Consider the following 46,033-nt stretch of genomic DNA (forward strand, 5'->3'; position numbering starts at 1 on the left):
TGGCCAGGACCCAGGGGCTATCGGGCAAAATGGTCTGAAAGAAAAAAATGTCACGATCTCCATTGCCCGCCGGCTTGAGGCGCTGCTTAACCGGGACCCGATGTTTAAACCGGTGCTGACCCGCAATGGTGATTACTTTATCTCGGTCATGGGGCGCTCTGATGTTGCACGTAAACAGGGGGCTAATGTCTTGATTTCTATTCATGCTGATGCCGCGCCAAATCGCAGTGCGACAGGGGCATCGGTTTGGGTGTTATCAAACCGCCGGGCTAATAGTGAAATGGGGAACTGGCTGGAGCAACATGAAAAGCAATCAGAACTGCTCGGGGGCGCTGGTGATGTACTGGCAAACACGGCTTCAGACCCTTATTTGAGTCAGGCGGTTCTGGATTTACAATTTGGTCATTCCCAGCGAGTGGGTTATGACGTTGCCACTAAAGTGCTGCGTGAGCTACAAATGGTGGGTGATATTCATAAACGCAAGCCGGAGCACGCCAGTCTTGGGGTGCTACGTTCACCGGATATTCCATCGCTATTAGTGGAAACCGGTTTTATCAGTAACAGTACGGAGGAACGGCTGCTTGGCAGTAGCGCGTATCAGGAGAAGATTGCTCAGGCCATTTATAAAGGCTTGCGCAGTTATTTCCTTGCGAATCCGTTACAAGCCGACCCAAAGGTCGAAAGCCGTCCGCTAATTGAAACAGCGGCGGTTGACTCCTCAAGACAGCGTTCAGGCATTAGCCAGCCGGAACCTATTGTGAATAATATAAGCAGTAATGCGCAAAGCGGCAGGTCATCGGCTACTCTGCCTGCAGGTAAGAGCCAAACTCACAACGTGCAGCGTGGGGAAACGTTATCGGGCATTGCCAGCCAATACGGCGTCAGCATGGCTGTTTTACGGCAAAATAATACGCTGAAAAATGATGTGGTCTGGGTAGGCCAGCGCTTGAAAGTGCCTGCGTCGGGCGGTACGGTGACAGCAGTCAAACCTAAAATAGCAACTAAACCGAAAACTACGGCTCAATCGAAAGCGGCTACCCAATCGAAAACAGTAGCCGTAGCAAAAAGTAAACCTATTAAGCATCAGGTGAAACGCGGTGATACGCTGTCAGCCATTGCGGCGAGATACGGTGTATCAATGAGTGAGATTGAGCGGGTGAATAAAATCAAGTCAGGTAATGTTCAGCTTGGGCAAACGCTCACTATTCCACAATCGTAAGCGCAAGGAATTGTTATGCCGATTCAGATTCTGCCTCCACAGCTTGCCAACCAGATTGCCGCCGGTGAGGTGGTAGAGCGGCCTGCATCGGTAGTCAAAGAGTTGGTAGAAAACAGTCTGGATGCAGGTGCTACACGGATTGATATTGATATTGAACGTGGTGGGGCGAAACTTATTCGCATCCGTGATAATGGCTGTGGCATCAGTAAAGATGATTTGGCGCTGGCGCTGGCCCGCCACGCCACCAGCAAAATCAGTTCACTCGAGGATTTAGAAGCCATCCTCAGTATGGGTTTTCGCGGTGAAGCCTTGGCCAGTATCAGTTCAGTTTCACGCCTTATCTTGACTTCACGTACCGCAGAGCAAAGCGAAGCCTGGCAAGCCTATGCCGAAGGTCGCGACATGGCGGTCACCATCAAGCCTGCGGCACATCCAGTTGGCAGTACACTCGAAGTGTTGGATTTATTTTATAACACTCCCGCACGCCGTAAATTTATGCGAACTGAAAAGACGGAGTTTGGTCATATCGATGAGGTCGTCAGGCGCATTGCACTGGCGCGCTTTGATGTGGCAATAAATTTGAACCACAATGGCAAGTTAATTCGCCAATATCGTGCGGCACCGGACCCTGCCCAACATGAGCGTCGGTTGGCAAGTATTTGTGGTCCTGCGTTTTTGCAACATGCTTTGGCTATCTCTTGGCAGCATGGGGATTTGAACATTCATGGTTGGGTGGCGGATCCTGCCGCGAGCCATACGCTGAGTGAAATGCAATATTGCTACGTCAATAACCGCATGATGCGTGATCGGTTGATTAATCACGCGATTCGCCAGGCTTATCAAGATCGGCTCAACGATGCTCAACAGCCCGCTTATGTTTTGTATCTGGATATCGATCCGCATCAGGTTGATGTCAACGTTCATCCGGCTAAGCATGAGGTGCGTTTTCATCAGGCTCGGTTGGTGCATGACTTTATTTATCAGGCAGTCACTGCGGTTTTACAACAAACTAATGCGCCGATACTGAATATCAGTGAAGAGGGTGAAGTTGACGTTCCACGTTGGCAGCAGGAAAACCGGGTAGCGGCTGGGACCAATAAATATGCTCAACCGGAAACGGCGAAATCCGGTGTGGCGGAGCAGGCTGTGACTCGTGAGCGCGCAGCGCCGGCTTATAAAGAAGATCACCCCTATCAAAAGCAACAAGGGGAGTTATACCGTCAACTATTGCAACCGTCAGCGGCAGCCAAACCCGCAACATCACCAGCGGCAATACCTGTGTCATCTGTTTCCTCGCCATCCGTCCCGGTCCAACGAACTGCTCAGGTAGAAGAGCCACTTCACGGTGATAATTACAGTTTTGGCCGAGTTTTAACGGTTTTTCTACCTTGTTATGCTTTGATTGAATATCAGGGCGGGGTAGCATTGCTATCCTTAGCCGTTGCGGAGCGCTGGTTGAAGCAAGCCCAGCTCAGCCCGCCAGAAGAGGGGTTACGCCCTCAACCGTTATTGATTCCACTCAAAATCACATTAGACAAAAATGAAATAGCGGCTTGTCAAAACCATGAAAAATTGCTAATTACCATGGGGATAGAACTGAGTGTCGAGCAGGGGCGGGCGACTTTACGTGCGGTTTCTTTACCATTACGCCAACAAAATTTACAAAAACTGATACCGGAACTGTTAGGCTATCTGTCGCAGCATGAAGAGATATCGCCAGATACACTGGCCACATGGCTTGCCCGCCATCTTGGTAGCGAACATGAGGTGTGGAATGTGTCTCAAGCGATACAGTTATTGACGGAAGTTGAGCGTCTTTGTCCGCAGTTGGTGCAATCCCCTCCAGCTGGGCTATTACAACCTATAGATATAAAGGCCGCATTGGCAACTTTGACACATGAATGATATTGAGAGCCTAGATCGTCCACCAGCAATTTTTATTATGGGGCCAACCGCTTCCGGTAAAACCGCGCTCTCTATTGCGTTGAGGCAGCGGTTGCCTGTGGAGTTAGTCAGCGTCGATTCTGCCCTTATCTATCGTGGCATGGATATCGGTACCGCGAAACCCAGTGCACAAGAGCTGGCGTTAGCTCCACACCGGCTGATTGATATCCGTGATCCCGCTGAATCATACTCAGCTGCCGATTTTCGTAAAGATGCTCTGAAAGAAATGGCTGACATCACTGCTGCGGGGCGAATTCCGCTGCTAGTGGGGGGGACAATGCTGTATTTTAAAGCGTTGTTGGATGGGTTATCTCCGTTACCCTCCGCAGATCCTCAAGTACGCCAGCATATTGAACAGCAGGCGTCGGAGCTAGGTTGGGAAGCATTGCACCAGCAATTGGCCGTATTCGACCCGGTCGCTGCGGCGCGGATTCACCCCAATGATCCCCAAAGGCTCTCCAGAGCACTGGAAGTTTTTTTTATTTCAGGTAAAACTTTAACGGAACTGACTAAAATTTCGGGTGAAACCTTACCTTATCGGGTTCACCAATTTGCGATTGCGCCTGCTAGCCGGGAACTGTTGCACCAGCGGATTGAATTACGTTTTCATCAGATGCTGGATGCAGGGTTTGAAGCAGAGGCTAGGGCGCTTTTTGACCGTGGTGATTTGCATACGGACTTGCCTGCCATTCGTTGTGTGGGATACCGGCAGATGTGGTCTTATCTGTCTGGTGAGATTGATTACAACGGTATGGTATACCGCGGAGTTTGTGCGACACGTCAACTGGCAAAGCGCCAAATGACCTGGTTGCGGGGCTGGAGCTCAGTTCAATGGCTCGACAGTGATAAGCCGGGAGAGGCTTTAGACTCCGTAATACAGGTTGTTAGTGCATAGGTTGAATGATTGTGTACAATTGATTAGTACTCAACGCACAGATTTTTTTTACGCAGTTTATTTTCGAGCCGATAGGTTCTTAGTTAAAAACAACAAGCAAATAAGGAAAATATAGAATGGCTAAGGGGCAATCTTTGCAAGATCCGTTCCTGAACGCATTGCGTCGTGAACGGGTTCCGGTTTCTATTTATTTAGTGAATGGTATTAAACTGCAGGGCCAAGTTGAGTCTTTCGATCAGTTTGTCATTCTGTTAAAAAATACAGTCAGTCAGATGGTTTATAAGCATGCCATCTCTACTGTTGTGCCTTCTCGTCCGGTTTCGCATCACAGCAATAATCCGAGCGGTAGCACCAATAATTATCATGGTAGTAATCCGTCTGCGCCGCAACAGCCGCAGCAGGACAGTGATGACGCTGAATAAAGCACATTGCTGGTCGACCATGATGGAGAACATAAGCAACGGATTCAAGCTTATGTTCTCCGCACTAGCGGCTTTGATCCGTTTGAGAGGTTGCACGTTTGTTTGACCGCTATGAAGCCGGTGAGCAGGCCGTACTGGTTCATATTTATTTCTCGCAAAACAAAGACACAGAGGATCTGCGTGAATTTGAAGCGCTGGTATCTTCTGCGGGTGTAGAGGCTTTGCAAATTGTGACGGGTAGTCGCAAAGCACCACATCCTAAATACTTTGTTGGTGAAGGAAAGGCCGAAGAAATTGCAGACGCGGTGAAAGCCAGCGGTGCGTCTGTCGTCTTGTTTGATCATGCCCTTTCTGCGGCACAAGAGCGAAATCTTGAGCGTTTGTGTCAGTGTCGGGTAATTGATCGCACTGGGTTGATTTTAGACATTTTTGCCCAACGAGCTCGTACCCATGAAGGTAAACTACAGGTCGAGTTAGCGCAATTGCGTCATATCGCGACTCGTTTGGTTCGTGGTTGGACGCATCTTGAGCGTCAGAAGGGCGGGATTGGTCTGAGAGGGCCTGGGGAAACCCAGTTGGAAACTGACCGCCGTTTGCTACGTGACCGTATCAGCTTGATTTTAAGCCGTTTGGAGCGTGTAGCGAAGCAGCGTGAGCAGGGGCGGCGTGCGCGTACCCGTGCTGATATTCCGACGGTGTCCTTGGTAGGATATACCAACGCAGGTAAATCCAGCCTGTTTAATAAAATTACGGCAGCTGATGTTTATGCAGCTGACCAATTATTTGCCACACTGGACCCTACTTTACGCCGTATAAATGTGGCTGATGTAGGTGATACAGTACTGGCGGATACGGTAGGTTTTATCCGGCATTTGCCGCATGATCTGGTTGCTGCGTTCAAAGCGACACTACAAGAAACGCGGCAGGCCTCATTACTGCTACACATTATTGATGCAGCTGATCCTCGGGTCGCCGAGAATATGGCTGCGGTAGATACGGTATTGGCAGAAATTGAAGCAGATGAAATTCCTACGTTATTAGTAATGAATAAAATTGATTTGTTGGACGATTTTGTCCCGCGAATCGATCGCAACGAAGACAATCTGCCAGTCAGAGTTTGGCTTTCAGCCCAAACCGGCGCAGGGATCCCGTTGCTCTTTCAAGCGTTGACGGAGCGCCTTTCAGGTGAGATCGCACACTTTGAATTGCGTTTGCCTCCTCAGGCAGGCCGTCTGCGTAGCCGTTTTTACCAGCTTCAGGCAATTGAAAAAGAGTGGATAGACGAGGACGGGAATGTCGGTATGGTGGTTAGAATGCCTATCGTTGATTGGCGTCGTCTCTGTAAACAAGAGCAGGAGTTGGTCAGTTATATTCAAAATAATTAATCTGGCGCGGTTAATTAATTGATTATACCCAAAATAATTCGAGTGGCAGGAAGGCGGCAACTGAGTGAACTCCTAGAAACTGACATCAGTCAATGACTGGGGCGAACGGAGGCAGCCAACACGTAGGCAACTTGAAGTACGAAGGGAATATCTGATCTTTCTTGTGAGATTAAGAGCCAGCTTCTTTGGCATGTGCTCTTGGCCTGAAGAAAACCAATCATAGAAGAATGGAGCTAAAACATGGCGTGGAATCAGCCCGGTAATAACGGACAGGACCGCGATCCGTGGGGGAGCAGCAATAATAATGGCGGCAACTCTGGCGGAAATAATAATAAAGGTGGTCGTGACCAAGGGCCGCCGGATCTGGATGATATCTTCCGTAAACTGAGCAAAAAACTGAGTAGCCTCGGTGGCAAAGGTAGCGGAAGTGGTGGTAATGGCGCGTCACATGGCCCTGGTTTCAGTGGTCGTATTGTGGGTATCGCTGTTGTTGCCGTTGTGGTCATCTGGGCTGCAAGCGGTTTCTATACAATTAAAGAAGCTGAGCGTGGTGTTGTCACCCGTTTAGGTAAATTGAGCCACATTGTGCAGCCTGGCCTGAACTGGAAACCGACCTTTATCGATGAAGTGGTCCCGGTTAACGTCGAAGCCGTACGTGAATTGGCCGCTTCTGGTGTCATGCTGACCTCCGATGAGAACGTAGTTCGCGTCGAAATGAACGTTCAGTATCGCGTGACTGATCCGGCCGCTTATCTGTTTAGCGTGACGAATCCGGATGACAGCCTGCGTCAGGCAACAGACAGCGCAGTACGTGGTGTTATTGGTAAATACACCATGGATAAAATCCTTACTGAAGGCCGTACTATCGTTCGTAGTGATACTCAACGTGTACTGGAAGAAACTATTCGTCCGTACAAAATGGGTATTACGTTACTGGACGTTAACTTCCAGGCTGCTCGTCCGCCAGAAGAAGTTAAAGCGGCATTTGATGACGCGATTGCGGCTCGTGAAAACGAACAACAATATATTCGTGAAGCGGAAGCCTATACCAACGAAGTCCAACCACGTGCTAATGGTCAGGCGCAGCGTCTGTTAGAAGATGCTCGTGCTTATGCCGCACGTAAAGTGTTGGAAGCGCAAGGTGAAGTCGCTGGTTTTGCTAAGTTGCTGCCAGAGTATAAAGCGGCACCGGAAATTACCCGCGAGCGTCTGTACATCGAAACCATGGAAAAGGTTCTGGGCAAAACCAATAAAGTGCTGGTGAATGATAAAGGCAATAATTTGATGGTGTTGCCACTGGATCAAATGCTGCGTGGTCAAGGTGCTTCTAACAAAGCTGATGGCAACAAAGATACCAGTCTGATTCGTTTGAATCCGGCACCCAGCAGCCAACAAACTGGTGCGAGCAATTCAAATACCAGCTCAGGCAGTGGTTCTATCATGGATCAGCGCCGGGTGAATGCTCAGCGTGATACTTCCACTCGCGTAGGGAGAGAATAACCAATGCGTAAGTCTTTTTTACTTATCGTCGTTGTGGTGTTAATCGCACTCTTCGCTTCGCTGTTTGTCGTAGAAGAAGGTCAACGCGGAATTGTGCTGCGCTTTGGTAAGGTATTACGTGATAGTGATAACAAACCGTTGGTGTATGCACCTGGTCTGCACTTCAAGATACCTTTTATCGAGACAGTGAAAAGGTTGGATGCCCGTATTCAAACAATGGACAACCAAGCTGACCGTTTCGTGACCAACGAGAAGAAAGACCTGATTGTTGACTCATATCTAAAATGGCGTATCAGCGACTTTAGTCGTTACTATCTGGCCACCGGTGGTGGTGATGTCTCTCAGGCCGAAGTTCTGCTGAAACGTAAGTTCAGTGACCGTCTACGTTCTGAAATTGGCCGTTTGAACGTCAGAGACATCGTGACAGACTCCCGTGGTCGATTGACTTCAGATGTTCGTGACGCGTTGAACACCGGTAGTGTGGGCGATGAAGCCGCAACGACTGAAGCCGATGATGCGATTGCCTCTGTAGCAGCCAGAGTTGAGCAGGAAACCCGTGGCAAACAGCCTGCGGTTAACCCGAACAGCATGGCGGCCTTAGGGATTGAAGTAGTTGACGTGCGAATTAAGCAAATCAACTTACCCGCTGAAGTTTCTGATGCGATCTTCCAGCGTATGCGTGCTGAGCGTGAAGCGGTAGCCCGTCGTCACCGTTCACAAGGTCAGGAAGAGGCCGAGAAATTGCGTGCGACTGCGGACTATGAAGTTACACGTACTCTGGCAGAAGCAGAGCGTCAGGCGCGAATTACTCGCGGCGGCGGTGATGCAGAAGCGGCTCGTCTATTTGCTGAAGCATTTAGCCAAGATCCTGACTTCTATGCTTTCATCCGTAGCTTGCGTGCGTATGAAAACAGCTTCAGCAGTGGTAACGATGTGATGGTTCTGAGCCCAGATAGCGATTTCTTCCGCTATATGAAATCGCCAGACAATTCTAACAAGCGCCCATAACGACGGTTGTAGGGAGTATGGTGATAGCGCGGGTTATAGCAGTGCCTATCATCGCAGTGAATAGTGCTGTAACCGCGCATATTGCGAGAGTACGTTCTTGAACGTAACACCAAGGCCCGTTAACACGGGCCTTTTCATGTGTTGAAGTAGACAATTTGTTGGGGCAGACAATGAATTCAACCATCTTATTAGCATTGGGTTTGGTTTTGGTGTTGGAAGGGCTTGGCCCGATGCTTTATCCCAAAGCCTGGCGCAAAATGATTCAGGCAATGACTCAATTACCAGATGCCACTTTGCGCCGTTTTGGGGGCGGATTAGTGGTTGCTGGCTGTGTGATCTACTACATGTTGCGTAGTCACATGGGGAGCTAAAGGTAAGCGCAAAAATTGTTCAGTTATGCGTTAAAAAGTACTGAAAGCCGCCGTATGAGATGTTAGAATCCTTTTTTAAGCAACCTGGTGATTTTTGAGATGGGTAAGAACGTCGTCGTACTGGGCACCCAATGGGGTGACGAAGGTAAGGGCAAGGTCGTTGACCTGCTGACTGAACGGGCTAAATATGTTGTGCGCTATCAAGGTGGCCATAACGCGGGCCATACTTTGGTTATAAACGGTGAGAAAACCGTTCTTCATTTAATTCCCTCAGGTATTCTGCGTGAAAACGTAACCAGCATCATCGGCAACGGTGTTGTACTGGCTCCTGACGCGTTGATGAAAGAGATGACAGAGCTTGAAGCGCGCGGTGTGCCTGTTCGTGAGCGACTGTTACTCTCCGAAGCATGCCCGTTGATCCTGCCTTATCATGTGGCTCTGGATAATGCGCGTGAAAAAGCACGTGGTGCAAAAGCTATCGGTACTACCGGTCGTGGTATTGGCCCTGCCTATGAAGATAAAGTTGCTCGCCGCGGTCTGCGTGTCAGTGACTTGTTCAATAAAGAAACCTTCGCTATCAAGCTGAAAGAAATTGTGGAATACCACAACTTCCAACTGGTGCATTACTACAAAGAAGCCGCAGTTGACTACCAAAAAGTGCTGGATGATGTATTGGCTATCGCCGATATTCTGACTGCCATGGTAGTTGATGTTTCTGAATTGTTGGACAATGCCCGTAAGCAAGGCGAGTTGATCATGTTCGAAGGCGCACAAGGCACCTTGCTGGACATCGACCACGGTACTTATCCGTATGTCACATCATCTAACACCACTGCGGGTGGCGTAGCGACAGGTTCTGGCCTGGGCCCACGTTATGTTGATTACGTGCTGGGTATCGTAAAAGCCTATTCTACTCGTGTAGGCGCAGGTCCATTCCCTACCGAACTGAACGATGAAACCGGCGAGTTCTTACGTAAGCAAGGTAACGAATATGGCGCGACCACAGGCCGTAGCCGTCGTACTGGCTGGTTGGATATTGTTGCCGTTCGCCGTGCAGTGCAGATCAACTCCCTGTCTGGTTTCTGCATGACCAAACTGGATGTGCTGGATGGTCTGAAAGAAGTGAAGCTCTGTGTTGGCTACCGCATGCCTGATGGCCGCGAAGTTGATACAACGCCACTGGCTGCAGAAGGCTGGGAAGGTATCGAGCCAATCTACGAAACCATGCCAGGTTGGTCAGAAACCACTTTTGGTGTGAAGGAACACAGTAAGTTGCCACAGGCAGCCCTGAACTACATTCAACGTGTAGAAGAGCTGACAGGTGTGCCGATTGATATCATCTCTACCGGCCCTGATCGTGATGAAACCATGATCCTGCGTGATCCATTTGATGCATGATTAACTGGCTTACGGCCAAGTTATCATCATTAATGAGATACAGGCATTAAAATGTACGGGGTTAACGCGTATATTTGTGTTCGAAACAATAAACCGGGCTGATGTCCGGTTTATTGTCTAATACATCCAGCTTATTGTTTAATCGGTCAGCTTATTGTTTAATCGGTATGGTATGGTTGCCCTCGGTAAGTCGTTTTTACATCAAAAAAACTACCCTTCAACTAAATGATTAGTCACAGGCTTTGTGGCTGGTTTATCATTCAAAGTATAAGTTTTCTAAATAGCACTTAGAATCGCATTTATCACCTATCTAACAGTTGTCATTTCAGATGGGTGTAAGCCGGGTAAATGGATACTCAGGGGTATATGTGCAATTAACAAGTTTTACTGATTATGGTTTGCGAGCACTGATTTATATGGCCTCGTTGCCTGATGGCCAAATGACCAGTATTTCTCAGGTAACTGAGGTTTATGGTGTCTCTCGCAATCACATGGTTAAAATAATCAATCAGTTGAGCCGCGTAGGGCTGGTAACCGCTGTGCGTGGTAAAAATGGTGGCATACGGCTGGGTAAGCCAGCTGATCAGATCCTGATTGGTGATGTCGTACGCCAAATGGAACCACTCTCCTTGGTGAATTGCAGTAGTGATTTTTGCCATATAACACCTGCTTGCCGTCTGAAACAAGTGCTTAATCAGGCGGTACAGAGTTTCCTTAAAGAGTTGGATAACTATACTTTGGCAGACATGGTTAAAGATAATTCCCCACTCTACAAGCTATTACTTGTTGAGTAGGTTTTTTACTTAATAATTTAAGAGATATACCCAAAGAGCTTGGAGTTTCAGGTAGGCAGCAAGCCAACGACAAAATGGGTTATAAGCTATTTTATCGTTGGTTTGCGTTGGCCTGCAGAGGGCAGCCTATTCAAGTAAAGGCAGCTTCAAGTCAGTGATTCGGGTGATTGAGAGCAGCCAACACACCTGCACTTTGAAAGACGATGGGTATAGCAACCTGCTGCTGACAACGGAGGAACCTCAATGTCACAAGATCCATTCCTGGAACGAGAAGCAGAGAAATATGAGTCACCGATCCCTAGCCGGGAATTTATTTTGGCTCATCTCGCGAAGCGCGAGACACCTGCCAGCCGTGAAGAGCTGGCCAATGAACTTAATTTAACCGGTGAAGAGCCTTTAGAGGCGCTACGCCGTCGTTTGCGTGCGATGGAGCGTGATGGGCAATTGGTCTTCACCCGTCGTCAGTGCTACGCCCTGCCAGAGCGTTTGGATTTACTGCGCGGTACGGTTATTGGTCACCGTGATGGCTATGGCTTTTTGCGGGTTGAAGGCAGTAAAGATGATCTGTATCTCTCCGCAGAACAGATGAAAATGGCGATTCATGGTGATGTCGTATTGGCACAAGCGGTTGGGGCTGACCGTAAAGGCCGCCGTGAAGCGCGTATCGTACGTGTATTGGTCCCGAAAACCAGCCAGATCGTGGGTCGCTACTTTACCGATGCAGGTACGGGCTTTGTTGTACCGGATGACAGTCGCCTGAGCTTTGATATCTTGATTCCACCAGATGCTATCTGTGGTGCGCGGATGGGCTTTGTGGTTGTAGTCGAATTGACTCAGCGGCCAACTCGCCGTACTAAAGCGGTCGGTAAGATTGTTGAAGTACTTGGCGAGAATATGGGCACCAGCATGGCGGTGGATATCGCATTGCGGACCCATGAAATCCCGCACACCTGGCCACCTCAGGTTGAAAAACAAGTCGCGGATCTGAAAGAACAAGTACCGGAAGAAGCGAAAAAGGGGCGGGTAGATTTACGCGATCTGCCTCTGGTTACTATTGATGGTGAAGATGCCCGCGACTTCGATGATGCAGTGTATTGCGAGAAGAAACGTGGCGGCGGTTGGCGGTTGTGGGTAGCGATTGCGGATGTCAGCTATTATGTGCGTCCTCAAACTGCATTGGATGACGAAGCCCGGAGCCGTGGTAACTCGGTCTACTTCCCATCGCAAGTGATACCGATGCTGCCGGAAGTGTTATCAAACGGCCTTTGCTCCCTTAATCCGCAGGTAGACCGCCTGTGTATGGTGTGCGAGATGACCATCTCTTCGCAGGGCAAACTCTCGTCTTATAAGTTCTACGAAGCGGTAATGAGCTCCCATGCCCGTCTGACCTATACTAAGGTGTGGCGGATTATAGATGGTGAGGAATCGCTGCGTGAGCAATATAAGCCACTGGTTCCGCATCTGGAAGAGCTGCACGCGATGTATAAAGTGCTGGATCAGGCGCGCGCAGAACGAGGTGGCATTGCTTTCGAAACAGAAGAAGCTAAATTTATCTTCAATGCTGAGCGGCGCATCGAACGTATCGAACCAACGGTACGTAATGATGCTCATAAGCTAATTGAAGAGTGCATGATTCTGGCGAATATCGCGGCGGCGCGTTTTGTGGAAAAACACGAAGAACCGGCGTTGTTCCGAGTGCATGACCGCCCAAGCGATGACCATATTGTGGCATTGCGCAGTGTGCTAAATGAGTTGGGGCTGACATTAGGGGGCGGGCTGAAGCCACAACCAAAAGATTATTCAGTGTTGATGGATGAAATTTCTGACCGCCCCGATCATGAAATGTTGCAAACCATGTTGCTACGTTCCATGAAACAAGCGGTTTATGATCCAGAAAACCGGGGTCACTTTGGTTTGGCGTTGGCTTCTTATGGCCATTTCACCTCACCTATTCGTCGTTACCCTGATTTGGCAATGCATCGGGCCATTAAGTACCAGTTAGCCAAAGAGCACGGTAATTTAAAAGATCGCTGGACACCTACGGGGGGCTGGCATAGCGATTTCGAAGATATGCTGCAATTGGGCCAACACTGCTCAATGACCGAGCGCCGAGCGGATGAAGCAACCCGCGATGTCGCTGACTGGCTGAAGTGTGACTTTATGCTAGATCAGGTCGGTAATGTCTTCACCGGTATTATTGCCAGTGTGACAGGCTTTGGTTTCTTCGTGCGTTTGGATGATCTCTTTATCGATGGTCTGGTGCATGTCTCCAGTCTGGATAACGATTACTACCGTTACGACAACATTGGCCAGCGGCTGATCGGTGAATCTTCCGGTGTGGTTTACCGGCTGGGGGATACCGTGGAGATTCGAGTCGATGCGGTTCATATGGATGAGCGTAAAATTGACTTTGCTCTGGTCTCCAGTACCCGCAAGCCACGTGGTGAAGGCAAGACCGCCCGTGATAAGGCGAAAAATAGCGGCCAGCGTACATTACGCAGTAATTCAACAGGTCGTGGCTCTTCATCCGGCTCATCGCGCCGTGATGGTGCGCCAGCTGCGGGTGGACAAAAACGTCCACGTCGAGCTAAAAAACCGGTAAACTTCGAGCCGGACAGTGCGTTCCGTCCAGATGCTGCGGCGGCTAAGCCAGATGATAAAGCCTTAGCTGAGAAGAAAGCCAAGGCGAAGGCAAAAAGAGCCTCGGCTAAGACCAAAAAAATTGCTGCGGCGACCAAAGCCAAACGAGCGAAGAAAAAAACCACTAGCGATCAGTAACTAGCGATCAGTAATGGTGTGCTACTTGCCGGGCGGCTTTTGTCGCCCGCATATAATTTAATTATTGGTGGGTAAGTCATATTGTCTGCCAACACATGTAAAAGAGCATCATGAGCGAAATTATTTACGGTATTCATGCCGTTAAAGCCCTATTAGAACGTGATCCGCAGCGTTTTCTGGAAGTCTTTATTCTGAAAGGCCGAGACGATCGACGTTTGCAACCGCTAATCGCAGAGCTGGAAGCAGCCGGTTTAGTTATTCAGGTGGCCAGCCGTCAGTGGTTGGATTCACAGGTTGAAGGGGGAGTCCATCAGGGGATCGTGGTACGGGTACGTGAAGGGCGTCAGTATCAGGAAAATGACTTGCCTGCGCTACTGGAAAGTGTCGAAATACCTTTCCTGCTGGTGTTGGACGGCGTAACCGATCCGCACAATCTGGGGGCATGTTTACGTAGTGCAGATGCCGCGGGGGTCCATGCGGTTATCGTGCCACGGGATCGCTCAGCACAGCTAAATGCGATTGCTAAGAAAGTGGCGAGTGGTGCGGCTGAGAACGTGCCATTGATCAAAGTAACCAATTTGGCACGTACCTTGCGAGTATTACAGGAACATAACGTCTGGATTGTGGGGACGGCGGGTGAAGCCGATCACACCCTGTATCAAAGCAAAATGACCGGTCCTATGGCACTGGTGATGGGGGCGGAAGGTGAGGGTATGCGCCGCTTAACCCGCGAACACTGCGACGAGCTGATCAGTATTCCAATGGCCGGGAGTGTCTCTTCCCTCAACGTTTCTGTCGCAACAGGTGTGTGTTTATTTGAAGTTGTGCGCCAGCGTGGATTGAAAGCCTGATAGCCTGTCGAAGCGCCCTTAGATACGGCTTTCCCCTGCCTATCCTCACCGTTTAAAATCGAGTCATCGGGGTTTGTCAGCAATCTGAGCCAACATCTTTGCATGTTGGCTTTTTGTAGGGAATGTACGCAGTTTATACGTAGGCTATCAGGTGTTTTTCTCTGTTTGTGATATGCCTGCCAGCAAAAGTCCCCGCCTGTACCATACTTAACCCTGACTTATGAATATGGTCTTCAGGGGAGTCCCGAAATGGGGAAAGGTATGGATTGGCAGACTCATTTGGTTTTCAATCAGCCAGAGCCTTTGTCGAACAGTAATTTGTTTCTGTCTGACTTGGCTTTACGGGAAGCGGTGGTTCGGGAACATGCGGGTTGGGATGGAGGGAATCTCTCTCTGATCGGATTACAGCTCGGTTCGTTGGAGTCACTTGAATTGGGGCGGCTGGCAAATGCTAATCCGCCAGAATTATTACGCTATGATGGTGCTGGGCAGCGCTTGGATCAGGTGCGGTTTCACCCAGCATGGCATGTATTAATGCAAGGCTTGACCCATCATCGGGTGCATAATCTCCCTTGGCAGGAAGATGCTCGGAACGGCTCCTTTGTGGCCCGTGCTGCACGTTTCATCCTACATGCTCAGGTAGACGCGGGAACATTATGTCCGGTAACCATGACGTTTGGTGCTATCCCACTGCTACAACATACACTTCCTCCCCTCTTTCAAAACTGGTTATCACCGCTGCTGTCTGATCGCTATGACCCCCATTTATCTTTAGGTAATCAGAAGCGGGGTTTACTGATTGGCATGGGAATGACAGAGAAACAGGGTGGTTCCGATGTCTTAAGTAATACCACACGTGCAGCGCCATTAAGTATTCGTGGGCATGGTGAAGCCTATCGGTTGATCGGCCACAAATGGTTTTTTTCAGTGCCACAAAGTGACGCGCATTTGGTATTGGCACAGGCTGAGGGCGGCCTATCTTGCTTCTTTCTGCCCAAAATACTCCCGGATGGGACCCACAACGCCATCCGATTGGAGCGCCTGAAAGAGAAGCTCGGCAACTGCTCCAATGCCAGTAGTGAAGTAGAGTTTGATAATGCCACTGCCTGGCTATTGGGGGAGGAAGGTGACGGTATTCGACAAATTCTGAAAATGGGCGGTTATACCCGCTTTGATTGCGCACTGGGGAGCCATGGGCTGATGAGGCGCGCTTTCTCTGTCGCTTTGTATCATGCCTTACAGCGTCAGGCTTTTGGTAAAGCATTGGTAGACCAGCCCTTGATGCGACAAGTATTGAGCCGCATGGCATTACGTCTGGAAGGGCACACGGCGTTACTGTTACGTTTAGCCCGTGCATGGGAGGCCTCTGGTGAGGTTCATGAGCAGATATTCAGCCGCCTACTGACACCAGCCGCTAAATATCGGGTGTGTGGGCAGGGCAGCGCGTTTGTGGCAGAAGCGATGGAAGTGCTTGGTGGGATCGGTTATTGCGAACAGAGTGAGTTGCCACGACTCTATCGTGAGATGCCGGTGAACAGCATCTGGGAAGGCTCAGGCAATATTATGTGTCTTGATGTTTTGCGGACATTACGCAAATTGCCAACTGCGATCGAGATGCTCCAACAAGAGTTTTACCCGGTACGCGGGCAGAACCGGCTCTTTGACCGTGCCTGGCGGCAACTGCAACAACGGCTGAAGAATCCTAAGGAAGAGCAAGGGCGAGCGTTGACTCAGCAACTTTTTGACCTGTGTTGTGCATCTCAGTTACTGCGCTTTGCATCACCACGGTTGGCTGACGCCTGGTGCCGGATGACACTGGATCATAGTGAGCAATATATGTTGCCAGAGGAGACTTGTGCGCGGTTACTAGAGCGAGCAACGGGCGCACATTAGCGATACAACAGAGCATTGGCATACCAAATACCGGGGTAGACGCTGTCTGATATCATCACAATCAAGTAGTAAGGTGCCCCGCTGGCATTGGCCCTGCGCTGAATTTCGGTTTCAACATCTCCTGGGCTACCGTATACCTGCGCTGAAACCGTCCCCACCTTTTGTAACGTGAGGCTCTGGGCGCGGGTGATCTCCTGTGCGTAAGGCTGAATGGCCGGTGGTGGAACTGGTGTGATGTAGAAAGTGTTGCAACCGGACAGCCCCAGAGTGAGCAGCAAGAAAATCATCGCGCGTTTTATATTCATCATTGCCTCTTCGCCAGTGACTCGGGTGTAACGCCAAGTAGGCAGGGTATATATCTTGGAAGAAATTGATTTAAGACTTTATATCTGAGTTTTGGCACACTGCATTTATCCACTCCCCTTCACACTTGAAGTGCATGAGCGTTGGTATCAGTTAATCGTTGTTTGTATCAGTTAATCAAGGATTGTTGCCATGATTGAGATGTTGCTGGAAAATATTAATGGTATTGAGGTGATACATTCTGCCCCTGTAGGTCAACGCCAGCAACCGTTACCGACCATTTTCTTCTACCACGGCTACACCTCGTCAAAAGAGGTTTACTCCTATTTCGCCTATGCTCTCGCGCAGGCAGGGTTTCGCACTATTGCACCGGATGCGGATATGCATGGCGCCCGTTTTAATGGTAATGAAACACAGCGGCTATCTCATTTCTGGGAGATTTTAAAGTCCAACATTGATGAACTGCCAGACTTGAAACGACATTATCAACAGGCTGGATTGATTGAAAGTGAACGTATTGGAGTTGCGGGTGCGTCAATGGGAGGAATGACGGCGTTGGGGGTTTTTGCCCGCTATCCGTGGATCCGTGTGGCCGCAGACTTTATGGGTTCAGGCTACTTTACTTCATTGGCACACTCGCTGTTTCCACCACTGGATGCAGGTCGGGAGGTAAGCCAACTGGAGTTTGAGCGTCGTTTGGCACCGTTAGCGGATTATGATCTGACTCATCAGTTAGAAAAAATTGCTGAGCGGCCACTATTGGTTTGGCATGGCGAGGCTGATGATGTTGTTCCGGCGGCGGAAAGTGCGCGTTTGGTGCAGGCATTACGAGCCAGTGGGCGTGATAATAATCTGACATATATTACCGAAGTTGGGATAGGGCATAAAATCACCCCTACAGCGTTGAGTGCCGGAAGTGATTTTTTTACCCAGTATTTATAAAACCCCCGTCTCTGATACGGGGTATCCTGGTTGCTTAAAAGCGAGTCATCGAGGTTTGTTGTTGGTTTGAATGGGTTTTATTGAGCAACAAAAGAGCCCTCTGGTGGTTTGGTTATGATTTTATTGGTAAATTTAGCAAAAAATAGCGCTATCTCCACGATCACGGGCAGTGAACAAAAAATGCGGTTTAAGCTTGCTCATAGTCATAACAGGAATAAATCCCCCACAGCCCTTGAGTTTCCGACCGCCCACAAGTATAGTTACGCGTCATTTTTCAGCCGCACACAAACACGTTCCTTGCCTCCATGGGCCGCGGTTGACCCTATCAGGAGGCTGAATAATCCGTAAGGAGCAATAATCGATGCGTCATTACGAAATCGTTTTTATGGTCCATCCTGACCAAAGCGAACAGGTTCCGGGCATGATCGAGCGCTATAGTGCAACCATCACTAATGCTGCTGGTACGATCCACCGTCTGGAAGACTGGGGCCGCCGTCAGCTGGCTTACCCGATCAATAAACTGCACAAAGCCCACTACGTTCTGTTGAACGTTGAAGCTCCGCAGGAAGCGATCGATGAGCTGGAAACAAACTTCCGCTTCAACGACGCCGTTATCCGTAGCATGGTTATGCGCGTTAAGCACGCGGTAACTGAAGCATCACCAATGGTTAAAGCGAAAGACGAACGCCGTGAGCGTCACGACTTCGCGTCAGAAGCCAATGATGATTCTGAAGCTGGGGATTCTGAAGAGTAATTGCCGTGGTGACCACTAATCGTCTGGTACTTTCTGGCACTGTGTGCAAGACACCGGTTCGAAAAGTAAGTCCTTCTGGTATTCCGCATTGTCAATTTGTGCTTGAGCATCGATCAACACAGCAGGAAGCCGGATTTAGCCGACAGACATGGTGCAGAATGCCCATAGTTGTTAGCGGACAGCAGTCACAAGCATTAACTCACAGCATAACGGTCGGTAGTCAGTTAACCGTTGAAGGCTTCATTAGCTGCCATCAAGGTCGCAATGGGCTGAACAAATTGGTTCTGCATGCCGAGCAGATTGAATTTATAGATTCTGGAGACTAGCCAAATGGCACGTTATTTCCGTCGTCGCAAGTTCTGCCGTTTTACCGCGGAAGGCGTTGTAGAGATTGATTATAAAGATATCGCTACGCTGAAAAACTATATCACTGAAAGTGGTAAAATTGTCCCGAGCCGTATTACCGGTACTCGTGCAAAATACCAGCGTCAGCTCGCCCGTTGTATCAAGCGCGCACGCTACCTGTCTTTGTTGCCGTACACTGATCGTCATCAGTAATCGGCCACTGTCCATTAACGACTTTGAGAGGATAAGGTAATGCAAGTTATTCTGCTTGATAAAGTAGCAAACCTGGGCAGCCTGGGTGACCAAGTCAACGTAAAAGCGGGCTATGCTCGTAACTTCTTGGTTCCACAGGGTAAAGCTGTTCCAGCAACAAAGAAAAACGTAGAGTTCTTTGAAGCACGCCGTGCTGAATTGGAAGCCAAATTGGCTGACGTTCTGGCTGCTGCAGAAGCTCGCGCAACCAAAATTAACGAACTGGTTAGCGTCACTATCTCTTCTAAAGCAGGGGATGAAGGCAAACTGTTCGGCTCTATCGGTACTCGCGACATCGCTGACGCTGTAACTGCAGCTGGCGTTGAAGTAGCCAAGAGCGAAGTTCGTTTGCCGAATGGCGTTCTGCGTACCACAGGTGAGCATGAAGTTCACTTCCAAGTACACAGCGACGTGTTCGCGAAACTGAACGTAGTTGTGGTTCCAGAAGCGTAAGTTACGCTGCTGTGACCTGTTAAAACGCCAGCCTGGTGCTGGCGTTTTGCTTTTGGGTTATCGGTATCATCGAGATGCTGGCCCCGGTACTAAAATATCAAATTTACAGTCTTCAGGTGCCACATTTGAACAGGTGTAAATTTCAAAAAAGCCCCCTTTTTCATATTCCCAGTGTGGTTTTCCACTGACGGATGCTATCCAGGTTGTACCGCCATAGTACATATCGAGCTGTATGCCTTCGGCCTGCAAATCATAAGTGCATTTTTGAAACTTTCCCTGCCCGGTGACGCTGTTTTTATTGTTCTCACCTTCAACCACCAATAACGCCTCACTGAAACGCTTAATCCCGCTCTCTTGGGGAGGTGGCCCTTGCAAGATACCAACCCACTTTTCGCCACTAGTAGCCTGCGCCGTATAGACTCCTCCGATCTGCTTAATTGCATCAATTACCGGACAATGCTGTTCAGCAAATACGCCCAATGGCGTGAGTAGTAACACAAAGGATAATTGATATTTCATCATTACTCTCTCTCCTTATAAATACGGTTATCTGCCTGCAGATAGCGATAACTATCCAGGAAATAACCTAATTTGAACGAGAGAGAGTGACAATAATAAAGAAGATCACAGGGTAGATAGGGATAGCAAGCCATCATAGCGATTAATGTTCGCGACGATAGCTACCATCGTTTTGTCGGGAAAACAGCACTTCAGTGCTCTCTGAGGTTTCAATCGCCAGTGCGGTTACCACACCTTGTGCGTCCAGCATGATTTTGACCTCTTGCCCGGCCTTCAGGTTACTCAGCGGTTTATCGCTGCCTTCGACTTGAGCCATGGCAAAAACATCGTTGACTGGCAGGTTATTGTCGCGGAACAGTTGCGCCAGGGTTTTACCCGTCTGGACCTGATAGCTCTGCCAGTTTCCTTGTGTAGTCTCAGGAGTGGAGACTTTGGGCGGGACTGGTGCGTCATTATTGTCCTGTAATTGGGCCTGTAGTGGCACGCTGGTCGCTGGGACACTAACTGGGAAGGACAGGTTAGTATTATCACGGGAAGCGGGCCACAGCAGTGCCAGCAGCAATACAGCGGTAGCGATAATAACCCAGCGGCGGTGGAAGAAAGGCAGCGGCTCCATCCACTGAAAACTGTCCGGCAGGTGCCAGATTTTTAGCCACAGTCCTTTAATGCTCTGAACGCCTTTTCTTTGTGTGGACGTTAGCGCAGGTTCTGTCACGTTATTAGGATCCACCCTCTGCTCTGGTGCACTGATTTCGGATATCAGGTTTTGCTCATCAGTATTTTTCGCATCCGGGAAGACCTTCTGCCTGATAGTTAGCCAACTGTGTAGCAGTGGCTGATAAACCCGATTATTTTTCCTTCTCCTGGGCGCGATTCTGCCCATGGTGACCTCTCTTCAACGACGTAAAATAAAAATGGATACCGCAGATGGTCGGCAGGCCCATAGGCTTCTAAGTATATAGCCTATTAACTGTCTAGCCTTAGACTATTAACTATCTGAGCTGTTAACTCCTTGGCCGCTGCGCTATGGCTTTGAGGATAGTTTACTCACTGACTGATACAGAAAGACAGGGGGAATAATGATACCTAAGTGGGGTATTTCCCATTAGCCAGCCATCATTGTTTCTTTTTATTCGACAAAAGTCATCATTCACGATGCAAGATTTTACCGAACTCCCTCGCTGCTGTTATGCTTGCCGCTTCAACTTGATTAGTGACTAAAGGAAAATTCATGACAACCCCTTCTTTTGATAGCGTTGAAGCGCAAGCGAGCTACGGGATTGGTTTACAGGTCGGGCAGCAATTACAAGAATCCGGTCTGGAAGGTTTATTGCCAGAGGCACTGTTGGCAGGTTTGCGTGACGCGATGGAAGGGAATGCACCGACTGTCCCTGTTGATGTGATACATCGCGCGTTACAAGAAGTGCACGAAAAAGCAGATAAAGTCCGTGTTGAGCGCCAGCAGGCGTTGGTAGACGAAGGGAAAACCTTCCTGGAAGAAAATGCCAAACGTGATGATGTGACTACCACTGAGTCTGGTTTGCAGTTCTCCGTGTTGCAGGCAGGTGACGGCCCGATCCCATCCCGTCAGGACCGTGTGCGTGTGCATTACACCGGTCGTTTGGTTGATGGTACGGTATTTGATAGCTCTGTTGAGCGTGGTCAGCCAGCAGAATTCCCAGTCAGTGGTGTTATCCCAGGCTGGATCGAAGCGCTGTCTATGATGCCTGTAGGGTCTAAATGGAAGCTGTATATTCCGCACAATCTGGCTTATGGCGAGCGTGGTGCTGGTGCAACAATCCCACCGTTCAGCGCCTTGATGTTTGAAGTGGAACTGCTGGAAATTCTGTAATTTCTTGGTACAAATTATGCCAAAGGGCGACACCATGTCACCCTTTGGCATTTATTTACGGTAAGAATAAATGTCTAGTGAATCATTCGCCTTTTAGCGCGCGGGGAAACAGTAAATTGTTTTCCAGATGAATATGTTCCATCAGGTCAGTAATGAATTCATTGATACCGGTGTAAAGCGCCCGCCAGGTATTGCAGGCCCCTTCTGGTGGCGTCACATTTTGTGTGAGTTGTTTTACCACTTCTAATTGTTGCCCAACCGCATCGTGCTCCGCTTCCATCACAAATATTGGCCCACTGGCCTGAGAACCCATACCTCGCTGGATCATTGGGAACAGGATCTGCTCCTCTTTATACATATGCTGAGTCAACTCTTCTAAAATTGCACTGAGTTCTGCGGCCAGCCCACGAGGACATGCGGGTTTCTCGCCATGTACCCGTTCAACCTTTTCAGCCATTAGAATCAATTCTGGTAGCTGTTCACGATGACGATCATGGTAGCGGCTGATGATAAAATTAATGAGATTTGTCAGTGGCTGTTGTTGCCAATCTTCAGATGATTGAGGCTCGGTTTGCAATGTACTCAGTTGTGCTTCCAGCGCATCAATATCCAGATTCAGCTTATTGGCTGCCCGTAATAGTGTTTGTTTGCCGCCACAGCAGAAATCAAGCTGATATTGACGGAATAATTTTGTGGCCCGAGGAATAGCGATAGCCAGAGCGCCCAGAGACTGATTGCGGTAATCCATAATGACACCTCATTGAGTAATTATATACCTATAACATGTATAATAAATACATGTTATAGATTGTGATATAACTCTAAGTGGGTATTACGGGGTGACGGCAGCGCACAGTAAGGCGCTGCAGCCAGAGATTACTTTTTCTGCAAATCGATTTGGTAAACGTCGAAACCTACCTCATCAGTACCCTGTAATTTCATTGGGTATTGTGCTTTTTGTTTAATAAACTCAGCGGCCTTAGCGGTTGGCGAAGTCTCAAAACGAATATCCAAAGGCTGCTTGCTCTCAAGGGGTGCCAGACGCCAATTGTTGTCGGTTTGCGGAATGACCTGCCCATTTTTCTTGGTTTCAGCACTGATATAAGCAGACAGTACTGCTCGGTTTTCGTCTGGTGACGCGAAAGCGATATGGTTATCACCGGTACCGGCAAACTTACCGCTGTAAGCGCGGTAGTTATTGGTGGCAATTAGGAATGTGGTTTTCGGATCGATAGGCTTACCGTTAAATGTTAGGTTTTTAACGCGTTCTGCCTGGTCGTTGATTAGCGTACATTCGCCATCGTAACGGGCAGGCTGGCTGACATCAATTTCATACTCAACGCCATCAATAACATCGAAATTATAAGTACGAAAACCATCCCAGTTAATCAACGATTGCGGTTTGCTACTGTTAATATCGATTTGATTAAATTGTGCGGCGGAGCACTCTAACCACTGCTTAACCTCTGCACCACTGGCTTTCACGACAACTAACGTATTTGGGTAAAGGTACAAATCGGCGGCGTTACGGAAGGTCAGTTCCCCTTTTTCTACTTCAACAAAACTGGTTGGATCATTTTTGCGGCCACCGGCTTTAAACGGCGCGGCGGCAGACAGTACCGGGAGGTCAGCTAAGTCAGGGTCACCTTGAATAAAATGTTCGGTATACGCGCGTTGGGCGTTATTTACAATTTGCACGGTAGGATCATCTTGGATCAGTGCCAGATAGCTGTACATGTTATCTGATGCTTTACCGATCGGTTGGCTGACAAAATCACGGGTGCTTTGGTGATCAACTGCCAGTACTTCCACCAGCTTGGCATTTTCTGCCGCCAGTGATTTTTGTGCTGTTTTATCATAGATAGGGCGGGCTTCTGCTTTGGCATCGATAACTTGCCATTTTCCCTGATCATTATTCAGGACAAAATCGACTACACCTAAATGGTCACCCCATTGGCCAGGCATCACTGCCGGGATACCGTTTAAGGTACCTTGAGTGATATCCGCACCTTTAATGGCGGCAAAATCTTTGCTGGGGAACACGCCATGTGCGTGGCCGAACATGATGGCATCGATACCCGGAACTTGGCTAAGGTAATAAACTGAATTTTCAGCCATAGTTTTATAAGGATCGCTGGAAAGACCAGAGTGCGGGATAGCAACAACCAGATCAGCCCCTTGCTCACGCATCTCCGGTACCCACTTCTTGGCGGTTTCAGTGATATCGTTTACCGTGACTTTGCCACTCAGGTTCGCTTTATCCCAGATCATCACTTGAGGTGGCACAAAACCAATGTATCCGATCCGCAGGTTATGGCTCTTTCCGTCACGATCTTTCACCGGGGTATCGACGATCAGGTAAGGCTGGAACAAGGGTTTACCTGTTTTCACATCAATCACGTTGGCGTTAACATACGGGAACGTTGCTCCTGCCAGTGATTTTTTAAGGTAGTCCAGCCCATAGTTAAACTCATGGTTACCAATATTGCCGACCGTATAATCCAGCGTGTTCATCGCTTTATAGACCGGATGAATCTCCCCGTCGTTCAATCCCTTAGCCGCGATATAATCACCAAGCGGACTCCCTTGGATCAGGTCACCGTTATCCACTAGCACGCTGTTAGTAGCTTGTTGCCGGGCCACGATAATCAGGCTGGCAGTGCGTACTAGCCCAAATTTTTCCGTGGGTTTATCCTTGTAGTAATCAAAATCCATCATGTTGCTGTGTAGGTCGGTGGTTTCCAGTACCCGCAAATCAACAGTGGCAGCAGACAGTGATGTCGCGACAGCAATCAGGCTGGCAAGGAGGGATAACGTCAGCGGACGCTTGAACATGGCTTTCTCCATCGTGGGTTTCCATTAAAAACTATACCCTTCGTACTTGGTGTATATTCGATATGTATCGCAAAAGAATATGTATTTTTAATTAATTGCTAAAGCAAAGTGTGAAGTTTGGCAGAAAATTTAATGAGATAACGCGTAGACGCTCACAGTTGCTGCAGATGTTTTATAAGCAGTTTCCTGACAAATATGGCTATTTATCGGGAATGTTATTAGTCTTCAGATTGATGTTCAGTCTTGAGATGATCAGTTTTTATATTGGCTTTGCGTTCTAAAATAAATAGAGAGTCGGTAAAAGGGACGCAAGAGCTACAATTAATTCAATAGAAACAATTAATTCAATAGAAACGATTAATTCAAGAGAGAAAACTAATTAATTTGGTGCACTCTGACTAGCAATATTCTACATAACGGATAATACCAAGGGGGGATGATGTTAGAGCAAATTAGCCAGTTGGCCCGCGAGGCAGGCGTGGCGATTATGGCGGTCTATCAGGGCGACAAACCCCTTGATATCGCGCATAAAAAGGATGATTCACCGGTGACAGCAGCTGATTTGGCGGCTCATCAGATTATCAAAGCTGGGTTGGCGCGATTAACCCCTGATATTCCGCTACTGTCTGAAGAGGATCCACCTGCTTGGGATGTGCGCCAACACTGGCAACGTTACTGGCTGGTTGACCCGCTGGACGGTACCAAAGAGTTCCTCAATCGTAATGGTGAATTCACCGTCAACATCGCCTTGATTGAACAAGGTGAACCGGTGATGGGAGTGGTGTATATACCGGTAACCGAGGTGATGTACAGTGCGGCGAATGGGCAGGCTTGGAAAGAAGAGTGTGGCAGGCGTATGCAGATTCAGGTTCGTGATGCCCAGCCTCCGTTGGTCGTGGTGAGCCGTTCTCACAGCGATGCTGAATTGGAAGACTATTTATCACAATTGGGTGAGCATCAAACCATTTCAGTGGGGTCATCACTTAAATTCTGTCTGGTGGCAGAAGGGAAAGCACAACTATACCCACGTTTTGGGCCAACTAACATCTGGGATACGGCGGCCGGGCATGCAGTCGCCATCGCTGCCGGGGCGCAAGTACACGATTGGCAGGGAAAGACACTGTCTTATACCCCACGAGAATCTTTCTTGAACCCCGGTTTCAGAGTTTCGCTATTTTAGATTTATTGCTGCACAAGTTGGTGCAGTTGGTCGATGACCTGCTGCACCTCCGCTGATGTCAGTGCTCCATCTTTTACAAATTTGACGTTTCCTTGTGGATCCAGCACCACAATAGCAGAGCTTTTCTCCGCTAACCCCCAAGCTTTTGCTACATTTCCCTTACTGTCGATAATAAATTGCGACCAAGGAAATTCACGCTTACTACTTTCAATGCTGTTACGCACAAACATGGCTGTCCCGATGATTGCATCATCAGTATTGACGATTGTCGTCGTTTGGTAACGTTCGCGTGGCAGATTAGCTTGCTTGATGGCATCAATCAGCGGGGCATTCATTTCTTTGGCTGAAGTACGGCCAGCGATGCTTTGAATGACTCGGACTTTGCCGGGCAATTGTGAGCTATTCCAGCTTTTATAGTTAAACTGATCAGTGGTCTTATCATAATCCAGCTCACCTTTATCACTGACGCCAACTGGCGGCACGCGTTGGTTATCCTGGATGTTATGGGCCGATACCAGTAGAGGTGTGAATATCATCGATATTATAAGCAGACTATTTTTTATCATATCATGTCCTTGTAGATATATCCGTGTGGATAATGACGTAGGGCACTTACCCCTGAAAGTAGGTAAGTTTTTCAATAATAGGTCCAGATCAGAGGTCTGTCCTGTTCAGTAGTCTAATTAATTTCCAACAATTATTAGAAGGTTATTCTGTTACCAAGTCTCATTTTTGCTCAATGAATCTGTAATATTCTGTAAATTCAGCATCTATGACTGATTTTGGGGGAACTAAGCCCCATACTTCAAATCTAAAATTGAGCAATTATCTTACACGGCCTGTGATCTTGGTCGCTAAGGTTCGAAGGGGAGTATTGATGTGATGGGAGGAAAATAAAACAATGAGGATCTTCCAGCGTTATAACCCGGCTAAAGTTGCCATGTATGTCAAAACGCTATTCCGTGGTCGGTTGTATATCAAAGACATGGGGGCTTTTGAGTTCGATAACGGTAGGATTTTAGTCCCTAAAGTTAAGGATAAGCGGCATTTTGAAGTGATGGCGGAGGTTAATCGGCAAGTGTTGCGTTTGCAGGCCGATACACTGCTTACTTGAAGCCGCAGCGGTGTTAGCGGCACTTGCCCACCCTAACAGATTTAATCACGGCCCCAACTTAGGGGCCGCCATGTTTGCAGTATTCACAATTTATTCAGCGGTGGCTAGGCGTCACTGCTTTCGTGCGGTGCTTTTGGCAGGATTGGCGCTGGCTGGTCACTGAGCCTTGTCACCAGTAGCTGATCTATCTTGTAGCTATCAATATCGACCACTTCAAATTTGTAACCCGCATACTTAACAAAATCAGTTCGCTTAGGAATTTTACGCAGCATATACATCATAAAGCCGCCGATAGTTTCATAATTGCCCGATTGTGGGAAATCGTCGATATGCAGTACGCGCATGACATCTTCAATCGGTGTACCGCCCTCAATCAGCCATGAATTTTCATCGCGGGCAACAATTTGCTCTTCCTGCCCCTGACCAACTAAATCGCCCATCAACGTGGTCATTACGTCATTCAGCGTAATTATCCCAACAACTAAAGCATATTCGTTGAGGATCACGGCGAAGTCTTCACCCGCGGTTTTAAAGCTCTCCAACGCTTCTGAAAGTGTCAACGTATCTGGCACAATCAGGGCTGAACGGATTTGTACGCCACTACTGAGTACCAGACTCTGGTTACCTAATACGCGGTTCAGTAAGTCTTTAGAGTCAACGTAACCTACCACTTGGTCAATGTGACCATCACACACCAGGAATTTTGAGTGCGGATGTGTGGAGATTTTATCTTTGATACTGTCTTCACTTTCCCGCAGATCAAAATAAATCACGTTTTCACGTGAAGTCATGGAGGAAGGAACGGTTCGCGACTCCAGCTCAAAGACGTTTTCAATCAACTCATGCTCTTGCTTACGCAGCACCCCAGCGAGTGCCCCTGCTTCTACCACGGCATAGATATCATCGGAAGTGATGTCATCGTTACGGACCATGGGCAATTTAAATAGGCGGAAGATAAGGTTTGCCATCCCATTGAAAAACCAGACTAATGGGCGGAAAATCATCAGACAGAAGCGCATTGGGTTGACGATCCGGACGGCAACCGCTTCAGGTGAAATCATACCGATGCGTTTCGGGGTTAAATCAGCAAACAGAATAAATAAGCTGGTCACCAACACGAAAGAACAAACGAAACTGGCTTGATCGGCCAACTCAGGGGCCATAAAGCGCTCAAAAACGAGTTTGAACGAAGGAGAGAAGGCGGCATCACCGACAATACCACCAAGAATGGCGACGGCATTCAGGCCAATTTGGACCACGGTGAAGAACATCCCTGGCGTTTCTTGCAGTTTCAGTACCCGTAAGGCGTTGGTATCGCCCTCGTCCGCCAGCAGTTTTAGTTTAATTTTGCGTGAAGCCGCCAATGAAATCTCTGATAGTGAGAAGAAGGCGCTGACTGCAATTAAAAAAAGAATCAGTAAGATACTATTTAACATAATCTATCCGTGTCGTACCGACGATAGCGCCGGCGATCATAAGGAAGGGTCACACTATTATCTTGTTTCAGTATGTCTTTTAAATATCAAGGTATTATATCAAAACCAAGATACTGCTTAGGCACAGAACAAGGCCTATATAAAGCCCCATGATTGTGTACAGAACAGCGTTTGAATTCAAGCTAATGGCAGAAAGTGGTCATTGGGCTGAGTGAACAGCCCACACAGTATAGCAGCAGCGATGAGAGCGCCGCTAGCCTTACACGTTAGGCGGCATACAAACGCCAATACCACCAAGACCACAGTATCCATGCGGATTTTTGTGCAAATATTGCTGATGGTCATCCTCGGCATAGTAAAACGGCAGGGCAACAGCAATTTCACTGGTAATCATGCGATGATCACCGGCTTTTTCCATGGCTTGTTGGAACAGTTCCCGGCTCTTGTAAGCTTGTTCTTCCTGCTCTGGTGTCAGGATATAAATAGCTGAGCGATATTGTGTCCCGACATCACCGCCCTGACGCATCCCTTGTGCTGGATCGTGATTTTCCCAGAAAATCTGCAATAGTTGCTGATAGCTGATGACGGCGGGATCAAAAACAACACGAACCACCTCAGCATGGCCTGTACGGCCACTGCAAACTTCATGATAGGTTGGATTCGGCGTATGGCCACCGCTGTAACCTGCTGCGGTGCTATAGACGCCAGGCTGTTGCCAGAACAAGCGTTCGGCTCCCCAGAAGCAGCCCATTGCGAAGAAGGCAACGTCCATTCCCTCCGGTATATATGTCATGGAATGACCATTAACGGCATGGCGGGTGGCGACCGGCATTGATGTAAGTCGCCCCGGCAAGGCATTCGCCGCATCAATGATGGCGTTTTTATCAAAATTTTGCATAAAAAACAGACTCCAAGGTTGACAGTAAATTAGATTTTTACAGTAAATTGATAACAAGATGTTTACAGTGAATCACTATAGATAGTTGTATCTGATTGTGAGTTTGCACACAATAAGGGTCATTCTGCGTTAATCTAGCCGTAATAGCGGGGAATTTTAGGGTTACAGACTTAAATCATCTTTAAGCCTGGAGGATTATTGTGTGAGTAACGCCACTCTCCTCAACTCCCTTTGAGCGTGTTTTGACAGGAACGTAAAATTAATCAGGAGTACGCGTGCTACGATACCCTATTCTGTGTTTTGTGTGTCTATTGCTCGCCACACCTATCGCCTATGCTGCCAATGTGCGGCTACAGGTTGAAGGTCTTAGCGGTGATTTAGAAAGAAACGTCAGGGCACGTTTGTCCACAATTGGCACTGATGAAGTTACCGCTGATGGCCGTTTTCGTTCACGGGTCGATGAAGCCATTCGGCAGGGGCTACGAGCATTAGGCTATTACGATCCCACCATCACGTTTGAATTACAAAGTCGCCCGGCACCTGCACGTTCAGTGTTAATTGCAAAAGTGGTTCCTGGCGAACCGGTATTGATTGCTGGTGTTGATATCGTACTGCAAGGCGGTGCGAAAACGGATCCTGACTATCAGGCACTCGTTCGTCGCGATACCCCGAAAATTGGCTCGGTCCTCAACCACGGCGATTTCGATGATTTCACCAGTTCTCTTACTGGTTTAGCGCTACGCCGGGGCTATTTCGACGCCAATATGATCAAAAGCCAACTCGGCGTTGCCGCTCAATTACACGAGGCGTTCTGGGATATTGATTTCGACAGTGGGCAACGTTACCGTTTTGGTAAGGTTATTTTCCAAGGTTCACAAATCCGAGAAGATTATCTGCAAAATTTAGTGCCGTTCCATGAGGGGGAATTTTATACCTCTGATGAACTGGCCGAGCTGAACCGCCGTTTGGCAGCCACCAACTGGTTTAACTCGGTGGTTGTTTCGCCGGATTTCCAAGATGCCAAAGAGAGCAAAGTTTTACCGCTTGATGCGGTCGTTACCCCACGTACTGAGAATACCGTCGAGCTGGGGGGCGGTTATGCCACCGATGTCGGTCCGCGTCTGACCGCCAGTTGGCGTAAGCCTTGGATGAACTCCTTCGGGCATAGCTTAACCACCAGTACCGCGCTCTCGGCACCTGAGCAGACACTGGATTTCAGCTACCGTATCCCCTTATTGAAAAATCCCCTTGAGCAGTATTACCTGATACAGGGGGGATTTAGACGTACCGATCTAAACGACACCAATTCAGATACCACGACCTTGAACGTTGCACGTTTTTGGGATCTCTCCAGCGGCTGGCAAAGGGCGGTTAACCTGCGTTGGAGTCTCGATCACTTTACCCAAGGTCGTGTAACGGATACCACGATGTTGCTGTATCCGGGGGTGAGTATTAACCGTACCCGTCAACGTGGTGGGGCGATGCCGGTCTGGGGTGATAGCCAGCGCTATTCGATTGATGTGTCTGATACGACTTGGGGTTCGGATGTTGATTTTGGCATCTTCCAGGCGCAGAACGTGTGGATCCGGACCTTAGGTGAGAAAAATCGTTTTGTGGTGCGCGGCAATCTGGGGTGGATAGAAACCAATAATTTTGACCGTGTTCCACCATCACTGCGTTTCTTCGCCGGGGGCGACCGCAGTATTCGTGGCTATAAATTCCGTAATATTTCGCCTCGCGATAGTGACGGCAAATTAACCGGTGCTTCCAAACTGGCAACGGGCTCTCTTGAGTATCAATATAATCTCACTGGCAGGTGGTGGGGTGCCGTCTTCGTCGATTCGGGTGAGGCGGTGAACAATCTCAGCAAGAGTGACTTAAAAACAGGGGCGGGTGTCGGGGTGCGTTGGGCGTCACCCGTTGGCCCGATCAAGCTGGATATCGCGACACCAGTGGGCGATAACGAGACACATGGCGTGCAATTTTACATCGGTTTGGGGCCTGAACTATGAAGTGGGTAAAGAGACTCAGTATTGCATTCTTGCTGATTATCCTGCTATTGGTCGGTGCTCTGGGTGGGTTACTCGGTACGACCAGTGGGTTGCATTTTTTAATCAACAGCGCCGCCCGCTGGGTACCTGGGCTTGATATTGCCAATGTCAGTGGTGGCTGGCGTGGCCTCACCTTAACGGGCATTCAGTATCAAATGCCCGGCGTTACAGTCAAAGCTGGGCAATTTTATCTGTCATTGCAGCTCTCTTGTCTGAAGAATAGTGAGTTATGTGTTAACGCACTGACAGCAGAAAATATTGATGTTGTAGTGGATACTAAAGCGATGCCGCCTGCGGCACCCACGCCAGCCAGTACTGAACCCATGGGGGAACTGAGTACCCCATATCCGATTTTCTTACGTTTGCTGTCACTGAATAATGTCAAAGTGACCATTGATGACACGGCTATTTCGCTGAATGAGTTTCGTACTGGTGCACATTGGAAGCAACGTTCACTGGCTTTGATGCCGACAAAAATCAACGGGTTATTGATCGCGTTACCCAAAACGGTGCCAACTGGGGTTCCCGATGCAATGCAGCCTGCGGTTGAAACTGCCATTGCTGCCAAAGAGGCGGTTGCGCAATTATCAGCGGCTCCTGAACCCCTCACTACGTCTGGACAATCAGCCGCTGATCCGGCCCAATCAGCTACTGCACCTGGGGAAGTGGCGACCCCACTGGGTGAAAGTTTAAAAGCGCTATTTGCCAAACCGTTGCTACCTGTGTTGCCGGACTTCCGCTTACCACTGGATTTGCAGATTGAAGATATCTCAGGGCAGCAGCTTAGGTTGACCGGGGATAACGAGGTGCTTATCAGCAGTTTGTTACTGCGCGCCAGTACAAAAAATCAACGGATAACACTGGATACGCTAGAGATTAAATCGCCACAGGGCGGGCTGTCGGCGCAGGGCCAAGCGACACTGGCAGATAAGTGGCCGCTGGGTCTGGTGGTCAATAGTGCGTTGAACATGGACTCGCTGAAAGGCGAAAAAGTGAAATTGACTGTCGGTGGGGCGCTGCGTGAGGAACTCAAAGTCACGCTCAATCTGTCAGGGCCGGTCAGTGCGCAACTGGAGACCGAAACGTCACTGGCAGAGGCGGGCTTGCCGTTGTCGCTGACTCTGCAAAGCAAACAACTGCGCTGGCCGTTGACTGGCGAGCCTCAATATCAAATTAATAACCTCAGGATGCGCCTCAATGGGCAAGCGACGGATTATGCGCTCTCGATCCGTTCTGATATCAAAGGTACTGATCTACCGCCAGCGGTATTCACGCTGGATGGTAAAGGCAATGTTGAGCAATTTAATCTGACGCGTTTACGTCTGGCGGCACTGCAAGGTCACACAGATCTGACTGGGGTGGTGGATTGGCATCAAGCGATCAGTTGGAATTCGGTACTCACCTTATCGGGCATCAATACGGCCAAACAGTGGCCTGAATGGCCAGCAAAATTGGATGGTAAGATTGTCACCAGAGGCAGTATTCATGGTGGTAGCTGGCAATTACAGGTGCCGGAACTGGTACTCGATGGCAATGTGAAACAGAACCGCGTGACTGCACGTGGGTCTCTGACCGGTAATGCGGCGGGGCAGTGGCATATCCCTGGCATCGATCTGGCGTTGGGCCGTAATAAGCTTGATGTGAAAGGGGAGTTGAACGACAACTGGCTGTTGGATGCTAATGTCGATGCGCCACAACTTGATGGCGCGTTGCCAGGGTTGGGTGGCGTAGTGAAAGGATCGCTGAAATTACGCGGTAACCTGAAAACGCCGCAACTGCTGGCTGATCTCACGGCTAACCGCCTGCAATGGCAAGAATTGCACATCAATCGTATTAAAGTGGATGGCGATGTCCGCTCGACGGATCAAATTCAAGGCCAACTGGCAGTCAGAGTCGAACAGCTTCAGCAAGCGGACTTTGTGATCAGCTTGTTGACTTTGGATGCCCGTGGCAGTGAAAAACAGCATCAGTTGCGTCTGAATATGCAAGGGGATCCTGTTTCCGGCCAATTGTCTCTGGAGGGCAGCTTCGACAAGCAACAACAGCGTTGGCGCGGTACTCTCAATAACACTCGCTTTGATACCCCCGTGGGGGAATGGCGTTTAAGTCGTGCAATGACATTGGATTATCAGGACAACGCTCGGCGGGTCACCATCGGCCCCCATTGTTGGCTTAACCCAAATGCTGAACTTTGTGTACCCCGGCCAATTGAAGCAGGCCCCAGTGGGCAGGCAAGTGTGGTACTCAACCGCTTTGATTTAGCGATGATCAAACCGTTCCTCGGCCCGGATACCACCATGAACGGTGTGTTTACTGGCCGGGCAGATGTCAGTTGGAAAGAGGGCGGTAATTTACCTGATGTGCGGGTATCACTCAGTGGTAATGGGGTGAAAGTACAACAAATGGTGCAGGGCAGCCCACTGCCGATTGTCTTTGAAACCCTGAATCTGACTGGGGGGCTGGCGAGTGGGCAAGTGCGTGCCGACTGGTTGGTCAAGCTCGTCAATAACGGGCAGTTCTCTGGGCAGGTGCAAGTTGCAGACCCAGAAGGGCGGCGCAACTTATCCGGCAATGTAGCAATAAGTAATCTCTCTCTGGCGATGATTAACCCGATTCTGAATGACGGTGAAAAAGCGGCTGGCATATTGAATGCGAATCTGCGTTTGGCAGGGAATGCAAAAAACCCGCTCGTCTATGGCCGTCTGGCGCTGGATAAGGTGGATATCGATGGCAGTTGGATGCCATTCGATATTACCGAAGGGCGTTTGGCGATGAATTTTGATGGCATGACATCAACGCTAGAGGGTTTGATACGGACTTCTCAAGGGCAATTGAATCTTTCCGGCGATGCAGACTGGCGTGATATTAGCGCCTGGCGCGCCAGAATTGCGGCCAAAGGCAACAAGTTACGGGTTACGATCCCACCTACGGTGCGAGTCGATGTTTCACCGGATATTGTTTTCGAAGCAACGCCGCAGTTATTTACGCTCAACGGCTCGGTCGATATTCCTTGGGCGCGCATCACCGTGCAGGAAGTGCCCGAAACGGCCGTTGGCGTTTCCCCGAATGAGGTTATGCTCAATAATCAGTTGCAACCTATCGCACCACGGAGCGCCGGTATTCCGATCAGCAGTAATTTGGTTATTCGGATCGGTAACGATGTCCGTTTGAATGCATTTGGCCTGAAAGCCCGCTTGCAAGGCGATTTGAGAATGATGCAGGATCAGCGTGGGTTAGGGCTGAATGGGCAAATTAATATTCCGACCGGGAGTTTCCGCGCTTATGGTCAGGACCTCATCGTCAACAAAGGAGTATTGCTGTTCTCTGGCCCACCAGATCAGCCGCTACTTAATATTGAAGCGATCCGAAATCCTGATTCTACCGCTAATGGTGTTATTGCCGGAGTACGTGTTACGGGGATGGCAGATTCCCCGCGCATGGAGGTATTCTCTGATCCGGTGATGTCCCAGCAGGAGGCCTTGTCTTATCTGCTACGCGGCCAGGGGCTAGGAAATTCGGGGGCTGACAGCAGTATGATGACCTCAATGTTGATCGGCATGGGGGTTGCACAAAGTGGTAAATTGGTGGGCAAAATCGGCGAGGCATTTGGTGTCAGTAATTTGGCATTAGATACTCAAGGGGTCGGTGATAGCTCACAAGTGGTCGTGAGTGGTTACGTCACCAAAGACCTGCAAATAAAATATGGTGTGGGTATATTTGACTCACTGGCTACGTTAACGTTACGTTATCGGTTGATGCCCAGGTTGTATCTGGAAGCGGTGTCTGGTATTGATCAGGCATTAGATTTGCTTTATCAGTTTGAGTTTTAACCATGCGAATTATTGTTTACGGCAGTTTACGGCGCAAACAAGGTAATAGTCATTGGATGACGGACGCTCAGTTACTGGGTGAACATGACCTTGAAGGCTATGAAATGTACAATTTAGGCCATTATCCGGCGGTTATCCCCGGAGACGGCACTGTGCATTGTGAAGTTTATCGGATCAATTCTTCGATTATGAATGAGTTAGATGAACTTAAAAGCAATACGAAGGACTATCGACGTGAGTTGATCAAGACGCCGTATGGCAGTGCCTGGATATATCTGTATCGCTTGCCGACAGAGGGTTTATCGCGCATTTACAGCGGAGACTGGCTAAAGCGCCATGAAGAGATTGATAAGCCGTAAAAAGTAAGCAGTAACAAACAAGGTAAGCAGTAACAAAAAAACACCGCACAAGGTAAACGGCCCTATTTTGGGGCCTGTTCACGATAGGCGGTGTTTTTTTATAGGCGATACGCAGAACTATTTCTTAGCACGCTCGAAAGAAGAAAGGATTTCAGCTTTGGCTGCTGCGGCATCTTCCCAGCCGTCAACTTTCACCCACTTGCCTGTTTCCAGATCTTTGTAATGCTCAAAGAAGTGTTTGATCTGTGCTTTCAGCAATTCAGGCAGATCCTGCACATCTTTAACGTGATCGTATTCTTTGGTCAGCTTGCTGTGTGGGACTGCAACCAGTTTGGCATCTTCGCCTGCTTCGTCGGTCATTTTCAATACGCCAACCGGGCGGCAGCGAATGACTGAACCCGGCTGTAACGGATATGGTGTTGGTACCAGCACATCAACCGGATCGCCATCTAATGACAAGGTGTTATTGATGTAACCGTAGTTGCATGGGTAGAACATGGCAGTGGACATAAAACGGTCTACAAACAGAGAGCCAGTTTCTTTGTCGATTTCATATTTAATAGGATCGGCATTGGCAGGGATTTCGATCACAACATAGATATCTTCTGGCAGGTCTTTACCTGCGGGTACTTGGTTCAAGCTCATGTCGGTTTCCTTTTATCAAACCAGAAATGGAGTGCTGGCTATTATAGCCAAGTCTTTTATGAATTCCTGTCCTTTTCATCGTCAGATTACGTTGAGATAGCCTGAGGTAGGGCTATTTTATTCCGTTAGAAATAAAAAACAGCGGCTTAAAAGGCCGCTGTTATCTTATTTTTGAAGGGAGCGACTGCATTACTGCCAGTTACTTGGCTTCTTCATCTGGGAATTTAGCGATAAACCCTTCCGCATCTTCCACCATGGATTTTGTTCCCACGAAGAACGGTGCGCGTTGATGCAGTTTCTCTGGCACGATGTCCAGGATACGGTTCACCCCATCGGTGGCTTTACCACCGGCTTGCTCTGCGAGGAAGGCCATTGGGTTGCACTCATACAACAAACGCAGTTTCCCTTGAGGATGGCTGGCGGTGCTTGGGTAAATATAAATACCGCCCTTCAACAGGTTACGATGAAAATCAGCAACTAATGAACCAATATAACGGGAGGTATATGGGCGCTTAGTAGCTTCATCTTGCTCCTGGCAATACTTGATGTATTTTTTTACACCCAGAGGGAATTTAATGTAATTCCCTTCGTTGATGGAATACATGCAACCGGTTGCAGGATAGCGAACTTTTTCGTGGGATAAACAGAAAACCCCCAGAGAAGGATCGTAGGTAAAGGCATGGACACCGTAACCCGTGGTATAGACCAACATGGTTGAGGAACCGTAAACAACATAGCCTGCCGCGACTTGTTTGGTACCCGGTTGCAGGAAGTCTTCTTCAGTGATTGGTGTCCCAAATGGCGTAATACGACGATAAATTGAGAAAATTGTGCCAACAGAAACATTCACATCAATATTTGAAGAACCATCCAGTGGATCCATCAAAACGACATACTTGGCATTTTCTGCTCTTCCGCCATCAAAAATGACAATATCATCTTCTTCTTCGGAGGCTATACCGGCAACTTCACCACGTGCTTTAAGGGCGGCCTTCAACTTTTCATTGGCGAACAGATCCAGTTTCATCTGGTCCTCGCCCTGAATATTGGAAACGCCGCTGGCACCTAAGATATCAACCAGACCTGCTTTGTTGATATCGCGGTGAATGATCTTTGCGCCGAGTTTGATTGCTGAAAGTAATGCAGTTAATTCGCCAGTGGCGTGAGAGAAATCGAGCTGTTTCTCGACGATGAATTCGCCTAACGTTTTCATGACACAATCCCTGAATCTACGGTTAAATATCGATTTATTAATACACAACACAGCTAATGTCAGCAGTGTAGCCCAAAGGTAAGATTGATTCATAGGCAATTCCATTTCTTCTCTTTGATTCTGAGCGGTAGAATGGCTACAAATTTTAAGCTTATTAATACGGAAGATTTATGCGCATTCACATCTTAGGTATCTGCGGCACTTTTATGGGGGGCTTGGCGATGATCGCTCGTTCACTCGGGCATGAAGTGACCGGAGCGGATGCTAACGTGTATCCACCAATGAGTACTTTGCTTGAAAATCAAGGGATTAACTTAACTCAGGGCTATGATCCGGCCCAACTTAATCCAATACCGGACCTGGTGATTATCGGTAATGCGATGACTCGCGGTAATCCGTGTGTAGAAGCGGTATTGGAGCAAGGCATTCCATATGTTTCAGGCCCACAGTGGTTGCATGACCATGTGCTCCCCGAACGCTGGGTGTTGGCGGTCGCAGGGACTCATGGCAAGACGACAACAGCTGGAATGCTGTCTTGGATCCTCGAAGCCTGCGGTTATGAGCCAGGTTTCGTGATCGGTGGGGTACCGGGTAATTTCGATGTCTCTGCCCGCTTAGGTAATAGCCCATTTTTTGTGATTGAAGCGGATGAATATGATTGTGCCTTCTTTGATAAGCGCTCTAAATTCGTTCATTACAGCCCACGCACTCTGATCATGAATAATCTTGAGTTCGATCATGCTGATATTTTTGATGATATTAAGGCGATTCAAAAGCAATTCCATCATCTGGTCCGTTTGGTGCCAGGGAAGGGTAAGATTATTTTGCCGGATAATGATAATAATCTGAAGCAAGTGATGGCGATGGGCTGCTGGAGTGAGCAAGAGCTGGTGGGTGAAACCGGCAGTTGGCTTGCCCGTAAAGTGTCTACCGATGCCAGTGTTTATGAGGTTTTACTCGATAATAATGTGGTCGGCGAAGTGAACTGGTCATTGGTGGGTGAGCACAATATGCATAATGGCCTGATGGCGATTGCGGCCGCCCGCCATGTTGGCGTACTACCAGCCGATGCTTGCCGGGCATTAGGGGATTTTATTAATGCCTCCCGCCGGTTGGAACTACGTGGAGAAGCGCACGGTGTCACTGTTTATGATGATTTTGCTCATCATCCTACTGCTATTCTTGCCACGCTGGCGGCTCTGCGCAGTAAAGTCGGTGGAACAGCACGGATTCTGGCCGTACTGGAGCCACGCTCTAATACGATGAAGCTGGGGCTATGCAAAAATGAGCTGGCACCTTCATTAGGCCGCGCGGATGAAGTATTTCTGTTCCAGCCGCAGCACATTCCTTGGCAAGTGGTTGAAGTGGCTGAAGCATGTATCCAGCCAGCGTATTGGAGTGCTGATATCGACCAGTTAGTCGATATGATTGTGAAGACAGCACAGTCTGGTGACCATATTCTGGTGATGAGCAACGGTGGGTTCGGCGGGATTCACGATAAATTGCTTAGTGCATTGGGTAAAAAAGCAGAACAAGTAACGGCATTGTTGGATTAGTCTGGATAAAAGATCCTCGGTACGTGGGGGGAGTGTGCTGGGAATGACAACGAAGGATACAAATCCTCATCTTGAAAATATGCCCCTGTAAATGGGGCATTGGCTGTTGATGATTCTAGCTCGGTGATCGAAGAGGTACCGCACCTAGATATAAGGGCACTCCGGCGACTTATGTCGCTACGACCCCAACGGCACGTTTCCCCTTCAATTGACTTTGTCAGCAGTCTGATGCGGCACATAAGGCCGCATCTTTATATTGCTCGGTGTTTAAGGAGGGGGGTTAAAGCTCCTGTTCGAATAGCCCAAGAATGGCTTCGTGCAGTTGCTTAACGGTAAAACCTCTGGCAGGCGTGGTGAAAATAGTATCATCACCAGCAATACTACCTAAGATACCTTCTGCTTTACCTAATGAATCCAGCAAGCGAGCTATCAGTTGAGCCGCACCTGGGCTGGTATTAATGACAACGACCGAATCATTATAATCCACATCCAGTACCAGATTCTTGAGTGGGCTGCTGGTGGTCGGTACACCCAGCTCTGCAGGTAAACAGTAAACCATCTCCATTTTGGCATTACGCGTTCTGACAGCACCAAACTTTGTCAGCATCCGGGAAACCTTGGATTGATTAATGTTTTCAAAGCCTTCTTCCTGCAAGGCCAAAACGATCTCGCCTTGAGAACTAAACTTCTCTTCTTTCAATAACGCTTTAAACGCCTTGATAAGATCTTCTTGCTTTGCGGGATTGCGCATCTGTTATGCCTTGAGCAGTAAAAAGGAATAAGATTATTATGCATATAAATGAATTTTTATTCAACATGGCAGTAAGGCATTGTCTGGAAAAGCACTGATACCAAGGCACAGTAAAATTTTAATATCACTTTTTTGTCACAATTATGCTAAATCACTTTTCATGCTTATTCTGCGATAGTAATGAGAATGTTATTAAAATGATGTTGTTCTGATGTAACGGAAGGGTGTAATGTAACCACCGGTTAACTTGCCATAAATATATTTGTAAATATTAGAATAATGTGCGCTATCTCATTAATGAGTAAGCGATTTAATCTAAAATGTACGAATGTTATGCACCTTTTTGATGCGTGATATCTCACTCTAGCTGTTAATTTATTGTGTTTAAAATCACAATAAATTAAGGTGCATAACTAGATGAATTCACGGCAAATTTAAATTAAATATAATAAGGAGTATAGGATGAAAGTTGCAGTTCTCGGCGCCGCTGGTGGGATTGGACAAGCCCTCGCTCTTCTACTCAAGACCCAGCTTCCTTCAGGTTCAGACCTCTCTTTATATGATATCGCGCCAGTAACGCCTGGTGTTGCTGTCGATCTGAGCCATATCCCTACAGCCGTTAATATTAAAGGCTTCAGCGGCGAAGATGCTACACCAGCCCTTCAAGGGGCAGATATTGTGCTGATTTCTGCTGGTGTCGCGCGTAAACCTGGTATGGATCGTTCAGATCTGTTCAACGTCAATGCGGGCATTGTTCGTAATCTGGTTGAGCAAATTGCGCGTACTTGCCCGAACGCATTGATTGGTATCATCACTAACCCAGTCAACACGACCGTCGCTATTGCTGCTGAAGTGCTAAAAAAAGCAGGCGTTTATGACAAGAATAAGCTGTTTGGTATTACCACTTTGGATGCCATTCGCTCAAATACCTTTGTTGCCGAATTAAAAGGTAAGCATCCACAGGATATCGAAGTGCCGGTTATTGGTGGCCACTCTGGTGTGACTATCTTGCCATTGCTATCACAGATCCCTGGCGTTAGCTTCACAGAACAAGAAGTTGCAGATTTGACCAAACGTATCCAGAACGCAGGTACCGAGGTTGTAGAAGCGAAAGCCGGTGGTGGGTCCGCGACTCTTTCTATGGGGCAAGCTGCGGCACGTTTTGGCCTTTCTCTAGTACGCGCTCTGCAAGGTGAAAGCAATGTTGTTGAATGCTCTTATGTTGAAGGCGATGGCAAATATGCCCGCTTCTTTGCTCAGCCTATTCTACTGGGTAAAAACGGTGTCGCTGAACGTAAAGATATCGGTAAGCTGAGTGCTTTTGAGCAACAAGCGCTGGAAAATATGCTTGATGTTTTACACAAAGATATCGAGTTAGGTGAGAAGTTCGTTAATCAATAATATTCTCTTCGGCCTTGACGTTGCAGGGGGTTAGCTGCGCGTGTTACTCGGCCCATCCATGGGCCTCGGTTCTGCGAGCAGTGTTCAAATCTGCTCCCGGGGCTAAGTGTCAATAACAGTTGTCACCCGAATCGCTTACTGTCGTTGACCTTAGATAAATAGGCTCATCGGGACGATGAGCCTGAGGTTATTGACAAAGTGCCCGCGACGGAGAGAACAGGCAGATCGTAAAGACGCCGGCTTCCCTGTATAAAAATAGTCTTCCCTGGGGGCTCGAGCCGCGCCCCCAGGCGCGGACTCTTTACTCTTCTGCCTATCCTCACCGTTCAAGATCGAGTCATCGGGGTTTGTCAGCAGTCTGAATGGTTGATAACCATTTTTCGTTTACTGGCTTCCTACTTGCAACGCCAATGACTTTGGGTATAGAGACAAACAGGGGCTAACTGAAAGAGTACGAACTGTAGCCCCTGATATTATAATGATACTACCCGCAGTCGTGAGACTTATCGGCAGAGTAATAAGAAGATCACTCCCACCCTGTGAGCGGTAAGCTGATGGGGTTTTTTATGGCTGTGTTGGGGTTGGTCGTATCCTTACTTTGCGATCAAGGAGATTCCCTGTCTTGGGGTCAAAATAACGCGTTGGCCAGATCTCCGAAGGATGAATATCCAGACACTCTGCAATCAGCCACTCACCTTTCGGCCAGGGTCGAGTCAATGCATTGGCGAGCGTGGAGGAGCTTAATCCTGCCTTGCGGGAAAGGGCTGCCAGAGTGGTACCTTTCTTACGTAGTGCAGCAATGATGTCGGCTGGATGCCAATCAGATTTCCTTAAAATCATCTTTAATCCTTTTTTTTTCTAAGCTGCTGACGTGTTAGTGATATAAATAACGGTACATCGTTAATTATACAGTGAACAAAAAACAATCATTTAGAAAGATAATATCATTTATTTTCCCAAAAAATTTAAATGTTTTCTAAAAATTTCTTTTTTGTGTCTCAACGCATAGTAGGAAGCAACGCCATGAAAAAAGAGTGGTTTGCCGCTAAGGAATTGGCAGGTCTTGAGGGACTACCTTCATCACCACAAGGAATAAACCTCATGGCTAAACGTGAGGGATGGGAGCAACGTCGCCGCCGGGGAGTTCAGGGAAAGGCAGTTGAATACCATATTGGCAGTTTACCAATCACGATCCTGAATTCATTACAACTCAGAGAAGAGCCTGCTCAATATGCCACGACACGGCAGGATCCGTTAGCCCTATGGGTTGAAGCTTACTATCGTTTTACAGAGACTGAACGGGAACAGGTCATCAGCTTTATTTTCCGTGAAGGGGCTAAAAGCCTTATCGAACGTTTGGAAATGGATTAATCCGTGGGTAAAGATAGGATATGACCGCGCTTACTCATTAATGGAGTAAACCCGGATGGTGAATCCGGGTTTCTGAATAATTTCCACAAAAGCATAATCAAAAACTGCGTTGCACCGAGATATGCGCCAAGCCTTCAAGAGCCAGACGATAATCACTTTCAGGTAAAGTGTGTAATGCGGCAATAGCTTTGTCTGCTTCTTCTTCGGCACGCTGGCGGGTATATACCAGAGAGCCACACTGCTCCATGGTAGCCAGCACAGGTTCAAGTAAATGACGGCCACTCCCCTGTTCAATCGCTTGCCGGATCATTGCCGCTTGTTCTGGCGTGCCATTATGCATGGCATGCAGCAGTGGCAACGTCGGTTTACCTTCATTCAGGTCATCCCCCGTATTTTTGCCTAACGTGGAACCATCTGCGCTGTAATCCAGCAGGTCATCAATCAGCTGGAAGGCAGTCCCCAGATAACGACCATAGTTCTGTAATGCCAGTTCCTGCTCTTCGCTGGCATCTGATAATATTGCGGCAGATTGTGCAGCGGCCTCGAATAAGCGTGCTGTTTTGCTGTAAATGACCTGCATATAGTTTTCTTCAGTGATGTCCGGGTTATTACAGTTCATTAACTGTAATACCTCTCCTTCGGCGATAACGTTTGTCGCTTCAGACATCAATGTCAGCACTCGCATTGATTGCAGCCCTGTCATCATCTGGAATGAACGCGTATAAATGTAATCGCCGACCAACACACTGGCAGCGTTGCCAAATTCTGCATTGGCGGTCGCTTTGCCACGCCGCATATCGGATTCATCGACGACATCATCGTGTAGTAGTGTCGCAGTATGGATAAACTCGATGAGTGCCGCGACGGTGATATGCTTGCTGCCCTGATAGTTAAGGGCTCGGGCCACCAAGACCGCGATCATTGGGCGAATACGTTTTCCACCACCGCTGATAATGTAATGACCCAATTGATTGATAAGAACAACATCAGAGTTCAATTGGTCGAGAATTGTTGCATTCACAGCCGCCATATCCGGCGCGGTTAACTCGATAATCTTTTCTAGGTTCATTGTTTTATTCAGCTGTTTTTCTCTTTAACTACGATGAGATTACCGCTCACATTATTACATGACGTTCTCTGAGACCATGATTGTACTTGAAAAACGCATCAAATAAATGAGATGTAATAAACTGTGCTTTTTTTCTTCTCTCGTACTGATTATATACTTGTCATTCGCTACATTTTTGCGTAGAATTCGCGCCCTATTGTGAATATTTATAGTGCGCTCTGGACTACAAAAGTGGAGTGCGCGGAAAGCGGAGTTTTATATGTACGCGGTTTTCCAAAGTGGTGGTAAACAACACCGAGTAAGCGAAGGTCAGACCATTCGCTTGGAAAAGCTGGACATCGCAACTGGTGAAACAATTGAGTTTGACCAAGTTCTGATGATTGCTAACGGTGAAGAAATCAATATCGGCGCTCCTTTAGTCGATGGCGGCAAGATCAAAGCTGAAGTTATTGCTCACGGTCGCGGCGAGAAGATTAAGATTGTTAAATTCCGTCGTCGTAAGCATTACCGTAAGCAGCAAGGTCATCGTCAGTGGTTCACTGATGTTAAAATCACCGGCATCAGCGCTTAAGATTTAGGAGAGCGGATAAATGGCACATAAAAAGGCTGGTGGCTCGACTCGTAACGGTCGTGACTCCGAAAGCAAACGTCTGGGCGTAAAACGTTTTGGCGGCGAAGCAGTTCTGGCAGGCAGCATCATCGTTCGTCAGCGTGGCACTAAATTCCATGCAGGCATCAATGTAGGTTGCGGCAAAGACCATACTCTGTTTGCTTTGGCTGACGGTAAAGTCAAGTTCGAAGTTAAAGGCCCGAAAAACCGTAAATTTATCAGCATCGAAGCTGAATAAGTTTTTCGCGACCTGTAAATAGATGTAAGCCCTGCAATTTCGTTGCGGGGCTTTTTACATTTCTGGCTCGACCCCCACCTGGTAAAAAATGGATACGAAACAGCAGGCTGGTTTAGGTATTTTTCTGGCACTAACCACTGCCGTATTCTGGGGTGCTTTGCCGATTGCAATGAAGCAAGTACTTGAGGTTATGGAGCCGTTTACCATCGTCTGGTATCGCTTCATGATGGCGGCTATTGGCCTAGGGATTATCCTGGCTTCACGTCGTCAGCTTCCCTCTCTTAAACTTTTTCGCCAACGTCGCTGGCTAGCATTACTGATCGTTGCGACCTGTGGCTTGCTGGGGAATTTCATCTTCTTCAGTTCATCATTACAATATCTAAGTCCAACGACGTCCCAGGTCATTGGGCAACTTTCGCCAGTCGGGATGATGGTTGCCAGTGTTCTGGTTCTAAAAGAGCGGATGCGTATCACCCAAGTGATTGGTGCGGGTATGCTGATTTGTGGCCTATTGTTATTTTTTAACACCAGCCTACATGAAATTTTCACCCGTCTGACGGATTATACCCTTGGCGTTGCATTGGGTGTCTGTGCGGCGGTAGTCTGGGTAAGTTATGGTGTTGCCCAGAAGGTGCTATTAAGGCGTATGGCATCGCAACAAATCCTATTATTGCTGTACACTTTATGTGCGATTACATTGTTTCCACTGGCGAAGCCTGCTGTCATTTTTCAGCTTAACGGGTGGCAGTTTGCCTGTTTACTGTTTTGTGGTGTTAATACCTTGGTAGGTTACGGTGCTTTGGCTGAAGCCATGGCGCGCTGGCAAGCAGCGCAGGTAAGCGCACTCATCACATTGACGCCATTGTTTACCTTGTTTTTTTCAATTTTATTGGCGCTGGCTTGGCCAGATATGTTTGCCGCACCGTCCCTCAACCTTGTCGGGTACGCAGGTGCATTTGTGGTGGTGGCAGGTGCAATGTTTTCCGCAATTGGTCACCGCTGGTGGCCACGTCGGACAGAAATAAACCTGGTTGCTTTGCAAAAGCAGCCGGTGAATGATTTACGGAGAAAGTAAATTATTCAAGGTTTTTAAGCTATTTCATGCCTTCTCATTTTCCTGAATAATCCCTTTACTATCAATTATTAAGAGTGATAGTGTGACCTGATGTTGTTTACTGTTTTCGGGTTCATACAATGAACGGTGTATCACTCGGTGTATCACTTTTTGAAGGCGTTTATGGCGGGAACTAACAAACTCAGCGATAAAAAATTAAAGTCTCTCCATTGTATCAATAGTGATTCTGTCAAAATGTTTGCTGATGGTGCTGGGTTAAGCGCTAAGGTTTCCGCGCAAGGTAGCATTAGCTGGGTGTTCACTTATCGGCTTGGTGGGCGAGAGTCTAAATTGGAGCGGTTAGTTCTTGGGCGCTATCCAGATATGACACTGAAAGCGGCAAGAGATAGGCGTGACCAATGTCGAACATGGTTAGCTGGTGGTTGTGATCCCCGCCGTCAATTGCTGGAAGATGTTACGCAGACATTGAAGCCGGTTGTAATGGTCTAATCATTCCGGACACTTTGTTAGAGATATAATGAGC

At 48.2% G+C, this 46,033-nt stretch carries 43 protein-coding genes and 1 pseudogene (1 of these 44 running past the window's edge); 31 read left to right on the forward strand and 13 right to left on the reverse strand.

Translation table 11 applies throughout. The features are described from left to right. The 13 genes from amiB to AC971_RS13085 form a co-directional block, all read left to right on the forward strand. Nucleotides 1-1,219 carry the 3' portion of an N-acetylmuramoyl-L-alanine amidase AmiB gene (gene amiB, locus AC971_RS13025; RefSeq protein WP_025382370.1) on the forward strand. 731 nt of this gene lie to the left of the window's left edge, so 1,219 of the gene's 1,950 nt are visible here — the last part of the coding sequence; its start codon lies beyond the left edge, outside the window; it ends in the stop codon at nt 1,217-1,219. Nucleotides 1,220-1,234: 15 nt separating this feature from the next. Beyond that, entirely contained in the window at nt 1,235-3,124 is a 1,890-nt protein-coding gene (gene mutL / locus AC971_RS13030) for a DNA mismatch repair endonuclease MutL (protein WP_025382371.1), read from the forward strand. Beyond that, nucleotides 3,117-4,058: a tRNA (adenosine(37)-N6)-dimethylallyltransferase MiaA gene (miaA, locus tag AC971_RS13035; RefSeq protein ID WP_025382372.1), complete on the forward strand. Its 942-nt coding sequence runs from the start codon at nt 3,117-3,119 to the stop codon at nt 4,056-4,058. Before mutL ends, miaA begins: the two co-directional genes overlap by 8 nt. Nucleotides 4,059-4,174: 116 nt before the next feature. Continuing rightward, complete coding sequence (gene hfq, locus AC971_RS13040; protein WP_004392473.1) at nt 4,175-4,480, forward strand: RNA chaperone Hfq; 306 nt, start codon at nt 4,175-4,177, stop codon at nt 4,478-4,480. A gap of 98 nt (nt 4,481-4,578) precedes the next feature. Beyond that, the gene (gene hflX / locus AC971_RS13045; RefSeq protein WP_002209152.1) at nt 4,579-5,865 is read left to right on the forward strand and encodes a ribosome rescue GTPase HflX; all 1,287 of its coding nucleotides are present in this window, start codon (nt 4,579-4,581) and stop codon (nt 5,863-5,865) included. A 240-nt stretch (nt 5,866-6,105) separates the two neighbouring features. Further along, nucleotides 6,106-7,365 carry an FtsH protease activity modulator HflK gene (hflK, locus tag AC971_RS13050; protein WP_025382373.1) on the forward strand — a complete coding sequence of 420 codons (1,260 nt, stop codon included), beginning with the start codon at nt 6,106-6,108 and terminating at the stop codon, nt 7,363-7,365. Nucleotides 7,366-7,368: 3 nt separating this feature from the next. Beyond that, nucleotides 7,369-8,373 (forward strand): protease modulator HflC, encoded by a 1,005-nt coding sequence (hflC, locus tag AC971_RS13055; protein WP_025382374.1) that lies wholly within the window; start codon nt 7,369-7,371, stop codon nt 8,371-8,373. A 170-nt stretch (nt 8,374-8,543) separates the two neighbouring features. Continuing rightward, nucleotides 8,544-8,744: a DUF2065 domain-containing protein gene (locus AC971_RS13060; protein ID WP_002217227.1), complete on the forward strand. Its 201-nt coding sequence runs from the start codon at nt 8,544-8,546 to the stop codon at nt 8,742-8,744. A 99-nt stretch (nt 8,745-8,843) separates the two neighbouring features. Continuing rightward, nucleotides 8,844-10,142: an adenylosuccinate synthase gene (locus AC971_RS13065; protein WP_025382375.1), complete on the forward strand. Its 1,299-nt coding sequence runs from the start codon at nt 8,844-8,846 to the stop codon at nt 10,140-10,142. A gap of 368 nt (nt 10,143-10,510) precedes the next feature. After that, nucleotides 10,511-10,936 (forward strand): nitric oxide-sensing transcriptional repressor NsrR, encoded by a 426-nt coding sequence (gene nsrR, locus AC971_RS13070; protein ID WP_025382376.1) that lies wholly within the window; start codon nt 10,511-10,513, stop codon nt 10,934-10,936. A gap of 243 nt (nt 10,937-11,179) precedes the next feature. Beyond that, complete coding sequence (gene rnr / locus AC971_RS13075; protein ID WP_025382377.1) at nt 11,180-13,714, forward strand: ribonuclease R; 2,535 nt, start codon at nt 11,180-11,182, stop codon at nt 13,712-13,714. Between the two features lie 110 nt (nt 13,715-13,824). After that, nucleotides 13,825-14,565 carry a 23S rRNA (guanosine(2251)-2'-O)-methyltransferase RlmB gene (rlmB, locus tag AC971_RS13080; RefSeq protein ID WP_025382378.1) on the forward strand — a complete coding sequence of 247 codons (741 nt, stop codon included), beginning with the start codon at nt 13,825-13,827 and terminating at the stop codon, nt 14,563-14,565. A 261-nt stretch (nt 14,566-14,826) separates the two neighbouring features. After that, a complete protein-coding gene (locus tag AC971_RS13085) occupies nt 14,827-16,458 on the forward strand; it encodes an isovaleryl-CoA dehydrogenase (protein WP_038402515.1) in 1,632 nt (543 codons plus the stop codon). Here AC971_RS13085 and bsmA read toward each other — a convergent pair. Next, nucleotides 16,455-16,766: a biofilm peroxide resistance protein BsmA gene (bsmA, locus tag AC971_RS13090; RefSeq protein WP_025382380.1), complete on the reverse strand. Its 312-nt coding sequence runs from the start codon at nt 16,764-16,766 to the stop codon at nt 16,455-16,457. The genes AC971_RS13085 and bsmA overlap by 4 nt on opposite strands. A gap of 187 nt (nt 16,767-16,953) precedes the next feature. Here bsmA and yjfP point away from each other — a divergent pair, with 187 nt between their 5' ends. The 5 genes from yjfP (at nt 16,954) to rplI (ending at nt 19,507) form a co-directional block, all read left to right on the forward strand. After that, a complete protein-coding gene (gene yjfP / locus AC971_RS13095; protein ID WP_025382381.1) occupies nt 16,954-17,703 on the forward strand; it encodes an esterase in 750 nt (249 codons plus the stop codon). Between the two features lie 361 nt (nt 17,704-18,064). Next, nucleotides 18,065-18,457, forward strand: a complete 393-nt coding sequence (rpsF, locus tag AC971_RS13100; protein ID WP_002210153.1) for a 30S ribosomal protein S6 — start codon at nt 18,065-18,067, stop codon at nt 18,455-18,457. A 5-nt stretch (nt 18,458-18,462) separates the two neighbouring features. Beyond that, nucleotides 18,463-18,783, forward strand: coding sequence for a primosomal replication protein N (gene priB, locus AC971_RS13105; RefSeq protein ID WP_002210154.1), 321 nt, complete (start codon nt 18,463-18,465; stop codon nt 18,781-18,783). A gap of 4 nt (nt 18,784-18,787) precedes the next feature. After that, entirely contained in the window at nt 18,788-19,015 is a 228-nt protein-coding gene (gene rpsR, locus AC971_RS13110; RefSeq protein ID WP_002210155.1) for a 30S ribosomal protein S18, read from the forward strand. A gap of 39 nt (nt 19,016-19,054) precedes the next feature. Then, on the forward strand, nt 19,055-19,507 hold the full coding sequence (rplI, locus tag AC971_RS13115; RefSeq protein WP_025382382.1) for a 50S ribosomal protein L9: 453 nt from the start codon (nt 19,055-19,057) through the stop codon (nt 19,505-19,507). Between the two features lie 66 nt (nt 19,508-19,573). Here the strand turns inward: rplI and AC971_RS13120 are convergent, their stop codons facing one another. Further along, nucleotides 19,574-20,029 (reverse strand): DUF3757 domain-containing protein, encoded by a 456-nt coding sequence (locus tag AC971_RS13120; RefSeq protein WP_025382383.1) that lies wholly within the window; start codon nt 20,027-20,029, stop codon nt 19,574-19,576. Nucleotides 20,030-20,168: 139 nt separating this feature from the next. Continuing rightward, entirely contained in the window at nt 20,169-20,909 is a 741-nt protein-coding gene (locus tag AC971_RS13125) for a LysM-like peptidoglycan-binding domain-containing protein (RefSeq protein ID WP_025382384.1), read from the reverse strand. 348 nt (nt 20,910-21,257) lie between these two features. On the opposite strand from AC971_RS13125, the gene AC971_RS13130 reads away from it, so the two are divergent. After that, complete coding sequence (locus tag AC971_RS13130) at nt 21,258-21,878, forward strand: BamJ family beta-barrel-assembly machinery protein (protein WP_025382385.1); 621 nt, start codon at nt 21,258-21,260, stop codon at nt 21,876-21,878. Between the two features lie 82 nt (nt 21,879-21,960). On the opposite strand, the gene ytfE is transcribed toward AC971_RS13130, so the two are convergent. Together ytfE and AC971_RS13140 are read right to left on the reverse strand one after the other, a co-directional pair. After that, on the reverse strand, nt 21,961-22,626 hold the full coding sequence (gene ytfE, locus AC971_RS13135) for an iron-sulfur cluster repair protein YtfE (RefSeq protein ID WP_025382386.1): 666 nt from the start codon (nt 22,624-22,626) through the stop codon (nt 21,961-21,963). Nucleotides 22,627-22,754: 128 nt separating this feature from the next. Continuing rightward, nucleotides 22,755-24,725, reverse strand: a complete 1,971-nt coding sequence (locus tag AC971_RS13140) for a bifunctional 2',3'-cyclic-nucleotide 2'-phosphodiesterase/3'-nucleotidase (protein ID WP_025382387.1) — start codon at nt 24,723-24,725, stop codon at nt 22,755-22,757. Nucleotides 24,726-25,152: 427 nt separating this feature from the next. Here AC971_RS13140 and cysQ point away from each other — a divergent pair, with 427 nt between their 5' ends. Continuing rightward, nucleotides 25,153-25,893 (forward strand): 3'(2'),5'-bisphosphate nucleotidase CysQ, encoded by a 741-nt coding sequence (gene cysQ / locus AC971_RS13145; RefSeq protein WP_025382388.1) that lies wholly within the window; start codon nt 25,153-25,155, stop codon nt 25,891-25,893. A gap of 2 nt (nt 25,894-25,895) precedes the next feature. Here cysQ and AC971_RS13150 read toward each other — a convergent pair whose 3' ends face one another. Beyond that, nucleotides 25,896-26,459, reverse strand: coding sequence for a YtfJ family protein (locus AC971_RS13150; RefSeq protein WP_025382389.1), 564 nt, complete (start codon nt 26,457-26,459; stop codon nt 25,896-25,898). A gap of 335 nt (nt 26,460-26,794) precedes the next feature. Here AC971_RS13150 and AC971_RS13155 point away from each other — a divergent pair, with 335 nt between their 5' ends. Then, entirely contained in the window at nt 26,795-27,007 is a 213-nt protein-coding gene (locus AC971_RS13155) for a DUF1107 domain-containing protein (protein WP_025382390.1), read from the forward strand. A gap of 104 nt (nt 27,008-27,111) precedes the next feature. Here the strand turns inward: AC971_RS13155 and paeA are convergent, their stop codons facing one another. Together paeA and msrA are read right to left on the reverse strand one after the other, a co-directional pair. Continuing rightward, the gene (gene paeA / locus AC971_RS13160; protein WP_002210164.1) at nt 27,112-28,443 is read right to left on the reverse strand and encodes a polyamine export protein PaeA; all 1,332 of its coding nucleotides are present in this window, start codon (nt 28,441-28,443) and stop codon (nt 27,112-27,114) included. A 259-nt stretch (nt 28,444-28,702) separates the two neighbouring features. Continuing rightward, on the reverse strand, nt 28,703-29,341 hold the full coding sequence (msrA, locus tag AC971_RS13165) for a peptide-methionine (S)-S-oxide reductase MsrA (protein WP_025382391.1): 639 nt from the start codon (nt 29,339-29,341) through the stop codon (nt 28,703-28,705). Between the two features lie 275 nt (nt 29,342-29,616). On the opposite strand from msrA, the gene tamA reads away from it, so the two are divergent. Genes tamA through AC971_RS13180 form a run of 3 tightly spaced genes read left to right on the forward strand, consistent with a single transcriptional unit; the run spans nt 29,617 to nt 35,581 of the window. Further along, entirely contained in the window at nt 29,617-31,353 is a 1,737-nt protein-coding gene (gene tamA / locus AC971_RS13170; protein WP_025382392.1) for an autotransporter assembly complex protein TamA, read from the forward strand. Next, nucleotides 31,350-35,222, forward strand: coding sequence for an autotransporter assembly complex protein TamB (gene tamB / locus AC971_RS13175; RefSeq protein ID WP_025382393.1), 3,873 nt, complete (start codon nt 31,350-31,352; stop codon nt 35,220-35,222). The genes tamA and tamB overlap by 4 nt, the downstream gene beginning before the upstream one ends. Before the next feature lie 2 nt (nt 35,223-35,224). Beyond that, entirely contained in the window at nt 35,225-35,581 is a 357-nt protein-coding gene (locus AC971_RS13180) for a gamma-glutamylcyclotransferase family protein (RefSeq protein WP_025382394.1), read from the forward strand. Between the two features lie 117 nt (nt 35,582-35,698). Here the strand turns inward: AC971_RS13180 and ppa are convergent, their stop codons facing one another. Both ppa and fbp read right to left on the reverse strand, forming a co-directional pair. Continuing rightward, nucleotides 35,699-36,226: an inorganic diphosphatase gene (gene ppa / locus AC971_RS13185; protein ID WP_002210169.1), complete on the reverse strand. Its 528-nt coding sequence runs from the start codon at nt 36,224-36,226 to the stop codon at nt 35,699-35,701. Between the two features lie 199 nt (nt 36,227-36,425). Continuing rightward, nucleotides 36,426-37,439 (reverse strand): class 1 fructose-bisphosphatase, encoded by a 1,014-nt coding sequence (gene fbp, locus AC971_RS13190; RefSeq protein WP_011191626.1) that lies wholly within the window; start codon nt 37,437-37,439, stop codon nt 36,426-36,428. Nucleotides 37,440-37,609: 170 nt separating this feature from the next. Here fbp and mpl point away from each other — a divergent pair, with 170 nt between their 5' ends. After that, nucleotides 37,610-38,995, forward strand: coding sequence for a UDP-N-acetylmuramate:L-alanyl-gamma-D-glutamyl-meso-diaminopimelate ligase (mpl, locus tag AC971_RS13195; protein WP_025382395.1), 1,386 nt, complete (start codon nt 37,610-37,612; stop codon nt 38,993-38,995). A gap of 280 nt (nt 38,996-39,275) precedes the next feature. Here mpl and argR read toward each other — a convergent pair whose 3' ends face one another. Then, nucleotides 39,276-39,746 (reverse strand): transcriptional regulator ArgR, encoded by a 471-nt coding sequence (gene argR / locus AC971_RS13200; protein WP_004707043.1) that lies wholly within the window; start codon nt 39,744-39,746, stop codon nt 39,276-39,278. A 462-nt stretch (nt 39,747-40,208) separates the two neighbouring features. Between argR and mdh the strand changes: the two genes are divergently transcribed. Beyond that, a complete protein-coding gene (gene mdh / locus AC971_RS13205) occupies nt 40,209-41,147 on the forward strand; it encodes a malate dehydrogenase (RefSeq protein ID WP_025382396.1) in 939 nt (312 codons plus the stop codon). A 564-nt stretch (nt 41,148-41,711) separates the two neighbouring features. Here the strand turns inward: mdh and AC971_RS13210 are convergent. Further along, nucleotides 41,712-41,987: a helix-turn-helix domain-containing protein gene (locus tag AC971_RS13210; protein WP_025382397.1), complete on the reverse strand. Its 276-nt coding sequence runs from the start codon at nt 41,985-41,987 to the stop codon at nt 41,712-41,714. 183 nt (nt 41,988-42,170) lie between these two features. On the opposite strand from AC971_RS13210, the gene AC971_RS13215 reads away from it, so the two are divergent. After that, nucleotides 42,171-42,518, forward strand: coding sequence for a DNA-binding protein (locus AC971_RS13215; protein ID WP_025382398.1), 348 nt, complete (start codon nt 42,171-42,173; stop codon nt 42,516-42,518). 97 nt (nt 42,519-42,615) lie between these two features. On the opposite strand, the gene ispB is transcribed toward AC971_RS13215, so the two are convergent. Then, entirely contained in the window at nt 42,616-43,587 is a 972-nt protein-coding gene (gene ispB / locus AC971_RS13220) for an octaprenyl diphosphate synthase (RefSeq protein WP_025382399.1), read from the reverse strand. Nucleotides 43,588-43,846: 259 nt separating this feature from the next. On the opposite strand from ispB, the gene rplU reads away from it, so the two are divergent. The 4 genes and pseudogenes from rplU to AC971_RS13240 all read left to right on the forward strand — a co-directional run. After that, entirely contained in the window at nt 43,847-44,158 is a 312-nt protein-coding gene (rplU, locus tag AC971_RS13225; protein ID WP_025382400.1) for a 50S ribosomal protein L21, read from the forward strand. A 19-nt stretch (nt 44,159-44,177) separates the two neighbouring features. Then, entirely contained in the window at nt 44,178-44,435 is a 258-nt protein-coding gene (gene rpmA, locus AC971_RS13230) for a 50S ribosomal protein L27 (RefSeq protein ID WP_002210179.1), read from the forward strand. 88 nt (nt 44,436-44,523) lie between these two features. Then, entirely contained in the window at nt 44,524-45,510 is a 987-nt protein-coding gene (locus AC971_RS13235; protein WP_025382401.1) for a DMT family transporter, read from the forward strand. A 162-nt stretch (nt 45,511-45,672) separates the two neighbouring features. Continuing rightward, nucleotides 45,673-45,993, forward strand: a pseudogene (locus tag AC971_RS13240) (Arm DNA-binding domain-containing protein); the annotation flags it as partial. Nucleotides 45,994-46,033 lie beyond the last annotated feature (40 nt).

The sequence above is a fragment of the Yersinia similis genome (genome assembly GCF_001053095.1).
GTDB lineage: Bacteria > Pseudomonadota > Gammaproteobacteria > Enterobacterales > Enterobacteriaceae > Yersinia > Yersinia similis.

What these genes read in the sequence shown, in the direction of transcription:
- argR (WP_004707043.1), bottom strand. Translation starts at nt 39,746, where the DNA reads ATGCGCAATCCCGCAAAGCAAGAAGATCTTATCAAGGCGTTTAAAGCG.
- hflK (WP_025382373.1), top strand. Translation starts at nt 6,106, where the DNA reads ATGGCGTGGAATCAGCCCGGTAATAACGGACAGGACCGCGATCCGTGG.
- tamB (WP_025382393.1), top strand. Translation starts at nt 31,350, where the DNA reads ATGAAGTGGGTAAAGAGACTCAGTATTGCATTCTTGCTGATTATCCTG.
- rpmA (WP_002210179.1), top strand. Translation starts at nt 44,178, where the DNA reads ATGGCACATAAAAAGGCTGGTGGCTCGACTCGTAACGGTCGTGACTCC.
- AC971_RS13180 (WP_025382394.1), top strand. Translation starts at nt 35,225, where the DNA reads ATGCGAATTATTGTTTACGGCAGTTTACGGCGCAAACAAGGTAATAGT.
- AC971_RS13150 (WP_025382389.1), bottom strand. Translation starts at nt 26,459, where the DNA reads ATGATAAAAAATAGTCTGCTTATAATATCGATGATATTCACACCTCTA.
- rpsF (WP_002210153.1), top strand. Translation starts at nt 18,065, where the DNA reads ATGCGTCATTACGAAATCGTTTTTATGGTCCATCCTGACCAAAGCGAA.
- rplI (WP_025382382.1), top strand. Translation starts at nt 19,055, where the DNA reads ATGCAAGTTATTCTGCTTGATAAAGTAGCAAACCTGGGCAGCCTGGGT.
- AC971_RS13215 (WP_025382398.1), top strand. Translation starts at nt 42,171, where the DNA reads ATGAAAAAAGAGTGGTTTGCCGCTAAGGAATTGGCAGGTCTTGAGGGA.
- AC971_RS13140 (WP_025382387.1), bottom strand. Translation starts at nt 24,725, where the DNA reads ATGGAGAAAGCCATGTTCAAGCGTCCGCTGACGTTATCCCTCCTTGCC.
- AC971_RS13130 (WP_025382385.1), top strand. Translation starts at nt 21,258, where the DNA reads ATGACAACCCCTTCTTTTGATAGCGTTGAAGCGCAAGCGAGCTACGGG.
- AC971_RS13065 (WP_025382375.1), top strand. Translation starts at nt 8,844, where the DNA reads ATGGGTAAGAACGTCGTCGTACTGGGCACCCAATGGGGTGACGAAGGT.
- msrA (WP_025382391.1), bottom strand. Translation starts at nt 29,341, where the DNA reads ATGCAAAATTTTGATAAAAACGCCATCATTGATGCGGCGAATGCCTTG.
- rlmB (WP_025382378.1), top strand. Translation starts at nt 13,825, where the DNA reads ATGAGCGAAATTATTTACGGTATTCATGCCGTTAAAGCCCTATTAGAA.
- AC971_RS13120 (WP_025382383.1), bottom strand. Translation starts at nt 20,029, where the DNA reads ATGATGAAATATCAATTATCCTTTGTGTTACTACTCACGCCATTGGGC.
- fbp (WP_011191626.1), bottom strand. Translation starts at nt 37,439, where the DNA reads ATGAAAACGTTAGGCGAATTCATCGTCGAGAAACAGCTCGATTTCTCT.
- ppa (WP_002210169.1), bottom strand. Translation starts at nt 36,226, where the DNA reads ATGAGCTTGAACCAAGTACCCGCAGGTAAAGACCTGCCAGAAGATATC.
- rpsR (WP_002210155.1), top strand. Translation starts at nt 18,788, where the DNA reads ATGGCACGTTATTTCCGTCGTCGCAAGTTCTGCCGTTTTACCGCGGAA.
- bsmA (WP_025382380.1), bottom strand. Translation starts at nt 16,766, where the DNA reads ATGATGAATATAAAACGCGCGATGATTTTCTTGCTGCTCACTCTGGGG.
- yjfP (WP_025382381.1), top strand. Translation starts at nt 16,954, where the DNA reads ATGATTGAGATGTTGCTGGAAAATATTAATGGTATTGAGGTGATACAT.
- AC971_RS13125 (WP_025382384.1), bottom strand. Translation starts at nt 20,909, where the DNA reads ATGGGCAGAATCGCGCCCAGGAGAAGGAAAAATAATCGGGTTTATCAG.
- rplU (WP_025382400.1), top strand. Translation starts at nt 43,847, where the DNA reads ATGTACGCGGTTTTCCAAAGTGGTGGTAAACAACACCGAGTAAGCGAA.
- miaA (WP_025382372.1), top strand. Translation starts at nt 3,117, where the DNA reads ATGAATGATATTGAGAGCCTAGATCGTCCACCAGCAATTTTTATTATG.
- hfq (WP_004392473.1), top strand. Translation starts at nt 4,175, where the DNA reads ATGGCTAAGGGGCAATCTTTGCAAGATCCGTTCCTGAACGCATTGCGT.
- AC971_RS13060 (WP_002217227.1), top strand. Translation starts at nt 8,544, where the DNA reads ATGAATTCAACCATCTTATTAGCATTGGGTTTGGTTTTGGTGTTGGAA.
- mdh (WP_025382396.1), top strand. Translation starts at nt 40,209, where the DNA reads ATGAAAGTTGCAGTTCTCGGCGCCGCTGGTGGGATTGGACAAGCCCTC.
- ispB (WP_025382399.1), bottom strand. Translation starts at nt 43,587, where the DNA reads ATGAACCTAGAAAAGATTATCGAGTTAACCGCGCCGGATATGGCGGCT.
- mutL (WP_025382371.1), top strand. Translation starts at nt 1,235, where the DNA reads ATGCCGATTCAGATTCTGCCTCCACAGCTTGCCAACCAGATTGCCGCC.
- rnr (WP_025382377.1), top strand. Translation starts at nt 11,180, where the DNA reads ATGTCACAAGATCCATTCCTGGAACGAGAAGCAGAGAAATATGAGTCA.
- paeA (WP_002210164.1), bottom strand. Translation starts at nt 28,443, where the DNA reads ATGTTAAATAGTATCTTACTGATTCTTTTTTTAATTGCAGTCAGCGCC.
- hflC (WP_025382374.1), top strand. Translation starts at nt 7,369, where the DNA reads ATGCGTAAGTCTTTTTTACTTATCGTCGTTGTGGTGTTAATCGCACTC.
- AC971_RS13235 (WP_025382401.1), top strand. Translation starts at nt 44,524, where the DNA reads ATGGATACGAAACAGCAGGCTGGTTTAGGTATTTTTCTGGCACTAACC.
- AC971_RS13210 (WP_025382397.1), bottom strand. Translation starts at nt 41,987, where the DNA reads ATGATTTTAAGGAAATCTGATTGGCATCCAGCCGACATCATTGCTGCA.
- AC971_RS13085 (WP_038402515.1), top strand. Translation starts at nt 14,827, where the DNA reads ATGGATTGGCAGACTCATTTGGTTTTCAATCAGCCAGAGCCTTTGTCG.
- cysQ (WP_025382388.1), top strand. Translation starts at nt 25,153, where the DNA reads ATGTTAGAGCAAATTAGCCAGTTGGCCCGCGAGGCAGGCGTGGCGATT.
- mpl (WP_025382395.1), top strand. Translation starts at nt 37,610, where the DNA reads ATGCGCATTCACATCTTAGGTATCTGCGGCACTTTTATGGGGGGCTTG.
- ytfE (WP_025382386.1), bottom strand. Translation starts at nt 22,626, where the DNA reads ATGGATTACCGCAATCAGTCTCTGGGCGCTCTGGCTATCGCTATTCCT.
- AC971_RS13155 (WP_025382390.1), top strand. Translation starts at nt 26,795, where the DNA reads ATGAGGATCTTCCAGCGTTATAACCCGGCTAAAGTTGCCATGTATGTC.